Source organism: Aquimarina sp. 433 (genome assembly GCF_054054605.1).
In genome coordinates, this window is the sequence record NZ_JBSWZK010000008.1 from 173,015 (window position 1) to 230,685 (window position 57,671).

A 57,671-nucleotide genomic window follows, 5' to 3' on the forward strand; every position below is an offset into this window, starting at 1 on the left:
TAGAACTCACCATTTAATAACCACTGAGATGTTTTATGATTATAGTTTAGATATGCTTTATGAACAGCTGTATCTGGTACTTCAACAAACTCCTCTTTAAGAAGATCAATCCCATTTTGTTTTGTTTTTATTTGTTCTGTACACCCTAAATTTAAAAGACACAACGATAATACAACTAATCTTGCATGCTTTATCATTATTTCAAAACATGAAACACTCATTGTAAACAATTTAAAAAATAGCATTCGGTGTTCCTTGTAAATCGCCCGCAAAAAGCGCAATAACATTTCCCAAATAAAATTCATTAACAATATGATAATGATAAAACTCTTCATCACCACTATGCTGAGTTACTCCCAAATGACCACCAGATTCATCGAGATCATTTGGATAAGCTCCATCCATTTCTCTCCTGCCATATAATAAAAAACCATCGGACATTATACCTATTAACTTTTCATCATCATACGAAAGCTCCGTGTTTTCTGGTACATCATATGACTCTATATGGTAATGATAACCAGAAGGGCCATTATGTGCTCCTGCATAATCAAATGTTTCAACAATAACCTCTTCTAGAGGTCTATTTGGCCCTTCTAAATCATTAAAAATAGGGACACCAGTGACTGAAATACCTATAGCCCCTAACCCAGTTGCAGTACTTGTTGAAGCAATCTGTGGTGAAGTAGGAACAGTTAATGAATAACTTCTATCTCCACCAATACGACCAGGAGTTAGAGCAACTGCTATCACAGGCTCAATATATAAAGGATTTGTTTCTTCCCAATATGGAGATGTATGATTAGGAAGACCATTTGATTCTATAGTAATCTCATCACCATCGAATGAGACAGTTACCGCATCTGGATTAAATTCATCAAATGCAGAAACAGGAGTGCTTCCACTATCAGGGTCTGTAACATTAGATCCATTATCATCACTTTTACAAGAAAATAAAACAAGCATGGTTAACCCAAATAATATTCTGAACCGAAAAAAAACAGATTTTGTCATAATAATTTATTTTAATTGATTTTTCTCTTTAGACAACCAATTAAACAAAATCCTTCGGTAAAACTTTAATATTATTTTCTACTCCCTGATAAACGATTAACAACTTTACTCATAAAAGCATCGAAATCAACTAATTGCTCCTTTGTCAAAAGCTCTTTTATTTCTTTAAAATGAAGATATGTTAATTCAATTTTCTTTCTTTCATATTGTTGCAATTGATTTAAAATACTATCCTTGTTTATAACCAATGAGGTGTCTGAAAGACTCTCAAAGTAAGGATAAAGCAATTTCACCTTTTCCTTATCTATATCAGCCATTTTTTGTTTATGCTCATCAGCTAAATTATGAAACCGAGATTCTTGCAAATCATTCAAACGTAATGTTTTTACTATTTCAGATCGAAAGTTCTTAGGCGCAGATCTCTTAATAGGTTGAGGTGGTTTGATTAAAAGAAAGGCTAGAAGAATAATATTAAGTACTACCAAACCTATGATCACGAAATTGTAAACTCTTTTATTATTCATAATTAATAAATTTGATACGAGTTAATTAAAGACTCATTATAAACGTTCATAAATGTTCTTTCTTTATGGTTTAATTGCTGATTTTGAACATAATAAACCAGTGCTATCGAATTAACCAAAAGAACAAAAATAGCGGCTACTAAAGCATACCGCAACTTAGTAAAAGGAACAAAATCAACTTGTTCAAAATGAATTTGTTCATTGATTTTTGATAACAGTTCAGGTTTTGGCGATGCCCTACGACTATCTTTCATACTTTGAAAGATAGCCTCTACCCATTTTTCTTTTTCTTCATCCATATTGCTTTTTAGACAATTAATTTTACGATTTCCTTCTATCGGGATAAATTTTTTCTAATTCTGACTTCATTTTCTTTTTCGCACGCTGTAATAAAGATTCCACCGCTTTTAAAGAAGTTTCCATAATATCCGCTACCTCTTGTCGAGGGAGTCCTTCAATATAACTTAAAATAAAAGCTGTTTTTTGATTTTTAGAAAGACAATCAATTACCTTATAAAGTATTGCCGCTTTCTCCTTATTTTCCAATAAAACGCCTGGGTGATGAAAATCAATAGATTGAGAATTAATTAACCGATTATTGAATAGTTTAAATCTATTCTTTTTTTTTAAATAATTAAGTGATGTATTCACTGTAATACGATAAATCCATGTATTCAATGAAGATTCCCTCTTAAACTTTAAAACATTTTTAAAAATTTTTAAAAAAACATCTTGCGTAATTTCTTCTGCATCTTCCTCAATTTTAGTGTAGCTAAGTGCTGTATTGTAAATTTTTTCTGAATATAGAGTATACAGTGTAGCTAAGGCTTTTTCGTCCCCATCAATAATAGCTTCAATAATCTCAACTTCACTTTTCAATAAGTTTATGTTTTACGTTTAAATAAATCATTATCCGACCTATCTAGTATATAAATAAACTCTACTCAAAGGTAATTGTTGCTAATAAAAATATTACTGCAGAAAAGAACGAAATAAAATTTACTATAATATCTAATCTCTAAAAAATTAAAAACACCTAGATTATCTGATTTCAGATAAACTTTTATTTACTTTAAAATCAAATAAAGTTATCCTTTTTTAAACCCGAAGAAGGGAATCTATCTAGCCCAAACTATTACATCAAAAAATCCCGTATCATATAAACACGGGATTTATTAATATTATAATTAACATATTTTAAAATATAAAGTAATAGTTTACACAAAACCTGTAAGCACTTAAAATTAAGATGTTTAAAACAAAGAAGTTTGTTCTCCGTCGCCATCATCTTCAGTATTATCAAGTGTTACTCCATTTCCTGTTTCCTTATTTTTTATGTCAGCATCCACAGCCTCTTCTTCTACCACTTCAATTTCTTCTGCTGGCACATCTTCTGGTTCTTCATAGGGTAATGGATCTAATAAATTAATCTGCCTCACCTTCTCCGTAGTCAGTTGATTTCCTTGTGCCTTAATTCCTTTTACAGCAATAAAATCCTCTAAACTAATTTCATCATTTGGTTTTTGATCCTTGCCTCTAATTTTATTGTAAACAACTTCTGCCACTGGCCTATGATCTGTGGAGACAATTTCTAAGAATGACTTCTGATGGTCAGAGATAAAACTTTCTTCCTTATCCGAATTCTCTACTATGAATCGTTTTACATAATATCGTTCTTTTTCACCATCCCAGTATATTGCAGAAATAGGTTTCATAGGTTTCCATTTCTCCAAAACGATCATATCTGAATCAAAATGAACTGTTATTTCCGGAACTATGGTCTTAACAACACCCTTTTGATTAACAATCAGCAGCCTATCTTCACCTTTAAATTCTCCTAATAAATCTCCTCTTCCATCAACATTCAATCTTCTTACTGTTTCATCAAACCAAATTTTACGAGGTTTTAATGTTGAAACGCCTTGTTCCTTCAGTTCGATTTTTTTGATGTTATATTTAGTAACAATATTACCTTTTACACCTCTTCCTTTTATTAATAAATCAGAAAAATCAAGATCAAATTTTAATTTCTTGATACTTCCTGCCTGACGCAAGAAAATGGTAATTACTTCTGCTTCTCCATTAGGATTAGCTGTAAAATAAGTAATTTTAGAACTCTTCTTTCCTTGCGTTAGATCATATTCTTTATCTCTAGTAACACTGGTAACCGCAAATCGTTTTACGTAAGAAGCTCCACCTCTACCATCTTGGTAGATCATATTATATATAGTTCTTTTGTCTTTCTTTTTAAATACAGCTACATGGATAATATCTTTCCCCACAAATGTTTTGGACCCTACTTTGGTCACCATCATTTTACCATCTGCCATAAAACAGATAATATCATCAATATCCGAACAATCCGTTACATATTCATCTTTTCGTAAAGATGTACCTACAAAACCTTCTTCCCTGTTCACATAAAGCTTTGTATTTCTGATTACTACCTTTGTAGCTTCTATATCATCAAAAATTCTGATTTCTGTTTTGCGCTCTCTACCTTTACCATATGTTTCTTTCAGTCTTTTAAAATAAGACACTGCATATTCAACTAAATGCTCTAAGTGATGCTTTACTTGTGCAATATCTTCTTCAAGAGCCTCTATCTTTTGTTGAGCTTTATCAATATCAAACTTTGAAATTCTTTTAATTCGAATTTCGGTTAGACGTACAATATCATCTTCTGTAACAGGTCTTTTCAGATGTTTAATATGAGGTTGCAACCCTTTATCAATTGCCTGAATTACACCTTCCCAGGTTTCTTCTTCTTCAATTTCGCGGTAAATACGATTCTCAATAAAGATTCTTTCCAAAGAAGCAAAATGCCACTGCTCTTGTAGTTCATTTAATTGAATTTCTAATTCCCTTTTTAACAATTCTACCGTATGATCCGTAGAACGTTTAAGCATTTCAGAAACTCCTATAAAATTTGGCCTACTATTTTCTTCGATAACACAACCCAGTGGAGAAATTGATGTTTCGCAATTGGTAAATGCATATAATGCATCAATGGTTTTGTCTGGCGAAATACCGCTTGGCAAGTGTACCAAAATCTCTACATCTGCTGCAGTATTATCCTCTATTTTTTTAATTTTTATCTTCCCTTTATCGTTTGCTTTTAGGATTGAATCAATTAAACTAGAGGTTGTAGTAGTAAACGGTATCTCGCTTATAATCAATGTGTTTTTATCTAACTGAGAAATCTTTGCACGTACCCGAACCTTACCACCACGATTACCATCATTATAGTTTGTAAAATCGGCAATTCCGGCCGTAGGAAAATCTGGTAAAATAGTAAAACGCTTCCCTAATAAGTGCTTTATCGAGGCTTCAATTAATTCAATAAAATTATGAGGAAGAATCTTAGTACTTAATCCTACCGCAATACCTTCTGCACCTTGTGCTAAAAGTAATGGGAATTTTACTGGAAGATTTATTGGTTCTTTCTTTCGACCGTCATACGATAATTGCCATTCCGTAACTTTAGGATTATACACAACGTCTAAAGCAAATTTAGATAAACGTGCTTCGATATAACGAGAAGCTGCTGCTCTATCTCCAGTAAGAATGTTACCCCAGTTACCCTGCATATCGATTAGCAAGTCTCTTTGACCAATTTGTACCATCGCATCCGCAATACTTGCGTCTCCATGAGGATGATACTGCATAGTATGACCAACAATGTTTGCTACTTTATTATACCGACCATCGTCTAAATCCTTCATAGAATGAAGAATTCTTCTTTGTACTGGCTTCAGTCCATCTTCAATTGCTGGTACTGCTCTCTCTAGGATTACATATGAAGCGTAATCCAGAAACCAGTCTTTATACATTCCAGTAACTTTGGTAATCACTTCCTGAGGCTGATGATCCTCTGGATTTAATTCATTATGCAATTCTTCGTTTTCGTTTTCTATATCCATACCTTTTTACGGGGCACTTTTTGTATTCCTTTTGGATTAATCTTCTACTGCGTCTAATTCTACTTTCAGATTTTCTATAATAAATTCTTGTCTACTCGGTGTATTCTTACCCATATAAAAAGACAATAACTCTTCTATAGACTTTTCTTTATCTAGCATCACAGGATCTAAACGAATATCATCTCCAATAAAATGAACAAATTCATCCGGAGATATTTCTCCCAATCCCTTAAATCGAGTAATCTCTGGCTTCCCAGATAATTTCTCAATTGCATCTTTCTTTTCTTGTTCTGAGTAACAATAAATAGTTTCTTTTTTATTTCGTACTCTAAATAAAGGCGTCTGTAATATATATAGATGTCCTTCTTTAATGACCTCTGGAAAAAACTGAAGGAAAAATGTAATCAATAACAAACGTATGTGCATTCCATCCACATCGGCATCGGTTGCTATTACGATGTTATTATATCTAAGATCCTCTAGGGACTCCTCTATATTCAATGCAGCTTGCAGTAGATTAAATTCTTCGTTTTCATACACAATCTTTTTAGACATGTTGTAGCTGTTTAGTGGTTTTCCACGTAAACTAAATACAGCTTGTGTATTTACATCCCTAGATTTTGTTATCGATCCACTTGCAGAATCTCCCTCCGTAATAAACAAAGTACTCTCTAAATTTCTATCTTTTTTACTATCTGTAAGGTGAATTCTACAATCTCTCAATTTTTTATTGTGCAAACTGGCCTTTTTTGCTCTTTCTCTAGCCAACTTACGAATACCAGATAAATCTTTTCTTTCTCGTTCTGCCTGCAGTATCTTCCGTTGTAATGCTTCAGCTGTATCCGAATTTTTATGTAGAAAATTATCCAGTTTCGTTTTTACAAAATCATTTATATATGTTCTTACCGTTGGAAAATCACCTCCCATTTCGGTGGAACCTAATTTGGTTTTTGTCTGACTTTCAAAAACCGGTTCCATTACTTTTAAACTAATCGCGGCAACGATAGACTTACGAATATCACTTGCTTCGTAATTTTTTCCATAAAATTCTCTTACCGTTTTTACTACCGCTTCTCTAAATGCAGCCTGATGAGTTCCTCCTTGTGTAGTATGCTGTCCATTTACAAAAGAATGATATTCTTCGCTGTACTGAGTTTTACTATGTGTAATGGCAATCTCTATATCCTCACCCAGTAAATGAATAATTGGATATAAACGATCCTCTTGATTGATATTATCTGAAAGTAAATCTTTTAATCCGTTTTCAGAAAAATATTTTTCTCCATTAAAAATTATGGTTAATCCAGGATTTAGATACACATAATTTTTAAGCATTTTTGTTACGTACTCGGTACGATATTTATAATTCTTGAAAATCGAAGCATCTGGTATAAAAGATACTTTGGTTCCTTTTCTTCTAGAGGTTTCTTCTAATTTTTCCTGATTCGTTAGGTTTCCTTTTTCAAATTCTGCAGAAGCAGATTTTCCATCTCTTGTAGATTCTACCCTAAAATATGTAGACAAAGCATTTACCGCTTTAGTACCAACTCCATTTAAACCTACGGATTTCTTAAATGCTCTTGAATCATACTTACCTCCTGTATTCATTTTAGAAACTACATCAACTACTTTTCCCAAAGGAATCCCACGACCGTAATCCCTAACAATTACCTTATCACCTTGTATAGAAATTTCTATGGTTTTACCAGCACCCATGACGTATTCATCAATAGAATTATCAAGTACTTCTTTTAGTAAAATATAGATTCCATCATCTGCTGAAGATCCATCACCTAGTTTCCCTATATACATCCCTGGTCGCATACGGATATGCTCTTTCCAATCGAGGGATCGTATATTATCTTCGGTATATTTTGTTTCCTGACTCATAAAATTTTGGGTAGAATGCTTGCTAATATAAGATTTCACTTACGATTTTAAAATACCCCAACTACAAAGTAATTAACAATTCTGAATTAGTTTTTGTTGATTATTTGACAGACAACCAAGTAACTAATAATTACCTTAAAAATCATTAAAATTGAAATACCATTTCAGACCTTATTATACTTTATAGAACATTTTGTATTTATTTATAAATTACCAATCTTTATCCTAATGAAACACATCACAGAAACCAGAAGACTTATACTAAGAGAATTCATTCTTGATGATGCTCAGGATTTCTTCGACCTTAATTCGGATCCAGAAGTGCTAAAATTTACTGGTGATCAAGCATTTGCAAATGTAGAAGATACAATCACATTCCTAAAAAACTATCAAAAACAACAATATCGTAGCGTTGGTTATGGAAGATGGGCTGTACTATTAAAACCCACGAATCAATTTATCGGATGGTGCGGACTTAAGAAAAATGAAGAAGATCTAATTGATTTGGGGTTTCGTTTTTACAAAGACCAATGGAATAAGGGATATGCTACAGAAGCGGCCAAAGCGACATTAACCTATGGTTTTCATGAATTACAACTTCATGAGATTATTGGAAGAGCTGCAGATGAAAATAGCGCCTCGATAAGAGTATTGGAAAAAATAGGTATGAAATTTTGGAAAAAAGGAAGCTGTGAAGGAATCGTTAATTCATCATATTACAAGATCACGAAATCAGAATTCAATCCATAAATAAGATTAGTACAAAACATTTCTTATCTACATGCCAAAATTGATTAGAAATAAAAAAGGTGACCTTTAAGAAGACCACCTTTTTAGGATATTCAATTTTTCAATTTCATTTCTATTTGATATCAAACCTATCCAAATCCATCACTTTTGTCCAAGCAGACACAAAATCTTGCACAAATTTTTCTTTAGCATCATCAGACGCATAAACTTCTGCAACGGCTCTTAATTCTGTATTAGAACCAAAAATAAGATCTGCTCTAGTTCCTGTAAACTTAACCTGCCCTGTTCTACGATCACTACCTTCGAATAGAGTATCATCAGAAGAAGTTGCTTTCCATGTATACGTAAAATCAAGTATGTTTTTAAAGAAATCGTTCGTTAATACACCAATATTGTCCGTAAAAACACCGTGATGAGAACCATCATAATTTGCTCCTAATACTCGTAACCCCCCAACAAGAACTGTCATTTCTGGAATAGAAAGCGTTAGTAGTTGTGCCCTATCTACTAATAAGTCTTCAGCTGAGGATGTTTGATCTTTATGAATATAATTTCTAAAACCATCAGCTTGAGGTTCTAAATAATCAAAAGAACTAATATCTGTTTGTTCTTGCGTTGCGTCTCCTCTACCACTAGTAAAGGGAACTGTTATTTCAAAACCAGCTTCTTTAGCAGCCATCTCTACTCCAATACTACCACCTAAAACAATTAAATCAGCTATAGACACATCTCCAGAAAAAGACTTCTGAATTGTTTCATAAACATCTAACACTTTAGCTAATTCAGCTGGATTATTCGCTTCCCAACTTTTTTGTGGTTCTAAACGAATACGACTACCATTAGCTCCTCCTCTTTTATCAGAATCCCTATATGTTGATGCAGATGCCCACGCTGTGGTAACTAGTTGTGAAGTTGTTAGTCCAGAATCGATAATACTCTCTTTTAAAGAAGAAATCTCCGATTCATTTAACATCTTCCCTTTCGGAACAACATCTTGCCAAATCAATTCTTCTTTAGGAACTTCTGGTCCTAAATAACGTGAAATCGGCCCCATATCTCTATGCGTTAATTTATACCATGCTCTAGAAAATGCATCTTCTAAATCTTCGGGATTGTTTCTGAAATGTTTAGAAATCTTTAAAAACTCGGGATCAATTTTTAAAGCCATGTCAGCATCGGTCATCATTAATGCTTGTCTCTTTGAAGGATCCCCAGCCGTTGGTGCTGTTGGAGCTCCTGAATCGGCTTTTGGTGCCCATTGATGAGCTCCAGCAGGGCTTTTAGTTAATTCCCATTCATAATCTAATAATACTTTAAAATAATCATGATCCCATTTATCAGGATTTGGAGTCCATGCACCTTCTAATCCACTGGTAATTGCATCATCTAACACTCCTGATCCGTACGTGTTTTTCCAACCAGTACTCATTTCTTCAATAGCAGCTCCGTGCGGTTCTGCTCCAACATATTGATCAGCATCTGCTGCTCCATGAGCTTTACCAAAAGTATGCCCTCCAGCGGTTAATGCTACAATTTCTTCATCACTCATTGCCATTCGTCTAAAAGTAGTTCTCATATCTTCAGCGGAACCCAAAGGATCTGGAGTACCATCTGGCCCTTCTGGATTTACGTATATTAACCCCATATGAACAGCTCCAAGAGGAGCTTCTAAATTATCTCTACCTTCAGAAAAACGAGCATCGTTACCTAACCATTCCTTTTCAGACCCCCAATAGATGTCCTGTTCTGGTTCCCACACATCGATTCTTCCTCCGCCAAAACCAAAGGTTTTTAGCCCCATAGACTCTATAGCACAGTTACCTGCTAAAATCATTAAATCGGCCCAAGAAATTTTATTTCCATACTTCTTCTTTATTGGCCACAACAACAAACGTGCTTTGTCCAGATTACCATTATCGGGCCAACTATTCAATGGTGCAAATCTTAACGATCCTGAAGAAGCTCCACCTCGCCCATCTCCAGCTCTGTAGGTTCCGGCACTGTGCCATGCCATACGTATTATTAAACCTCCATAATGACCATAATCTGCTGGCCACCAATCTTGTGACTCAGTCATAAAATCCATCAAGTCTTTCTTTAAAGCATAATAATCCAGACTGTTGAAAGCTTTTGCATAATCGAATTCATCTCCTAATGGATTTGATTTTAAATTATGCTGTCTTAAAACATTTAATTTTAATTCGTTTGGCCACCAATCTCTGTTGGTCGTTCCATGACCCGCAGTATGCTTTTGAGGTCCTCCCATGTATGGACACTTACTAATATCCCCTTGGCTATTTATACCATAGCTTTTCGTGTTATTCATAATATAGAGTTTTAAAGTATACTTCCAAAGTTAGCCATTTACAGTTCTATATTGTATAGATTTTCCATATATTTAAACAACATCACAATCAATAATTCTTATACCTAATTATAAACTTTAAAAACTCTGTTAAAAATTTGCGTAACCAAACGGTTACAATTAAATTTGTAACCATTCAGTTACATTTTAAATGAGAAGAGACGTTTTTCAGGCAATAGCAGATCCCATTAGAAGAAATATCATTTCTATTCTAGCAAATCAAACTTTATCCGTAAATGCTATTGCGGAAAAATTTGATGTAAGTCGCCCTGCCATTTCTAAACATCTAAAAATACTGGAAGAATGCGGTATCATATCCATTTCCAAAAAAGGAAGAGAACGTTACTGCCTTATACAACCACAAAATTTATTACCAGCATTCTTATGGATAGAACAATACAAAAACTTATGGGAGGACAGATTAGACTCTTTTGAAGACTATTTATATAAACTACAATCTAATACCAAAAACAATGAGTGATTTAAACAAACGTACATTATCATTAAAAAGAACTTTTAACGCTCCTATTGAACTTGTCTGGGAAGCATGGACCAATTCTGAACATATTGCTCAATGGTGGGGACCAAAGGGTATGAAAACAAAAGTCATAGAACACAACTTTAAAGTACATGGTACCTGGAAGTACACTATGGAAATGCCAGATGGTAGTGAGTTTATATCTGAAGGTATCTATAAAGAAATTATAACACATGAGAAAATAATTTCTTCTGCTGATTTTAAACCTATGACAGAAGATGTAGAGTTACAAGCACTGTTCGAAAAGGATGGAGAAAAAACAAATTTTACATTTAATGTAGTTCATAAGACAGAAGAATATTGCTTACAACAAGAAAAAATGGGCTTCATGAATGGTTGGGGATCAGTATTTGATAGATTGAAAGTATTTGTAGAAGCTTCTGATAAAGCTTAACTATAACCAATATACCATAACATTTCTACGATAGACTACTAGCAAATCTTGCATACTTTCTATTATAATTCTTTACTAAACTAAAAAAACGATACCTTTAACAAAAAATGCTGGAAAACTAAATACATAATCAAGGTGATTAAATCTATTGATAAAGACGGTGAAGTGATGAAATCTAACGAAAATGATCCAAAACAATACGACACAATAATTATTGGATCTGGTGCTGGTGGTCTAGCATCTGCTATTTGTTTAGCTCGTGCTGGTCAAAAAGTTTTAGTTCTAGAACAACATGATGTTCCTGGTGGATGGTGTCATAGTTTTTATCTTAATGGATATAGGTTTACGCCTGGCGTACACTATGTAGGATTATTAAACAAAGGTGAATCCACAAGTGATTTATATGGGGGATTAGGTATAGCAAACGATGTCTCTTTCTTTAGAATGAATCCCGAAGCTTATGAACATTGTTGGATCGGCAAGCATCGTATTGATATGCCCGCAGGTTATGATAATATAAAAGAAGTATTATCCGAACAGTTTCCAGAAGAACAAAAGGGAATTGCTTCTTATCTTAAATTAGTAAGCGATGTGAGCTACGAACTACAACTAATCCCTAAAGTAAAAGGATTCTGGCAACATCTCACTATTCCTTTTAGGACAAAAAACATGGGGAAATATAGTGTTTTTAGTTTACGCAAAGTAATTAACAAACACATCAAAAACCCTCTATTAAAGGCGGTGCTTAATATACAAATTGGTGATCACGGATTACCTCCATCGAGAGCAAGCTTTCCATTACACGCTGCTGTAATGGGGCATTATTCTAGTGGAGGCTACTATCCTGTAGGTGGTGGTGGTGCATTGGTAAAAGCAATGACCAAAGCTTTAAAAAAACATAATGGTAACATCCAAACAAGTAAAAAGGTTTCTAAAATTTTATTAGAAGGCAATAGAAAAAAAAGAGCTATTGGAGTACAATTAGAAAGTGGAGAAAAAATATTCGCGAAGCAAGTAATTTCTAATGCCGATCCACAAAAGACATTTATAGACTTGATTGGAAAGGAAAATATTAGCAAAAAACTGAATAAACGTCTTGGTAAAACTAAGTATTCCTGTACTTCGCTAATGTTATTTCTAACCGTTGATATGGATGTTCGTAAAGCTGGTTTAGACTCTGGGAATATCTGGTTAATGCAGCATGAAGATTTAGATACTTTATTTGAGGATACACAAAAAATAAACATATTAGAAGGAGATACTTTCCCAGGTATGTTTATCAGTTGCACTACATTAAAAGATCCTATTAGTTTTGATGGACGCTATCATACTATTGAAGCTATTACCTATATCAATCACGAATCATTTAACGAGTTCAAAAATGAAGATCGTAGACGATCTAAAGCATATCTGAATTTTAAAGCTCAATTAACAGAAAAGATGATTCGCACTTTAGAAACGGTAATTCCTGGGGTACGAGAGACGATCGTACAGAAAGAATTAGGAACTCCTATTACGAATGAATACTATATAAACTCTACTAATGGTTGTGTTTATGGAACGGAAAAGAGCTTTTGGCAAATAGGCCCATTTTCTTATAAAGCTAAAAGCGAAATAGAAAATTTATATTTATGTGGTGCGAGTGTTTTATCACATGGGGTAGCTGGAGCTGGGTACTCTGGTGTTGAAACTGCCGCAAAAATATTAAAATGTAGACAAGATGACCTTTTGACCCCTGATGAATCACAGGAAATAAAAATATACGAAGCCGAAGACGATTCTCAATATCCAGAATGGATACTAAAAAAGATAAAAGTGAAACGAGATCGCTTGGCAGCTGGTGTTGATGGTTTTTCTTAGCATACTAGCAAATAGAAAAGAAAAAGCGGGTCCTATTTATTGACCCGCTTTTTTATTATCCTTTTAACCAAGCTTCTCTAAGCTTTAATTGTTTTTCTGTTGGGTTTTCAAGACTACTTAATGCTTTTCCTTTAGTATAAGACTTTGTTAATTTTGTCTTTATTAAAATTTCCTCGCCTCCTCTATCCAATTTTACTTCTACATCATCACCCACTTTCCATTGTAGTGTATTTTGCAATACAGAATTCGCATTTATTAATGTTAAGGCAGTTCCGTTTACCTCTTTTATAACATCAAACGGTTTCACTCCATTTGTAGCCCAGAAACTATTTTCTGCGACATCCTCTGTAAAAAATATAGTCCCTTTATCCTGATCTCCACCTACAATAATATTATTGCCATTTCTTACATAATCCGTCTCGATATCCTTAACTCCCATAGAAAGTCCTACTTTCTCAAAAAACTCATTATAGTTAATAGGAGTTTTTCCTATAACATGGGTGGTTAAAAACTTTTCTATAGACGGATAAGTCATCGCTACTATTTCATCAATAATTTTGTCATCTTCAAACGGTTTATTTTTACCATACTTTAAAGAAAGTTCTTTCATAAGAGATAAGATTCCACGATTTCCATCACTTTCTTCACGCATGAGAATATCAATACACATTCCTATTAAAGCTCCTTTTTCATATACATTCGCATAGTTCTTAGCATAAGGCTCATTCAATATGTTTTCACTCATTTCAGTAAAACTCATAGCATCATCAAACAAACTTGCAGAATCTATTTTACCCATCATTTTCGTGTAAAACTCCTCTTCAGAAACAAGATCTTGATTTACCTGAAAAACACTTGCGAAATATTCTGTGACTCCTTCATACATCCATAAGTGCTTAGAAAAAGTAGGATTGTTGTAATCAAAATAATGAACATCTTCGGAATGTACACTTAAGGGAGTTACGATATGAAAAAACTCATGAGACACCACATCAATCATAGCAGATGCCAAAGCATCCTCAGGAATAGCCTCTGGTAACACTACTACGGTAGAAGTATGGTGCTCTAACGCTCCAAAGCCTGTAGGAGCAGATTGAGATTGTGAAGCTAAATACAAATAGATATCATACCTAGGTGTACTATCAATATCTCCCAAATATTTCTTTTGGGCTTCCATCATTTTAAAAACAGTTTCCTTTATGCCTGCTGCCGAGTATGTTTTATTTGGAGAATATACACTTAAAACAATTTTAATCCCTCCTACTTCAAATTCTTCTACATCTAATTTACCATACATCATTGGATTGTCTGTAACTTCAAAATACCGAGACGCAAAATACTTATCTGTAGTAATAGATCCGTCTTCACTTTTTTCTGTACCTACATTCGGTAATGCAGAAGTCCTTTGCATATCGGACGGAGCTTTTACTTCTATAGCATATTGATTATTCTTCAATACATCAAAGTAACCGATAAACCCATGTAAATTCAATACAAAATTATCAGATTCTATATTAGTACCTGATGGCGAGAAAGGAGTACCAACACCTGTGTTTTCAATATCATAAGTATCGTTTACCAAATACACAATTTTATCTAATTGTGTAGCATTAGCAATTTGCCAAGTATTATCATCAATCTTATTAGTTGATAATTCCGCTCCATTATAATCTAAAGCTCTGAAATTATCGATAAACTTTCCAAAATCACTAACAGCATATGTTCCCTGCACTACTTTAGGTAAAAAATAGTTTATTGTATCTTGCGTAAAGCGACCTGGATTAATAGTCATTGGAACTTTATCATCGGTAACTTCGGTAAGATCAACTTTCGCAATTATAGGTGTTTTTGAAGCTACATCTTTCGATGTATTCATAGAACCGCATCCTACTAACAATAAACTGGTAGAGACCGCAACTAGTACTTTTTTCATGTATTTTAAATATTTATTATGGTAAACGCCAAAAATAATGAGGTGTTACAACTTTGATCTTGCAAAATATATAATTTGTATAGACTTTAACCTATTTTTGATCATTATTTACTTACAAATTTTGCATTTGGACATTTTTATCAATACACATCGTATAAGGCTTTCTTGCAATCCAGAAACTTTAGACACTTCCAAACCAACCATAATATTCTTACACGATTCATTAGGATGTATAGAACTATGGAGAGATTTTCCTGAAAAAATCAAAAAAAGAACTGATTATAATGTACTCTCTTATGATCGTCAGGGATATGGCAAGTCAGATCCGTTTTCAGAAAATAAAAGAGACCAAGACTATTTAAAAAAAGAAGCGGATATTTTAATACAACTTATTGATCATTTAAAACTCAATAAAATAATTCTATTTGGTCATAGTGATGGAGGAAGCATTGCTTTATTAGCTGCATCATTATATCCAGATAGAATATCTGGTATTATCACCGAAGGCGCTCATGTATTTGTAGAAAAAGAAACGTTAGATGGAATAAGAGAAGCTAAACTTGCTTACGATACCACAAACCTTAGAGAAAAACTAACCAAATATCACGGTTCAAATACGGGTGCGGTCTTTAGTATGTGGGCAGAAACCTGGCTCTCTCCTACCTTCGCTAACTGGAATATAGAAGACTACTTAAAACATATTACCTGTCCTTCTCTTATAATTCAAGGAGAAAAAGATGAATATGGAACTTTAGATCAGGTAACGAGTATCATTACAAAAACGCAAGGAATATCCATATCTCTTATCATTCCCAATATAGGTCATACACCACATAAGGAAGCACCAAACATGGTTATTGAAAAAACGGTTGACTTTGTCCTAAATTTATAAATTCGGAGCAGAAATAGTCTAGAATTATTCATAGTTATACATGTTTCCCCAATTAAAATTTTATTTTTGATTTATCATACAAACATCGTAAACTTATGAAATTCATCAAATCATTTTTAATGGTGCTGTTTATTGGTTCAGTACTTCATGCCCAAGAAAATTTAGAATACCAAAAACCAGTAAAAGAGATTTTAGATTTAGTGGATGTACCACTTGCTCCTTCTATTCGTATAGATGAAAAAGGAGAACAACTAATTTTCTTGTATCGTGATGGATATAAAACCATCGCCGAGCTATCAGAAAAAGAAATGAGGTTAGCTGGATTACGAATTAATCCGAAAACTAATATTTCTAGTCGTGCCAACTATTCCAATAACATTAAATTAAAGAGAATAGATGGTGAACCTATACAAGTTAGCGGTCTTCTTAAAAATCTGAGATTATCAAACCTTTCTTGGTCTCCAGACTACACAAAAGTCGCTTTTACACATACAACTTTAGATGGTGTAGAATTATGGTTAGTAGATATTAAAACTAATAAAGCAACGAAATTAACAGATGCAACCCTTAATGCCAATATGGGATCTCCATTTAGGTGGTTTAAGGACAATTCTGCTTTACTGGTTAAATTTTTATCTAAAAATAAAAAAGCATTAATTAATGTAGATGAAGCAATTCCAGCAGGACCTACAATCTCTGTTAGTGAAGGAACGAAAGCTCAAAACAGAACATATCAGGATTTATTAAAAAATCCAAATGACGAGTATAATTTTGAGCAATTGGCCACTTCAGAAATATTTAAGGTAAACCTTGATGGGACCAAAACGTCTTGGTCTACAATTGGTATGATAAGAAATTTCTCGTTTTCGCCAGATGGTAATTACGTAATGGTTACTCAAATAGAAAAACCTTTTTCTTATTTAGTGCCTTATTATCGTTTTCCTCAAAAAACAACAATTTATAAAAGCTCTGGTGAGCCTTTTAAGATAATAAATGAGGTTCCTATTGACGAAGTAAGACCAAAGGGCTTTATGGCTACTCGAATGGGAAAAAGATCCATGAGTTGGAGAGCAGACAAACCAGCTACACTTGTTTGGGCAGAAGCCTTGGATAAAGGAGATCCTGAGGTTAAAGTAGCCTTTAGAGATGAAGTTTTTGAACAAGACGCTCCTTTTGAAGGAAAACCAAAATCTATTTTAAAGACGATCAATCGTTACAGTGGAATACAATGGAGTAATGATAAAAATATTGCTTTCGCCTATGACTATTGGTGGAATACAAGAAATACGAAAACCTATGTTTTTGATCCTAACAAACCATCTGTAAAACCACAAATTATTCATGACAGAAACTATCAGGACAGGTATAATGATCCAGGAAACTTTGTAACCTCTAGAAATGAATTTGGTCGGTCTGTAATAGATATTACAAAAGGAAATGTATATCTAATGGGAGATGGCTTTAGTAAAGAAGGACAATTTCCTTTCATTGATAAGTTAAACTTAAAAAGCAACGACACAGAGAGAGTTTATAAATCAACCTACACTGATAAGGTAGAGAATATTTATTTCGCCACTAATCTAGATAAAGGAGATTTTCTTGTAGGCATAGAATCCCCAAGTGAGTACCCTAACTTTTATATCAGAAATATAAATTCTAAAGATAAATTAAAACAAATCACCAACTTTGCAAATCCTTTTGCTGCGTTACAAGGTGTACATAAAGAAGTAATTAAATACAAAAGAGATGATGGATTAGAGTTATCCGGAACCTTATATCTTCCTGTAGGATATGATAAAACTAAAAAGGAAAAGTTACCGATGATTCTATGGGCATATCCAGAAGAATTTAAAGACAAAAAAAGTGCATCTCAATCTACTTCCAATCCTAATGAATTTACCTATCCATTTTGGGGATCTATGATATATTGGGTTACAAGAGGTTATGTAGTATTAGATGATGCTTCTTTCCCAATTGTAGGAGAAGGCGATGAAGAACCTAATGATTCCTTTAGAAAACAATTAGTAGCTAATGCGAAAGCTGCTATAGATGCTGTAGATGATTTAGGACTTATCGATAGAAACCGTGTTGCTGTAGGAGGACATTCTTATGGTGCGTTTATGACTGCTAATCTATTATCACATTCCAATCTCTTTGCAGCAGGTATCGCCAGAAGTGGAGCATACAATAGAACACTAACCCCTTTTGGATTCCAAAGTGAAGAAAGAAGTTACTGGGAAGCACCAGAAGTATATTATACTATGTCTCCTTTTATGCATGCTGATAAAATGAAGACTCCTTTACTATTAATACACGGAAAAGCTGATAACAATTCTGGAACATATCCGCTACAAAGCGAACGATACTTTAATGCCTTAAAAGGTTTAGGTGCTACCGCCAGATTGATTATGCTTCCTAAAGAAAGTCATGGATATAGAGCTAAAGAATCTATCCTACATCTTCTATGGGAACAAGATCAATGGTTGGAGAAATATGTAAAAAACAGAAAAGAAAAAGTTTCCGAAGGAACTAATTAATATAAAAGTAAAACGCCAGAAATACATCTGGCGTTTTTTTTACTCTTACTGTAGGTGTTTTTTTAAGGTAATAGATTTTTAACAATAATATCTCTTAAATCATTTTTATTAAGAGGTTTATTAATTAAATCATTCATACCTATTTCTAAACAGTCATCTTTTACTTCTCCTAATTCTGCAGCAGTAAGTGCGATGATAGGAGTTTTCTGATCAAATTCTCGTATTCGTTTGGTAGCCTCAGAACCATTTAAGTAAGGCATATTTAAATCCATAAGTATTAAATCAAAATCTTCTTTCTTTACCATTTGAATGGCATTAAAGCCATTTTCTACAATGACACAATCATATCCAATAAGACTTAATAAGTTTTTAGTAACTATTTGATTAATCTTATTATCTTCTGCAACCAATATTCTACGGTACACTTTGGCTTTTCCATTGTTCATTTCATTATTAGCAAGCTCCTCTCCTTCTTCTAAAATTTCTAGAGTAAGATCAAAATAAAACTTTGTACCTCTTCCTTCATTGCTTTCTAGATGTACGCTACTATCCATCATTTCCAAAAGGTTTTTTACAATAGATAGCCCAAGTCCAGTGCCTTCTACATTATTAGATTCCCGATCTACCTGTGAAAATTTCTCAAAAACAAAGTCCTTTTTATCATCTGGAATACCCACACCGTTATCTTCTACTTCATATCTGATATGAATCGAGTTTTCTTTCTTACTTAATAAAATAATACGTAACCAAATCTTCCCATTTTCAGTAAATTTCGAGGCATTACCAATGAGGTTTATCAAAATCTCAGATAACCTCAAAGAATCTACATTTAAGGACTCTGGAAGTTCGTTAGGTACTTCTAAAATAAGTTCATTACCTTTACTTTTTGCTTGATATTCAAATGAATTGAGTAGGTTTTGTGATAGTTTGAAAAGATTGGTAGGTGTCTTAGCTAATTTTACTTTATTAGATTCTATTTTACTTATTTGAAGTACGTTGTTAATTAGATTTAGAAGATAATCTCCCGAAAACTTTAAAGAACCTAATAACTTTTTATGCCTATCTAAAACATCTTTATCTTCTAATAATAATGAGGTGATACCAACCACACCGTATAATGGTGTTCTTAACTCATGACTTACTGTAGAAATAAACTGTGATTTTACTTGAGTAAGTTTTTCAGCCTCTGCCTTAGCTTCTATAAGTTGTACATTTTTATCTTTTAATACATCACTTAAATTTTTCTTAGACCTATAACTAACGTAAAAGAAAAATGCAGTCCCAAATAAAAAGATCAATCCAATAACAGCAATAATATTAAGAGTTCTATTGTTCTTAGCAAGTTGAGATTGATATTCTTTCTCTGTTTTCGCTATTTGTAATTGTCTTTCATATTCATCTACATTAAAACTTACTCTTGCGATTTCTATTTGTTTAAGTTTTTCTTTATTGTAAACTTTATCTCTATATTCTTGAAACCGTTTGATATCTTCATAGGCTTTACCTAATTCACCTTTTTTAGCATACATCTCTGCTCTAGCTTCATATATATAGGATTCTTCCAATAGCATATTATGCCTTTCTGCTATATTGAGTGCTTCTTGGAAAAATTTTTCAGACTTTTCAAAGTCATTCTGACTTAAAGCTAGCCTACCTTTAAGATAATACACTTCACAATACCCTTCGATATCACGATTTTCCACTACTAATTTATTTGCTTCTTCGATATAAGGAATAGCTTTTTCAAATTCTTTAGCATCCACATAAGTCCAAGCTAAATTAATGATGGGAGTCATATACTCTTCAGGTTTATTTAATCGCTTACCTAAATCAGTAGCTTTATCATAATACACCAATGATGCCTCTAAATCTTTATAACCATCTGAAAAAACATTTCCCAATCCATTATTATTCCATAGAATCAACAATGAATCACCTGCTTTTTCGGCGTAATGCAACGACTTTCTATAATATTCTTCAGCATTTTTATAATCCACAATTATTTGATAATTGTAAGCCATAAGATAGTAGGCTTCAGATTTATAGTGATCATTATTTAATTCATGAGCATAATTAGCAGCTTTTATCGCGTACTCGAGCGATTCTTTGACTTTATACTCAAAAGTTAAATTATTGGATGTATCTATTAGAAATTGTAAACTATCATTAACAGGAAATTTCGATTCTTCCTGACAATACGAGAACCATGGAATAGTCCATAAAAGGATAAAAAATAATGACCTTCCCCTCAAAATTAGTTAGTTTTTGATAAATGATTGCTTCTCCACATATTCCCGATGCACTTAAAGAAACGATCGTTCTTCTTTGTTAATTTACTAAAAAAAGAATAAAGTTTAGTGATTTTGTGCTGTTAAGATTAAAAATAAATTCATAATGACTAGGAGCTTTTTGCTTTTTCTGTTGTAAAATAAATTCCAAAAATTACAATTGTAGCACCTAAAATCTGTAATATAGAAAGGTTCTCATCCAATATAAAAAATGCAAGTAAAATTGTAGAAACAGGACCTAAACTTCCTATAATAGCAACATTCGATGCTCCTAAGCGACTAATTGCCGCCGAAATAAGATATGAAGGCACAACGGTAGCAAAAAATGCCATAAAAATACCTAAAACATATACTTCTCCTGGATAACTGGTAACATCTCCCCTATCAAAAAGCAGGTATTGGATTATAATACAAAATGATGAAACAATCATTGCGTATGAAGTAAAAACTACAACACCAAATTTAGGTATCAACCAACCACTCCCAACAAGATATATAGCATATGTTAATGCACTTAAAAAAATAAGAAAAACCCCTAAATGAATATTAGGAGTATCCAATTGAAGTTCCTGCCAGAATGTAATAATAACACCAACATAAGTAATTCCAATAGCTACCAATTGTCTTTTAGAAATTTTCTGTTTTAGAAAAATTCTTGATATCAACAATACTAATGTTGGATATATAAATAAAATAATACGCTCTAAACCCGCTTTGATATATTGTAATCCTAAAAAGTCAAAATAACTCGCTAAATAATAGCCTACAAAACCAAAAAATAAAATCCATATATAATCTGACTTTTTTATTTTCTCTGGATTATTGGTTTTTGAGAATACAGCTATTGCAAAATAAATAGGCAAAGAAAAAGACATTCTAAACAATAATAGATGTTCTGAACTAATCTGATATTTATACGCCATTTTTACCATTACCGCTTTCGCGGAAAAAAGTACTACTCCAATTACTGCTAGGATGATACCAATAGAAACTTGTTGAGATTTTTGCATGGTGCAATATTAGAATCAATAGTTTTTAAATTCTAAAAGTGATTTATAGAATTACGATGTCCAACAAAAAACCTCTTAGAATTTCTAAGAGGTTCATTAAGGTTATTTTGTTTGTTTTAGTATGTAACTATACATTAAATAGAAAATGCATAACATCTCCATCGTTTACCACATATCCTTTACCTTCTATCCCTAATTTTCCAGCCTCTTTTACCTTAGCTTCGCTACCAAAAGATACATAATCTTCGTATTTAATTACTTCAGCACGAATAAATCCTTTTTCGAAATCAGTATGAATTACTCCTGCCGCTTGAGGTGCAGTAGCTCCTATTGGAATTGTCCAAGCTCTTACTTCTTTAACACCTGCAGTAAAATAAGTCTGTTGATTTAGTAATTTATACGCTGCTCTAATTAAAACAGAAGATCCAGGCTCTTCTAATCCCATATCTTGAAGAAACATTTGTCTTTCTTCGTAATCTTCGAGTTCTGTGATATCCGCTTCTGTTCCTACTGCGAGAATAATTACTTCAGCATTTTCAGAAGCCACTGCTTCTTTTACACGTTTTACGTGATCATTCCCCTCTACTGCAGCTCCTTCATCAACATTACAAACATATAATACTGGTTTATCAGTTATAAACTGTAAAGGTTTTACATACGCCAGATGATCATCTTCAGAAACATCTACAGCTCGTACAGATTTACCTTCTTCTAAACCTTCTTTTAATGCTAAAAGAACAGATTCTTCCTTTTGTGCCTCTTTATTACCTGTTTTTGCAGCACGTTTTATTTTATCTAATTTCTTTTCTAAAGTTTCTAAGTCCTTTAGTTGTAACTCTATATCTATAGTTTCTTTATCTCTTATAGGATCTATTGAACCATCAACGTGTACAATATTATCATTATCAAAACAACGAAGTACGTGAATTATAGCATCCGTTTCTCTGATGTTTCCTAAAAACTGATTCCCTAGACCTTCACCTTTACTTGCCCCTTTTACCAATCCAGCAATATCTACAATCTCTACAGTAGCTGGTATCACTTTTTCCGGATTAACCAGCTCTTCAAGCTTTTTTAGTCTTGGATCTGGTACATTTACAACTCCAATATTAGGTTCTATAGTACAAAAAGGGAAATTAGCACTTTGTGCTTTTGCATTAGACAAACAATTAAAAAGTGTTGATTTCCCAACGTTAGGTAATCCAACTATTCCTGCTTTCATATTTTTCGTTATCTAGGAACAAAAGTATTTGTTCAAATTTTTAAGTGTGCAAAGATAATGGTATTAAAGCATAGTAAACAAATACTAAAGAAATAGATTCTCACAAAATAATCGTCAAATAATAGCTACTAACGCCAAAGCGAAATTTTTAATAAAAATACGGTAATCAAAAGTTTTGAACTTTTTGTATTTTTAACTCACTAAATGATTAACCTATGAAAGTATATAAGAAAGTAACATTATTGATACTTTTATTTTCAGTTTTTATTGGATACACACAATCTGAAGATAAAAAGGAGAAAAAAGAAGAAACTGCAGAAACTAAACCCAAAGAAAACTCTTCTGAAGAAATTGTCACAAAAACGATACGTATAAAAGGTGCTAATGGAGAAGAAAAAGTTATTACCGAGCAACAGATAATTACTAAAAAGAGTGAACTAAAATTGAATCCAGATGAAGAAGATGAGGATACAAATAGAACTGCTGTATATTCTCCTCAGACCGTTTCGATAAAAAATGCGGGTAAGACATCCTCTGAGAAATTATATAGTAGTATTCCAAATGGTTCTGGTTACATCTTTACAATAATTGACGAAAACGGAGAAAAAATGTTGAAAGCTCGTCCCTTATCTAACGGTTATTATTTGGTGAATTTTGCAAAAGACAATAATTGTTTAGGGCATTTTGACGATGCGAAAAACCTGATTTTAGAGACTTATGATTCTGCATCCGATTCTATTGTATCTACAAGCTATAAACTGAAATAAATATTTTTCAGAAATCATAAATATAAAAAGATCGCCTAAATTAATATTTAGACGATCTTTTTTTTAGTCTTAATCTTTACCTTAGTTATCAGGAGATACAACCAAGTCTCTAATTAGTACTTGACCATATACATTAGAACTTTCATGACTACTACTAGTAGATTGCAAATAACAACCTGCTTTAAAATAATTTTCATTAGCATTTCCAATATCAACAGATTCAAATAGTTCCTCTATTCTATTACCATTGTTATTTAAATTGTACAGCCTAACCACACCATTCCTCATAGTTAACTCGAAATAATACTCAGTATCCATCTGCATATTAAAATTGATAGTTCTTCCGCTTCCTTCAATCTCTTCGGTTACATATCCCAAAATTCTTAAATCCACTGACCCAGAATTTTGTCCAGAACTTCCTTGTACCTGAACCCTAATTACATCATCATAGAAATCATCACGTTCGTGAATCTGACCAAAAGCTAATTTACCAGACGGTGGTAAATCTTCTATTTTAAATCTCCATTTCATAGAATGTTCTGTATTTGTATTACCATTCCAATAATTGTCTCCTCCATTTATGACTTCTCTAAGTTCTGATCTTGGATTAGAAGATCCTCCAGATGTTGGATTACCAGGATAACATCTAAAAGCTGCAAATCCATCCTTCTCAAAAAAGAAATGACTTTCTGCTTTACTGGCATTATCTGCATAATTCAATCCATTATCGTTGCTTCCTACATTTAGATTACCACTAAAACCATTAAGCTTCCATCCATTTCCAATAATTGCTGCTGCTGTATTTCCTGGAGGAGGTGGTGGCGGTGGATCTATTGTACCTCCAACTTCCGTAAAAAACCATTTCTGATTATTTGATCCGTTATATGCATACTGATCTACATTACTACCATTAGAACTACCAGTAACTCTTAAGCTTTTTCCACTATCTCTACTTTTAATTCTAAAATATCCATTTCCTACAGAAATAATTTGCCATTGTTGATGCGTTGTTCCTTGATAAGCCCATTGTTGCACGTTAGCTCCATTAGAATTACTTCCTCCTGCAACTTCTAATGATTTACCGCTATCTACACCTTTGAATCTTACATAACCATTGCCAACTGATAGTATCTCCCATTGTCTGTGAGTTCCAGAAGTATTAGCATCTGTTCCCCAAACCTGTAGATTCGCGCCATTGTTATTGCTTTTTCCAGCAATATCAAGAGTGCGTCCATTATTCAAGTTTTTGATTGTATAAATCTTCCCTACTACTGGAGTAGCTTTGGTATCTAATTCCTCATCTTTGATAAGTGAATCATCAGCATCAATGAATTCCTCATTCTCGCAAGAAACTCCTGTTAACACTAGCATAACAACTAGTAAAGATCTAAACAAATAGTGTAAATGATACACTTCCCTTTTTTCACAAAATGTTTTCATAATGATTGTTTTGAATTGTTGATAGAATTTGTGTTAAAATTTTGGTTACCCAAAAAAAATAATTGGTCAACCAATTTAGTTATTGCAATATTAACGAATAATTATACCAACTCAAACGATTTCGTAAAAAAATATATAACTTATTTTAAGTATTGCTAAAATATTAACTAAATAAATACCATATATACATATTTTGCGAAGCAAAAAACATAATATCATATTGCCGCACTTATCGCGTAAGATTAAAACAATCAACAAAAAAGGGAAAGAGCACCATAAATAAAATTAGTTATCTGGTGATACTAATAAATCTTTGACCAATACCTGACCGTAATCGCTAGACCCATCATGACTACTACTTGTAGATTGTAAATAACAACCAGCTTTAAAATAGTTTTCATTAGCATTACCGATATCTATAGATTGAAATAACTCTTCAATTCGATTTCCATTATTATCTAGGTTATATAAAGTAACAACTCCATTACTCATGGTTAGTTCAAAATAATACTCAATATCCAAACGCATATCAAAATCAATTGTTCTTCCTTCACGATCCTCAACTTTTTCTGTTACATATCCAAGTATTCTCAAATCCACTTCTCCTGAACTCTGTCCTGCATCTCCTTGCACTTGAACTCGTATAACATCATCATAAAAATCGTCTCTTTCATGGATTTGACCAAAAGCTAATTTCCCAGAAGGCGGTAAATTTTCTACTTTAAATCTCCACTTCATAGAATGCTCAGTATTTGTATTCCCGTTCCAATAACCATCTCCACCGTTTATCACTTCTCTTAACTCAGATCGTGGGTTACTAGATCCTCCAGATGTTGGATTCCCTGGATAACACCTAAATGCTGCATATCCATCTTTCTCAAAGAAAAAGTGACTTTCATTTTTACTTGCATTATCTGCATAATCCAATCCATTATCACTACTACCAATTGCTAGAAAACCAGAAAATCCATTTAATTTCCATCCTGGTCCGATAATACTAGCTGCTGAGCCTCCTGGTGGTGGACCTTGCGGTGTTGCATTTATAACTTTACTGGCAGAAACATTACCAGAATTATCTACCGCGACTACAGTAAATGAATAAGAAGTGCCGTTACTCAAGTTATTAATCGTAGCACTTTCTCCAAAAGAAATTACCTCACCACCATCATAAGTAATTCGTACACTATTGAAATCAGAATCTTGAGGATTATTCCAATTTAAAACTACAGAACCATTTCTAGCTACCGCATTTAACTCCGATACTGGTCCGGGAGGAATTGTATCATCGTTTCCGTCCTCTTCTTTTCCATAAATTTCCGTTTCAATAATACTATTCCAGCTATTTTTAGAATTACCAAAACTAGATATTCTTACGTATCTAGCGTCAACATCATCAAAATCAAAAGTTTCTAACCCTTCTGTTGTCCCACTACTTCCCGTAGTTTTTGCATTATATACAGTTTGTAAAGAAGATGTAGAATTACCCACTCTAATTTGAAAATATGCTTCTCTTTCATCTCCTTTAAACCAAGCTATTTTTAAACTTGATACTGTTTTAATAGCACCTAAATCATAAGTAATATATTTACCTTTATACCCATTGGATGACCATCTTGATTCCGTATTTTCAACGATACCATCAACCGTATTTTCTGGTCCATATCCAATTTGATTTCCATTGGCAGAAATACTAATTGGTACTATCTGACCTGTAGCTACTGGCCCATCTATCAAAGTACTTTTAAGTGTAAAATCATCAAAACGGACATCTCCACTATTTCTTATTCCTAATATAGTCACTGAAGAATTACTACCACTGTTAAAGTTAATAGCAATCTCTTCAAAATCGTTTGTATCAAAATCAATTGATTGTCCACCTACAGAAAGTTTGCCATCTCCGTTAACCCAAGCTTTAAGGATATAGTCTGTATTTTGACTTACATCAACCGTTTGTTCTATTTTGCCAGATGAACTCGTTACTTTTCCAGATTTTATACCTGAATTTCTATCACTTGAGATAGCATAATTTTCAGAATCTCCCCAATTAACTTCTCCAAGTTCGAATCCAGGGTTTTGAATTGGTATGGAAACCTTAATTTCCGAATCACCCTTAATAGTTTCTAGTAGCTCGCTGTCAAATTCTTCATTTGTACAGCTTACTATTGGAAAAAATAATATTGCAATAAATAACGAAAAAAGAGACCTTTTTCTAATAATAAATGTTAGTTTCATTGTAAATGATTGTTTTTAAAATGTTTACGTTTTTAAATTATAAATAAAAATAAATTGGTTATCCAATAGTATAATTGGTCAACCAATTTATTTTGCAATAATACCCCCCAGAAAAGAAGTATTCCTAATTTAAGATGGGGAAATTCCCCTAATTATTAAAAGATTAACATACCTCAGATACTTTGTTAAAATAAACAAAACAGTAGGTACTTAATCGCCAAAACCTATAATCAGGTTTTGAAAGTGAAAATAACAAGTACTTTATTAAAGTTTTAACCGTAACATCTATATGCGTGCTAAAAAATAGTATTCGTAATTATTCAGATAGTATTCGTTTGTACATATTGTTTAAAAAAACTCCAAAAAATAAAACAGTAAACAACTAATCTTTAAAATCACTGTTCTTTCACCAACTTTTCTTTCCTGTAAATCCAGATTTGTACTAATTTTTATAATGTTTTTATTAACAAATCAAAAAACCAAAATCTAAAAATAAACTGCTAAAAACTAGTATTAATTCTAAATAAAACTTAAAAAATTAAAGATTTATCTATTTAACCTATCTCAGAGAAATTGGAAGAGAAAAAATCCCCCTAAAAAAAATTTAATTAAAGGCGATATCCTTTGTTAATATTGATTTATTACTATCTTTATTTTTACCAATTTAATTATTATTTACATGAAAAAGCTCACACTCATCTTAGGGATGCTGTATGCCAGCATTTCTTTTTCTCAACTTCAAGTAACAGGTACTGTAACCGATACAGATGGCACTCCCTTACCTGGAGTTAACATCCTTGAAAAAGGAACAAACAATGGGGTCATTACTGATTTTAATGGAACTTACACTATAGAAGTAAATCCTGACGGGGTTTTAGTTTATAGTTTCGTAGGTTTTGGATCTAAAGAAGTGCCCATAAACAACCAGTCTACTATTAATGTAACTTTATCCAGTGGTTCTGAATTAGACGAAGTATTGCTAGTTGGTTCTCGAGCATTGCCAAGAAGTAACACTACTTCATCATTACCTATTGATGTTTTAGCATCTAAAGAGCTAGCATCTACCGGTCAGGTAACTTTTGATAAAGCCCTCCAATATAAGATTCCATCATTTAACACGGTTCAAACTCCGGTTAACGATGCAACTTCATTATTAGACCCTTATGAAATAAGAAATATGGGACCAAGTAGGACATTGATTCTTATCAACGGAAAGCGTAAAAACCTGAGTGCTCTTTTATATACTCAGACTTCTCCTGGTCGAGGAGAAACAGGTTCTGATATTTCTGCAATACCAACAGATGCAATTAAACGAGTAGAAATATTAAGGGACGGTGCTTCTGCACAATATGGTTCAGATGCGATTGCAGGAGTTATGAATATTATTCTAAAAGACAATCCTAATGATGGTTCTGCTACTTTAAGAACCGGTATAACATCTGAAGGAGATGGAGAAACGATCGGTATCAGTTTAAATAATGGAGCTACTATCGGAGATAATAAAGGCTTTTTTAATTATACTGTAGATTTTTCTAAAGTAAACTTAGCCAATCGTCCGGGAACAGTTGATGCTGATGGAGAATTTAATGATTTTGTATTTGTAGATCCAAATCTTCCTGATGGAACCCCAAAACCGGACGCCGCAAATATAGCTATTGGAAATACCTTAGGACGAACTTCGGTAGACAACTTTTTAAGTCAGTTTCCTGATGCTGGAAATATCAATGGATCTCCCGAAACATCTGCTGCAAAATTCTTAGTGAATGGAGGGTATGACATTAATGAGAACACTAATATATATATGAATGCTGCTTATGTATATAAAAAGGTAAACAGTTTTGCGAATTATAGAACTCCCTATTGGAGACGTGCAGAAGCATTCAACCCAGATGATGTAGATGGTGTTGACTTCTTTTCTTACCTTAATGATTTCTTTCCAAATGGTTCTAATGGAGAATATATAGGATATCTTCCAACATTCGAAGGAGATTTAAATGATTACAATGCTACTATAGGATTTAAAACCAAAAAGAATGGTTGGAACTTTGATCTAAGTTACACTACTGGAGGTAATTCTCAAGATTATAGCGTAAATAACTCTCATAACCGTAATTCTGTTTTATCACCATCAACTTGGGTGGATGCAAACGATAACGGAGTTGTAGATCCAGGAGAAATCACGGAAGGGTCTGAATTATATCAAGAAAATAGTCCGATATCCTTTGATCCAGGAGGAACAAAGTTTACACATAGTGTAGGTAATATAGATATTGCTAAACTCATTACTGATCAAATTAGTATTGGTGTTGGAGCAGAATTTAGAACAGAAACATTCGAAATTATTGAGGGAGATCTTGCTTCTTATGATGGTGGTGGAGCTGATTCTTTTGCGGGAAACAGACCTGAAAACTCTGGAAAATTTAACCGTTATAACTTTGGTGGATATCTCGACATATCTGCTGATATTACTGAGGATTTCTTGGTAAATGGAACAATTCGTTTAGAGGACTATAGTGATTTTGGAGAAGCCTTTGTTTGGAAAATTAGTAGTCGTTATAAGTTCTTAGAAGATAAATTTACAGTAAGAGCATCTTTATCTACAGGTTTCCGAGCTCCTACGCTACATCAAATTTATACACAGAGAGCTCAATTCAGTTTCATTCCAGGTCAGGGAATTCAGGTTGGAGGATTAATTAATAATGTTTCTCCGCAAGCCAGACTTTTATCAATCCCTCAATTAGATGCTGAAGAGTCTACAAACTTTACCATAGGTTTCGGCGCAAAGATCAATAAGAACATCAATGTAACTGTAGATTATTACAACATACAAGTGGATGATCGTATAGTTCTGAGTACCGAAATTGGAGCTACAGATGCAGGAAATACACCATTAGATGACGTATTACAAAATAATAATCTATCTGATGTTAGTTTCTTTGTAAATGCAATCGATACCAGAACTTCTGGAATCGACGTTGTTGCTAATTATAGAAATATCGGTATTGGTCCTGGAAAACTTAATTTTAGTTTATCGGGAAATTACGTTATTCAAAATGAAAGAGATGGTGCTGTAAACAACCCAACATTGGTAGCTGATGCAGGTCAATCCGTTGTAAATGATACCCAAGAAGCGCTATTCTTTACTTCGCGTCCAGAATTTAAAGCCATTCTTGGTGCTAACTATGATATTGGAAAATTTAATTTCTCATTAAATAATACGCTATTCGGTCCAACTAAATTTAGAAATCAAGGATTACAGGATCTAGAATCTTTAGTAGGTGGTGATCCAGCTGATAGTGATGGCGGTTCTGATTTAAGCGTTGAATTTAAAACAAAAATAGTTACAGATCTTGGTATTAATTATAACGCTACAGATAATATTACCGTAGCACTAAACATTAATAACATTTTAAATGTACTACCAGAATGGGAATTTAAATCATTAACTCCCACAGGAGATGCTGTATTAAATGATCCAGATGCTGAGAAAACAGCTTTTAACCTTATTACATTTAACGGAAGATATTCACAAATGTCATATGATGGTTATCACTTCAGTCAGCTTGGAACCCTGTTCAATTTGTCTTTGAATTATAAATTCTAAATCGTGTTCAAAAATCTATCGTTTATTGATAAATTTTGAATACCTATAATTTTAAAAACCTTAGAGAAATTATTCTCTAAGGTTTTCATTTACTTCAGTAATAAAATTATCTGGATTATTTCTTTTGAACAATTTGTAAACACATGAAAATTCATAATACTAATCTAAATACACTTACATGAAAAAACTCACTCTTATTTTATTTGGGCTAATTACTGGCATGACTTTTAGCCAAAAAATTATTACTGGAACAGTTACTGATGTTTCGGGTACCCCAATACCCTTTGTTAATATTTTAGAAAAAGGTTCCGACAAGGGCACTACTACAGATGATAATGGTAATTACACCATCGCAGTAGATGAAAATGCCGTATTGGTATTTAGTTTTGTAGGGTTTCAGACTCAAGAAATTTCCGTAAAAAACCAAGAAAAAATAGATATTACCTTATTAGAAGGAGAAGCTTTAAGTACTATTGTAGTTGTTGGTTCCAGAAGCCCTAAAAGAACCGCTACAGATACTCCTGTTGCCGTTGACATTATTGATATGCAAGATATTGTTACTAAAAGTGGTAAAATAGAAATCAATGAATTACTACAATATTCAGCGCCTTCTTTTAACGCCAACAAACAATCAGGTTCTGATGGTGCAGATCATATTGATCCTGCTAGTTTAAGAGGTTTAGGTCCTGATCAAACTCTGGTTCTTATTAATGGAAAAAGAAGGCACTCTTCCTCACTTATTAATATTTTTGGTACAAGAGGAAGAGGAAACTCTGGTACTGATCTTAATACGATTCCTGCCACATCCATCAAAAGAATTGAAATTTTAAGAGATGGTGCAGCAGCACAATATGGATCCGATGCCATCGCCGGTGTGATCAATATCGTACTTAAAGATAATATAGATAAACTTAGTGGAAGTATTAGCTACGGAGCTTATAACACAAATGCTAAAGGAGATTTTCCTGAAGGAACCCCAAATACTGATGGAAATCGATTAGATACAGAAAACGATGGAAATCGCATAGGAGAAGATAAGGATTTTGATGGCGGATCGGTAAAGGTAACTGCTAATTATGGAGTGGGTATTGGAGATAAGGGTTATATCAACTTTACCACAGAATATTTAAGTAAAAATAAAACACTTAGACCTGGATTTGATTTTAGACGAGGATTTGGAGAAGCTGCAATCGATGGTTTTAATTTCTTTGCTAATGCTAATATCCCATTATCCGATAAAACAGAATTATATGCTTTTGGAGGTAGAAACTACAGAGATACCGATGCATTTGCTTTTACCAGAAACGGTGGTGAACGCGTGGTCACCGAAATTTATCCAAATGGCTTTACGCCAAGAATTACTTCAAATATTATTGACAATTCTGTTTCTGCAGGTATTAGAACAGAAACCAATAATGGTTGGAAAATTGATCTTAGCAATACCTGGGGAAAAAACAATTTCCACTACTTTATAGAAGGAACTTTAAATGCCTCCTTGGAAGAAAACTCACCAACAGAATTTGATGCAGGAGGACATAGCTTAAGTCAAAATACTCTTAATTTAGATTTTTCTAAATACTATCCAAAGGTATCAAAAGGTTTGAATATTGCCTTAGGTGCTGAGTATAGGACAGAGAATTTTATCATTTTTGCAGGAGAAGAAGGTTCTTATGCGACTTATGACACGAATGGATTACCTATTATCGATCCTGCGACTCAAACACAACCTATTGATCCCGATAGTGGTCAACCTAGACCTGGAGGATCACAAGGATTTCCTGGGTACAGTCCTGCAAACGAAGTAGATCGATCTAGATCCAATCTATCTCTTTATGCAGATGCAGAATTGGATATTACAGATGCATTTCTTTTGGCTGGAGCCGCAAGATTTGAGAACTATAGTGATTTTGGAAGTACCATAAATGGGAAGCTTGCTTTAAGAGTAAAAGCAACTGAGAATATCAATTTTAGAGGTTCAGTTAGTTCTGGATTCCGCGCTCCATCATTGGCACAGATTTATTATAATCTTAGATTTACAGATTTCCAAGGAGGTGTAGCTTCAGAAACACTATTATCTCCTAACAATAGTCCAGTTACTGCTTCTTTTAGAATTGATCGTTTAAAAGAAGAAACTTCGGTAAATGCTTCGGTTGGAGTTACTGCTAAGCTTGGTGATTTTTCAGCTACTGTAGATGGTTATTACATAGATATCAAGGATCGTATCGTACTTACAGGTACTTTTGAAGCCACTGATATTGATAATGTAAATGAAGCTCAGTTTTTTGCAAATGGAGTTGATACTGAAACCGTGGGTATGGATGTTGTCTTATCTTGGAAGTCAAACTATACTTTTGGGACATTATCAGCACTATTAGCAGGAAACGTAAATAATATGTATATCACTGCTGTAAATACCGATTTAGATCCAGATATATTCTTTGGAAAAAGAGAACAAGGATTTTTACTGGCTTCAGCACCAAGAAGTAAATTTGCTTTAAATCTGAATTACAATACGGAAAAATTCAATGCGGGTCTTGGTTTAACCAGATTTAGTGAAATTACATTGGTAGATTTTGATGATAATGATGATGTCTACGGAGCTAAAATAACTGCTGATCTCACTTTAGGTTATGAACTTACCGAACAACTAAAGCTTACCATTGGAGGAAATAATATTACTAACGAATATCCTGATCAACAAGATGATTTAACAGAAGCCGGTGGATATTGGGACGCTGTACAAATGGGATTTAGTGGAGCTTACTATTATGCTAGATTAGACTTTAATTTTTAAAAAACTGGTCACCTTAAATGAACTAATTAATTTAGGGTGACCTTTTAATAGTATTCTTAAAAAGTACTCAAAACACTGTTAATTGTACTTTGATACAATTCAAATTCATTAAGATTATTATGAGCCCCTCCTTCAATTACAATCATATTTTTCTGGGAAGATATAATACTCTTAAATAATTTTTCCCCTGATGAAAATGGTACTACCCTATCCTTTGTACCATGATAAATGGTAATATTACAAGTAACACTCTTAATGAACTGATCTGATGGAAATTTAAATTTTAAAAGAGCATTTACTGGAAATATTGGAACCCAATACGAAGTTGCATCTTCCATGGAACTAAATGGGGTTTCCAAAACTAAATTACCAGGTTGATTTTGTGCTGCTATTTTGGTTGCAATTCCAGTACCCAACGATCGACCATAAATGATAATCTTGTCTTCAGAATATTGATTTTTTGCATAGTTATAAAACAATTGTGCATCAGAATATAGTAGTTGCTCTGTTATAGTTCCATGATTCTTACCATATCCGCGATAATCCATAATAACTACGTCATATTGTTTCTCTACAAAAAAAGTAGCAACCTTTCCCCATCTTTTTAAACTACCACGATTACCATGAAAATAGAGAATCACACCTTTTGGATTTTTGGTTTTAAAATGTAATCCATTTAGCTTTAAATTATCTTCTGCAGTGATAAAGAATTCCTCAAAATCATGATCAAACCGATATTGATAATTCAAAGAAAGTTTTTCTGGTTGAAAAATAATTTTATGCTGAAAAAAGTATAATAAAACAATAATCAGTAGATATACAGATACTATCCAAAACAAAATTTTTTTAAGCTTGGACATTAACTCCTTTTTTGGCATGTTGTACACCAATACTAGTGTTAGAAAGATTGATTTTTCTCATTTTAGAATTAATAATCTCCCCTAACATTTTATGGTACGATTCAAAATTATTAAGATTCTTATGTCCACCACCAATTACTGTATATAATCGGGTTAGTTTTGGTTTAATTTTAGAAAGTTTGATACTGGATTTAAAAGGAATTAATCTATCGTGTGTTCCATGGATAATATGAATTGGGCAATTGACATACTTTAACCATTTATAAGTAGGAATTGGATATCTCATAATCAAAGAGACAGGCATAAATGGTATATATTTAGCAGCTACTTTACTTAAACTATAGTACGGTGCATCTAGTATCAACATCTTTGGATTATTAATAGAAGCTAATTTCGCTGCGAAACCAGATCCCATAGAACGTCCATATAAAATGATATATTTTTCATCTACCTTTTCTTTTAGCTTGTTATAAACAAATTGTAAATCTCTTTTTAGTGCTTTAAAAGAACGTCTTCCTGTACTTTTTCCAAATCCTCTGTAATCCAACATACAAACATCGTATCGATGTCTCGTAAAATCGACAGCGAATTTACCCCAACCTTTAATACTTTTAGAGTTTCCTTTTAAATATAAAACAACTCCTTTAGGATTTTCAACTTTAAAATGAAGTCCATTTATAATAGCTCCATCTCTAGTTTCTAAATTATATTCTTCGACGATCTGATTATTGTAATGAAACTGAAAATCTTTATCTAACTTTTCTGGTTTAAAAATGAAGTATTCTTGCAAATAATATAAAGCAATACTAGCTACGATATAGCACGCAAGAATAATAATAGCTATGTATCCCCAATTTGGCATATTAGTATTCTTAAAGTATTTATAAGTATCTAATTTACAAAAAATTAAACTGATTGCATAAAAAATCCCGCCGAAGCGGGATCTTTACTTTTATCTAATGTTCTTATCTTCTTGCATCGTATATTCTAAAACGAACACCGACTCTTGCATAAAAATCAAAAAACTTACTGCCTCCAGTATTTATAATCTGAAGGTTATCATCTTTTAAGTTGTCAGTAAAATCATTCATCACACCAGCTTCAAAAAAGATATCAAACATCTCCCCTATCATTTGAGAAAAACCAGCTCCATAGACACCTCCTATTACCAATTGTTCATAAGCTTCAGATTCTAATTCTATGCCAGAAATTTCGAAATTAGTATTTAATCTAAATGAGGGTCCAACATTTACAAAGGCTCTAAAGCGATCTTTTCCTCTACCGAATAAATATCTAAATTTAGGATTAAAACCAACCTGCAATGTTTTAGCATCACCTAACCCCTGAATTTCACTAGAACGCTGAACAAGATCTAAAGAAAAAACGAAACTAGTTTTAGCTCTTACCCCCATGAGATATCCGTATCCGGCATTTAGATAAAAACCAGTTCCAACTTCAGTATCAAGATTATCAAGATTAAGTTTAGAAAAAGTTGGTCCTCCAGAAACTTCCCATCTATATTGTCCAAAAGAAGTAGCTGTAAAAGCCATAAAAAGTGTAAATAATAGTATTTTTTTCATAATTCTAGGTTTGGATTTGAGGTTAAATTCTTGACGAAAATAGTAAATTTTAAAAAATGTGTACAAAAAAACCTGTCTAAAGAGACAGGTTTTTCATTATCTTGATAATACTACTTGATTATTCTTTGTGCATAAAAGCTTGTTTCTGTAATAAAAACTCTTCAGTTTCAACGATATCTTCATCAGGAACACAACAATCTACAGGACATACTGCAGCACATTGAGGTTCTTCATGAAAACCTTTACACTCTGTACATTTATCAGGAACGATATAATAAATCTCATCACTTACTGGTTCCTGAGCTTCATCTGCATTCACAGCTTTTCCTCCAGGAAGTACAACATCTCCTTCTAAATCAGTACCATCAGCATATCGCCAATCATCCGCACCTTCATAAATTGCAGTGTTAGGGCATTCAGGCTCACAAGCACCACAGTTTATACATTCATCTGTTATTATAATTGCCATAGCTCTTTTTTATTCTAAATTTGCAACACAAAAATAACTCGTAAACTAGTTATAAACAAATTACAAATGGTATTAAATGACCGAATTATCGCTTTTTCTGAACTAGGAAAGTTCTTGAGTCAATTCAAAAACACTGGTTATGAGAAGATTAGTAACGTTAAACATAATGAGGATTTTTTTGATGGAATGATCCAAAAAATAGTATCTGCTAAGAATCATAATGGTTGGTTTACAGAAGAAAACATTTTATTTTCTTTAGAACAGTGGAGTACGTTATTAACCAAAGAAAATCTTGAAAAATGGTTATCACCTTACAACCTAGATAAAGTATCGACAAAAACAGTTGGAATTATCATGGCTGGAAACATTCCATTGGTAGGTTTTCATGATTTTATTTCTGTAGTAATTAGTGGACATAAGGTAATTGCCAAACAATCATCTAATGACAATCAACTTCTTCCCTATCTGGCTTCTTATCTGATTTCAATTCAACCCGAGTTAAAAGACTACATTTCTTTTACCGATGATAGAATTAAAGATTTTGACGCTATAATAGCTACGGGAAGTAATAATACAGCTCGTTATTTTGAACATTATTTCGGTAATAAACCTAACATTATTCGTAAAAACCGAAATTCTGTAGCTGTATTAACAGGTAATGAAACTAAGGAGCAACTAGCAGCACTTGGTAATGACATTTTTAGATATTATGGTTTAGGGTGTAGAAGTGTATCTAAAGTAATGGTACCATCGAATTATGATTTTGATTTATTCTTTAAATCGATATACGAGTTTAATGATATAATCAAAGGGGCCAAATACGCTAATAATTATGATTATAACAAAGCCGTATACCTAATGAGTAGTTTTAAATTACTCGAAAATGGTTTTCTGATGCTAAAAGAAGATGAAAGTTACAGCTCACCAATAGCTACTTTGTTTTATGAAACATATTCGTCAAAAGAAGAGCTAGAAAGAAAATTTGAGTTAGACAAAGAAGAAATACAATGTATCGTAAGCGATCAGTTCTCTGATGAGAGTATCGATTTTGGCAACACACAATCCCCTTCTCTATCAGATTACGCAGATAATATTGATGTTATTGAATTTTTAACAACAATTAGCTAAATAATTTATCATTTTGACAATGAATTTGTTTTAGATTATTAGCACCTTTGTGGTGTTTTTTCGAACTGGTTTAGACAACCAGAAAATAACAAGAAAAGTAACTATTAAAAATTATAAAAACTACTGATGAAAAAGCACAACTTTAGCGCAGGACCTTGTATTTTACCACAAGAAGTATTTCAAGAAGCATCCCAAGCGGTATTGGATTTTAACAACTCTGGGTTATCCATTTTGGAGATTTCACATCGTAGCAAGGATTTTGTTGATGTAATGGAAGAAGCCCGAAGTTTAGCACTAGAATTACTGGGCTTAGAAGGCAAAGGCTATAAAGTACTTTTTCTACAAGGAGGTGCTAGTACTCAGTTCTTGATGACCGCTTACAATTTATTACAATCAAAAGCAGGATACATCAACACAGGTAGCTGGAGTGACAAGGCTATTAAAGAAGCTAAAATATTTGGAGAAGTAATAGAAGTTGCTTCTTCTAAAGATGCTAACTACAATTACATCCCTAAGGGATATGATATTCCAAAAGGATTAGACTATCTACATTGTACAAGTAACAACACTATTTTTGGTACTCAGATAAAAGAGTTTCCTACAACTGATGCTCCTCTAATTTGTGATATGAGTAGTGACATTTTCTCCAGACAATTAGACTTCTCTCAATTTAGCTTGATTTATGCAGGTGCACAAAAAAACATGGGACCTGCTGGTACTACTCTAGTAGTAATCAAAGAAGATATACTGGGTAAAGTAGAAAGACAAATTCCTTCGATGTTAGACTATAATGTGCATATCAGTAAAGGAAGTATGTTTAATACACCTCCTGTATTTGCTGTTTACACTTCTATGCTTACACTAAGATGGTTAAAGAAACTTGGTGGTATCGCTGCTATCGAAGAAGAGAATGAGAAGAAGGCAAAACTTATCTATTCAGAGATTGACTTAAATCCTTTATTCAAAGGTTTTGCAAAAGAAGAAGATAGATCAACTATGAATGCAACTTTCTCTCTCGTAGAAGGAAATCTAAAAGAAACCTTTGATGCAATGTGGAAAGAAGCAGGTATTAATGGAGTTAATGGACATCGAAGCGTTGGTGGTTACAGAGCAAGTATGTACAACGCAATGAGCATGGAAAGTGTCGCTGCTTTAGTAGATGTTATGAGTGATTTAGAAAGAAAAGCATAACGGAATAAGCTCATAGTAATTAAAAGCTAAATTCTTAAATAAGAACTAAAAACTTAAAAAATCAAACCTTTACAATGAAAGTATTAGCAAATGATGGTGTATCACAAAGTGGTATTGATGCCCTTGAAAAAGCTGGATTCGAAGTGCAAACTACCACAGTTGCACAAGATCAATTAGTAGATTACATAAATGACAATGAAATTAATGTATTATTAGTTCGTAGTGCTACCAAAGTAAGAACGGATATTATTGATAATTGTAGTTCTTTAAAAATCATTGGTCGTGGTGGTGTTGGTATGGATAATATCGATGTTGCTTATGCACGCGAAAAAGGATTACATGTAATTAATACTCCAGCTGCGTCTTCTGGTTCGGTTGCTGAACTCGTATTCGCACACTTATACGGAAGTGTTCGTTTTTTACATGATGCTAATAGAAATATGCCTTTAGAAGGAGATAGTAAATTTAAAAACCTTAAAAAAGCATATGCAGGTGGTATCGAACTTAGAGGAAAAACGCTGGGTGTTATTGGTATCGGTCGTATTGGTCAGGCAACTGCCAAAATTGCTATTGGAGTTGGAATGAAAGTAGTAGCTTTTGATCCATTTATTGAAGAAGTGGATATCCCTCTAGAATTTTTCGACGGACAATCTGCAAACTTTAAACTGAAAACAGTTTCTAAAGAAGAAGTGCTTAAAAATGCAGATTTCTTAACATTACATGTTCCCGCACAAGAAGAATATGTTATAGGGAAGAATGAAATAGCTCAGATGAAAGATGGTGCTGGATTAATTAATGCTGCACGTGGTGGAGTAATTGATGAGGTTGCTTTGGTTGATGCTCTAGAAAAGGGTAAATTAAGTTTTGCAGGATTGGATGTATTCGAAAATGAACCTAAACCAGCAATAAAGGTATTAATGAATAATAAAATTTCATTAACTCCGCATATCGGTGCTGCAACAGGAGAAGCACAAGACAGAATAGGACAAGAACTAGCAGATCAGATCATCTCTATTCTGAAATAATATACTTACGATAAAATCTTGACAGAAACACCTTTATACTTGCTATAAAGGTGTTTTTTGTTGTTCATCGTCGAAAAACACCTTTCGTCTATTATTTACTGAAATAAACACAAGCCTATTCTCTGATCTTACTGATAAAAAATGTAACTTTAGAACACATAATAAAAATATATAAATCATGTCTGGAATTTTAGATCTTTTAAATAGTCCAATCGGAAAACAAATTATTAGCGGAGTAAGTAATCAAACTGGGCAATCTGCCGATAAAACTGGAAACTTACTTAGTATGGCCATGCCTGTGTTAATGGGTGCAATGCAAAAAAACGCATCTACTCCAGAAGGAGCTTCTGGTTTATTAGGTGCCTTATCAGGAAAGCACTCTGGAGGAAATATCTTAGATAACCTTGGAGGTTTATTTGAAGGTGGTGTTGAAGAAAGTGTAACGAATGATGGTGCGGGAATTTTAGGTCACATTTTAGGTGGTAAACAACCTGCTGTAGAAAACGCTTTAAGTCAAAAGTCTGGTATTGATGCAGGTTCTGTTGGACAAATTCTTAAAGTTGCTGCTCCAATTCTTATGGGAGTTTTAGGAAAACAAGCTGCTCAAAATAATGTTTCTGATGCTAATGGATTATCAAGTATGCTCGGCGGGATGCTTGGTGGAGGTCAAGGATCACAACAACAATCTTTAATTGAATCTTTCTTAGATGCTGATGGAGATGGTAGTATTTTAGATGATGTCGCTGGTATGGTGCTAGGTGGTGGTCAAAAGAAAGGTGGAATCGGAGGATTACTTGGTGGCCTTTTTGGAAAATAAAAAGAATATAATTTTCATATAATTAAAAGGAGTTTAGATAAGTTCTAAACTCTTTTTTCGTTTATAGTAAGAGGTAAGCTAAATTCACAAAAATGTTAAATACAAAAGCTTTTTAGTTAACTTTTTGTACATTTTAACTATGGGAAAGATGAAAAATATTATTTATGTGAGTATCCTCTCCTTATTTATATATAGTTGTGCTACAACCAAGGAAAGAAGTCTTGATACCACTGCTACCAATACGACTTCGGATACGTTGCGAATTGCAAATGACGACCTAGAATATGAAATTATTATTATAGAACCAGGATTTAATACTTGGTTAGTTACTCAGAGACCAAGAGGGTATTATAATCAACAATTTTTGGAAATTAGAAATCGTCAATACGTAATCGAATACAACCAAAGAGTGATACAACCACAGCGTTTTAATCCCAATTTATATATCCAACAAATAAACTACGAGCAACATATCGATTACGGATACGAAGTAAACTATTTACTCTACAATTACTTCTTGTTTTTTGAACAGCGATATAACCAACGTTTTTTTGTAAGTAGAGGATAAAGGTTTTGGCGTAGAGAGTTTAAATCGTATTTTTGTGCTATGCAAAAATTCAAAGATCGCTGGGAAATTCAGGCTAACTGGCAATTAATTTTTCCCGTACTAGGAGTCGTAAGTTTATTATTCTCTTCATTCCTTTTGGCAAGAGGAATCATCTCCAATTTCTTTACGTTATCAGAAGACAAGGAACTTTTTATTATTACTATTTCCGTAATATCTTTACTACTTTTTATAGTTCTATTGGTAATAACACTAAAACTATTCAAAGCTTTAGAAACTAGATGGAATGTTACGTATCGCTGGGAACTTATAGCCATCTTTATTGCTTTTGCAATTACTGGTTCTACCTCGGCTAGAATATCTGATCCGATTTTATCTTTGATAGGCTTGAGCAAGGAAACAACCAATGGATGGATCTACTGGCCTTTAAGAATTTTCTTAATATTCCCAATATACCAAGTAATTTTACTAATAGTCGGGTGGCTATTTGGTCAATTCAAATTCTTCTGGTGGTTCGAAAAAAAAATGCTTCGTAGAATGGGATTTGCTAAGTTTTTGAAAGACTAAGAAGGGTCTACCTCCATTACGTCTCCTTTAACTTTTTCTTTTTTCACAACATATGTATAAATCCACATCAACGTAAATGTCGGAATAAAATCCAATCCTGGAAAACCTTCTTCAATCAAGGTAAAAAATCCTGCAGCCTTCCCTACTTTACCTTTGTACATTTTAGTCATTAACCATCCTGCTAAAGGGGCCCAAGCAATGTCTATTATCTCGGTAAAAGGAGGAAAAATGTAAGATAGCATTCCAATGGCATCAAATAAGATACTAAGTGCTAACTTTTTTGTTTTGTTTTCTGTCATATACTATTATTTTGGGTTCTTTAATTTACACAAAATAAAGCAAATAGCATTCCAAAATAATAGTATGCCAAATCGGCGGTTATTATCTCAAAAATTCTGTTCTTGTTTCTGTTTTATCAAACTGTCCTATAAATCCAGATGTAGTGGTTATTGAATTTTATTTTTGTACTCCAAGGATCATCAGTAACTTTTATATTATATTCTTCAAACTTGTTATATGGTATCCGTACTAATTATTCTCTTATTTCAATTTACTTTTAAAAGTGTTTTGCAATTTACTTAGTTTGGGATTAATCACAAACTGGCAATAACCTTGTTCACTATTTTGATTATAATAATTCTGATGATACTCTTCTGCATTATAAAATGGCCCAAGCGGAGTTATTTCAGTAACAATGGGATTATCAAAAACACCTTCAGCATTTAAATAATCTATCATTTGTTGTGCTAGCTTGTTTTGTTCTTCATTTTCATAAAAAATAGCACTCCTGTATTGTGTACCTCGATCGGCACCTTGTCTATTTAGTGTAGTAGGATCATGAGTTGCAAAAAAAACTTCTAATAACTCCCAAAAAGTAATCTGATCTGCATCGAATTCAATTTTTATAGCTTCGGCATGACCAGTTCTTCCTGTAGTAATTTCGCGATAAGCTGGGTTTTTAATAGTTCCTCCTGTATATCCAGAAATAACTTTTTCCACTCCTTGCAAACGTTGAAAAACAGCCTCAGTACACCAAAAGCAACCACCAGCAAAAACAGCTGTATGTAAGTTATTATTTCCCATAATATTGTTAAAAAATAAGTATTGTTGAACGAATGTACATATATCGTAAACAGCTATGACGCTTTTTAACTTTTCATTAGTATGTCATTTATCTGTAAAGCATAGTTTTGCAAATAAGTCAAAAAAGTAAGGATTTTTTTACAAAATATGGAAAGAAACATACGCCCTATCTTAAGTGTGCTAATTTTACTGCATGCCTTTCACTTATTTGGTCAAGAAAAAAAACAAATTACTGCCCATAGAATATCTACTCCACCAAAAATTGACGGTATTTTAAATGACGATGTTTGGCAAAATATAGAGCCATCTGGAGACTTCAAGATGTGGCAACCCGGAAATGAAGGAACCATACCAGATAATGTAAGAACCGAAGTAAAAATGGCTTATGACGACAAAGCTGTATATTTTGCTGCCTATCTATATGATGATCAACCAGATAAAATCTTAAAACAGTTTAGTCAGAGAGATAATGTTTTTGCACAAGCAGATTTTTTTAATATTTCGATAAACACCTACAATGACGGGATTAATGAAACCCGATTCTTTATAACGAGCGCTGGAACGATTGGAGATGCTAGAGCTGATCAGTTTAATGAAGATTTTAGTTACAATGTAGTTTTTAGTGCTAAAATTTCCTATGATGACAAGGGATGGTATGCTGAGTTTAAAATTCCTTATAATGCCTTACGTTTCCCAGAAGTGGAGGTGCAGGATTGGAGTATTAACTTTTTTAGACGCTTCCAAAACAGAAATGAAACCCACTCCTGGAATTTTATTGATAATGAAGTAGGACAGCGTACGCAATACAACGGAATTGTAAAAGGAGTTAAAAATATCAATCCACCTGTTAGGCTTACTTTTTTTCCTTTTGTTCAAGGTTTGGTTTCTAGTACAGATGGGGAAACAGAAACTGATTTTAGCGCGGGCGTTGATGTAAAGTATGGTTTAAGTGATAGTTTCACTCTAGACGCTACTTTGATACCTGATTTTGGTCAAGCAGCATTTGACGAAGTTCGATTAAATTTGGGGCCTTTTGAGCAAACATTTGGAGAGAATAGGCAATTTTTTACAGAAGGAACCGAATTATTTAATAAAGGAAGAATTTTCTTTTCTAGAAGGGTTGGTAACGGGCCTACTGGTTTTGTCTCTGATGAAGATCTAAACGAGAATGAAGTTGCCGAAGATGCTCCTACAAAAGTGAATCTTTTAAATGCATTGAAAATATCAGGTAGAACCAAAGACAATCTAGGTATTGGTTTTTTTAATGCAATTACCGAAAAAACAGAAGTGCGAATTACGGATACTATAACCGGAGAACAGCGATCTAAGGTAGTAGAACCTTTAGCAAACTACAATATCTTTGTGCTAGACCAACAGTTTAATCAAAATTCTTCATTATCACTCATTAATACCAATGTTACCAGAAACGGAAGTGATTTTAGAGATGCCAATGTAACTGGACTGGTATGGAATTTGGCGAATAAAGCAAACTCTTATCGGTTAACAGGTAGATCTATTGTGAGTCAGGTGAATCTTCCTGGAGATAATATTGCTGGATTTAGATCAGAACTAGATTTTGATCGTATCAAAGGAAAATGGAGATATGGTTTTGGGCATGATCTCGCGAACACCACATTTGATATCAATGATTTAGGTGTGAATTTTAGAAATAATTTTAACAGCTTTAGAATAAGTACTTCTTATCAAATTTTTGAACCAACAAAAGTGTTTAACAACTACAGGATTAATCTTTTTGCCAGGCACCGAAGATTATATGATCCGAGTGTTCAAACATCAAACTCTCTCGGAGTAGATTGGTTTTTTGTTACTCGCGAACGTTTTGCTTTTGGTGGGTTTACCATTTATGATTCAGATACAGATGATTACTTTGAGCCTCGTGTAGATGGACGTTTTGTAACTTTCAGTGAAAACCTTGGAGTAAATATGTGGGTATCTTCTGATTATCGAAAAAAATTCGCGTATGATGTGCGTCTTTTCCATCGAAATTGGTTCGAAGATAATCAACAAACCTACAGTATGAATCTTTCTCCGCGATATCGTTTTTCGGATAAATTATTAATGATTTGGACTACTGACTATTCTATTCGCAAAAGAAATTTTGGATATATTGATAATAATGATACCGATGTGTTTTTAGGACAAAGAGACATTACTACTATCGAAAACTCATTAAGTGCTAGTTATAATTTTGATCCTTATAAAGCCATCAATCTACGTTTTAGAAATTTTTGGAGTACAGCTGATTATTCTGAGAATGTCTTCTATGTCTTAAATGATAACGGTAGTAGAACACAAATTGATTATGACACTTCTGACAATGATCCTAATACCAATTTCAATATCTGGAATCTTGATCTAAGTTTTAGTTGGAGATTCGCTCCAGGAAGTGAAGCTACCCTACTCTACAGAAATCAAATTTTTAATCAAGATCAACTTTCTACAATAAATTATTCAGAAAGTTTGGATAATCTATTTGCGCAACCTATACAACATACACTTTCTTTAAGAGTGGTTTATTTTCTTGATGTTAATAATTTAAAAGGTTCTTTTAAGGGATAATTTTGGCGATTTTTAGGATATTTAACTAATTTCACCATCTGTACAAATTGAACTGATGATAAAAGCCAAAAATATTCATAAGAATTATGGTGATTTACATGTATTAAAAGGTGTAGATCTTCATATCAAAGAAGGAGAGGTTGTTTCTATAGTTGGAGCTTCTGGAGCAGGAAAAACTACCTTATTACAAATATTGGGAACCTTAGATAGAGCCTCTGAAGTAAAAGGAAGTGATTTATCTATTAACAACAATATCATCAATTTTTTATCGGAAAAACAATTATCAAAATTCCGAAACGAACAACTTGGTTTTATTTTTCAATTTCATCAATTACTACCAGAATTTACAGCCTTAGAGAATGTATGTATTCCTGCATTTATAAAAAAAGTCCCTAAAGATGAAGCCGAAAAAAGGGCTAAAGAGCTTTTAGGTTTTTTAGGATTATCACATCGATGTGATCACAAACCCAGTGAACTATCAGGAGGAGAACAGCAACGAGTTGCAGTAGCCAGGTCATTAATAAACAACCCAAAAGTTATCTTCGCAGATGAGCCTTCTGGAAATCTGGATAGCGAATCAGCAGAAAACCTTCATAAACTATTCTTTAAACTTAGAGATGAATACGGACAGACCTTTGTGATCGTAACTCATAATGAAGAACTTGCTGATATGGCAGACAGAAAATTGGTTATGGTAGATGGTAAAATAGTTGATAAATCATAACCTTCCTTTGCTTTTAGAATAGCGATTTGATCTAAGATCTTGTGAAGAAATTAAACCAAAAAGAGCTTAAAGAATTTCTTGATGAAAAAGCTGCCTTCTATGAACAGCCAAAGTTTATAGAAACAGATCCTGTACAGATACCACATCTTTTTACTCAGAAAGAAGATATTGAAATAGCTGGTTTTCTAACGGCTACTATTTCTTGGGGAAATCGTAAAAGCATTCTCACTAATGCACATCGGTTAATGGAAATGCTAGGAAACTCTCCTTATGATTTCGTAATGAATCACTCAAATACTGATTTAGAAAATTTAGAAGGTTTTGTACATAGAACTTTTAATGACAAAGATCTTCTATATTTTATCAAAGCATTAAAACACCTCTATACAAAATATGGTGATATGGAAGGATTCTTTAAGCAATACGCTCAGGAAGAATTTTTACAAGATGCTATTCACTACTTCAAAAAGGAGTTTTTTAGTCTCCCACATTTACCAAGAACTGAAAAACACGTTAGCGACCCACATAAAAATTCTGCAGCTAAAAGAATCAATATGTTCTTTAGGTGGATGGTTAGAGATAAAGAACCTGGCGTAGATTTAGGTATCTGGAAAAATATTTCTCCTTCTCAACTTTCTTGTCCATTGGATGTTCATTCTGGTAATGTAGCTAGAAAATTATATCTAATCCGCAGAAAGCAAAACGATGCCAAAGCATTGCATCTTCTTGATAATAACTTACGATTATTAGACCCATCAGATCCAGTAAAATATGACTATGCATTATTTGGATTGGGTGTTTTTGAAAAATTTTAGTTTAGAATAATCATAAAACTTTCTCCTAAAGTTCTCAAGGAAGTGCCATAATACATTTGCTTTAATAATATTTACGCAGTCATGAAATTAACTTACAACTCCTTGCTCTATTTTTATGGATTGTTACGTCCTAAACCAAGAATATAACAAAACTCTACACAAGATTTTCTTGAACTTAAATAAAAAAGAATTAGATTATAATTTTTTATTAACGTTTGGTCGAATACACATTGGTAAATCTTAATTTTTAATATTTTTTTGTTAATTTTATTAAGAATTGTTTCACACAAGGCAATTCTTGATGAAGATGATTATACCCGGACTCCCCATAAATGAAGATTTTAGAATTGAGGCTTTACATTCATTAGACATACTGGATACAGAACCTGAAAATGAATTTGATGAAATCACAACACTTGCAGCCTATCTTTGTGATACTGAAATAGCGCTCATTTCCCTTGTTGATTCAGATCGAGAATGGTTCAAGTCTGCACATAATTTTAGTACTAAAGAAATACATAGAGATCATTCTTTTTGTGCACATTCTATCTTACAACCTGAAACTCCTTTAATCATAACTGATGCTAGAAAGGATTCTCGTTTCAAGGATAATCCATATACATTAAACGGAACTATAATCTTTTATGCAGGGGTTCCATTAATAGATAAAAATGGTTTCGCTTTAGGTACTTTATGTGTTATCGATAGTAAACCTAAAGAACTTACCAATAAACAATTGGAAGCACTAAAATCATTAGCTCATCAGGTGGTGATTCTCTTTGAACTCAATAAAAAGAACAAAGACCTAGAAAAAATAGAGAATAAACTCAGAAAGCGAAATGAATCTTTAAAAGATTTTGCAAGAGTAATATCTCATGATCTCAAAATGCCTTTAGCTAATGTAATTACCACATCGGATCTGTTAAAACTAAAATTAGCGAATGATCTAGATCAGGAAACTTCAGAGTATTTTGAATATATCAAACAGTCTTCGTTTACGATGAGTGATTATATCAATGATGTACTCGACCATTATGAAAGTGACAGCCTTGCACAGCATAAACCAGAATTATTCAAACTAAATCATTTATTAAAAGAAATAGCAGAATTATTAAGTATTAAACCGGATTGTACCATTAATTTTCCAGAGTCTAATCCTACTTTAGAATGTAATAAGTCTGCTCTGAAACAAATATTCTTCAATCTTATTGGCAATAGTATAAAGTATAATGATAAAGATCATATTCTAATAGACATCAAACATTGTGAAGATAAAATGTTCTATTATTTTAAAGTAGTTGATAATGGTATGGGAATTCCTAATGACAAAATAAATACCATTTTTGATTTATTCACTACTGCCAACGGTACAGATCGAAGTGGAAATAAAGGTAATGGTATTGGTCTTTCTACTGTTAAAAAACTAGTAGAATCCTTAGGAGGGCGTATTAAGGTACAATCTACTTTAGGTATTCAAACAATTTTTGATTTTTCTATCAAAAAGCAAATAGAAAGTTAAGATAAACTAGCAACGCAGGCTTCCGCACACTTTTCTCCATCTATAGCTGCAGAAATAATTCCACCAGCATATCCGGCTCCTTCTCCACAAGGATACAGACCTTTTATTTGAGTATGCTCTAACGTCTTGCGATCTCTAGGAATCCTAACAGGCGATGATGTTCTGGATTCGGGAGCATGTGCAACTGCTTCATTTGTTAGATAACCTCGCATACTTTTGTCGAAAGCCTTAAAACCTTCTTTTAGCGTTTCATAAATAAATTGTGGAAACACTTCACTCATATCTATAGAACTTAAACCTGGCTTATAAGAAGTTTCAGGTAAATCAGTTGATACTCTTCCGTTTGTAAGATCTACTAATCGTTGAGCAGGTACCTTCTGCGTTTCTCCAGCTAAATGCCATGCTTGTTGTTCTATTCTTTTTTGAAAATACATTCCTGCTAAAGGACCATACTCCGAAAAATCTTTAAAATCCTCCAATCGAAGTTCAACCACAATACCACTATTAGAGGTAGGTTGATCCCTTTTAGATGGTGACCATCCATTCGTGACTACTTCACCAGGGCTCGTCGCACAAGGAGCAATAACACCTCCTGGACACATACAAAATGAATACATTCCTCTTCCGCCTACTTGTTTTACAATACTATATGGCGATGGAGGGAGAAAAGGACCGCGAGTCGGACATTTATACTGTATCTGATCAATCAGTTGCTGTGAGTGTTCCACTCGCACCCCTAAAGCAAAAGGCTTTGCTTCTATTTCAACTTTTTTGCGATATAATAATTCAAAAATATCACGAGCAGAATGTCCTGTAGCCAAAATGACTTTTTTGGCATCTATAATATCTCCATTGTGTGTAATAACACCTTGTATTTCGTTAAGCGCAATTTTTAAATCTGTTACTCTTGTTTCGAAAAGTACCTTGCCCCCATGATCTATAATCTTATTTCTTATCGCCGCAATGATTCCTGGTAATTTGTTTGTACCAATATGTGGATGTGCTTCTACTAATATCTGATCCGTAGCTCCAAAACCGACTAAAAGCCGTAAAATTCGATTGACGTCACCTCTTTTTTTTGACCTTGTGTACAATTTACCATCGCTATAGGTTCCTGCACCTCCTTCTCCAAAACAATAGTTAGAATCTTCATGTACTATATGATCCCGATTAATTGCTTTAAGATCCCTTCTCCTACTTCGTACATCTTTACCCCTTTCTATAACAATGGGTTTATATCCTAGTTCTATGCATTTTAACGCAGCAAATAATCCTGCTGGACCAGCTCCGATAATTACTACTTCTGAAGCATTAGATACCTCTGGATAATCTGGTAATAAAATAGGTTCTTCTGTAAATTCTTCATTTACATAAACCCTTATTTTTAGATTTACCTTAATCACCCGTTGACGCGCATCTATCGATCGTTTTAGGATCTGCACATGTCTGATATCTTCAATAGGTATGTTGTTTTGTATCGAAACCTGTTTTTTTAACAAATCAGGATTTCCAGCTACTTCAGGTAATACTTGTATGCTAAATTCGTATTGCAAAGAGATATGATATTTAGTTTTTTGCGAAGATACAACCTTAGGATAGATATATCTATGTAAAAATATTTCTCGATTGATTTCAGGATCAAGGCCTTTCTAATTATAGAAACTATTTAACTTTTTTTAATCTTTAAGTTTCTATATTTGAATTGAACAAACAAACAATTTAACTCATGAAAAAACTATTTTTATTAGCAATAATGCTTATTGGTTTTACTTCGATTTCCAACGCACAACGTTTAAAGTTGGGAGTTAAGGGAGGAATTAACTTATCTACAATCAATGGAGATGACGCTAATTCGAATTTTGATGCCAGAACTGGATATCATATTGGAGTTGCTGCTCAAATAGGATTACCTGGTAAATTTGCATTACAACCAGAGATTATCTATTCTGCCCAAGGTTCCGATGACTTAGATATAGACTATGTAAACGTTCCTATTTTAGTAAAATATAAGTTTTTGAAGTTCTTAAGTTTTGAAGCGGGACCACAATTCGGAATATTAGTAAACGATGAATATCCTGAAGCGTTCGAAACCAAAAGTTTTGATCTAAGTGTGGCTGCAGGTGCTGGGGTAGAATTTGGAAAATTCTTTGCACAAGCAAGATATAATTATGGTTTTACTGATGTAGTAGAAAACAATGATGTTAAGAATGGTACGTTTCAACTTTCTGTCGGGTATTATTTCTTATAACATTTCGTAATTTAAAGATTGGAAAAAGCGGAAGGATTCTTCCGCTTTTTTATTTTACAACAACATTTTTAAAATTTTAAAGTATAAAATCAGATTAAGGAATTATCTTACCTAAAAATTAGTTAACCCTAAACCGTCAATATCAAATCTTATAGTATATTTGACAAACGTTACTCGCGAATGCAATTTAAAAACCCAGAATTCCTTTATGCTTTATTTGCGCTTGTTATCCCTATCATAGTTCATTTATTTCAGTTAAGACGTTTTCAGAAAGTACCTTTTACCAATGTTCAGTTTTTAAAAGCAGTTACGATACAGACTCGTAAGAGTTCCCAAATCAAAAAATGGCTTACGCTAATCACACGGTTACTTATCTTTGCTGCTATTATTCTTGCTTTTGCACAACCATTTCTAGCTTCTGAAGAAATTGTAAATAAAAAGAGTGAAGTTGCGATTTATTTAGACAACTCCTTTAGCATGCAGGCAAAAGGTGCAAAAGGCGCTTTGTTACAACGCGCCGTACAAGAATTATTAAGTTCTTTAGCAGAAGATGAAACCGTATCCGTCTTTACCAATACAGAAACATTTAGACAAGTAAACAAAAAAGACATCCTCAATGATCTTTTGCAATTAGAGTATACTTCTAACCAAATCTCTTATACTGCTGCTTATCTGAAGGGAAAGGAACTGCTTGGAAATGCTCCAGAAACATTGAAACGAATGATTATGGTGTCTGATTTTCAGCAAAAAGATGAGAATTTTGATATACCTTCCGATTCATCTATTAAAACAAATCTTGTTCAACTCAAACCCGTAACACAGCAAAACATAGCTATTGATAGCTTATACGTTAATCGTAATCAAAATAATGAGCTTGTTCTTAATGCTCTTCTAAGTAATGCTGACAAAAAACCCGATAATGTTGCAGTCGCTTTATATAATGACACCAAGCTTCTTGCAAAAACAACGATTCCAATAAATGCCAATGGTACTGCTCGTACAGAATTTAAGATAGATGAAAATACTAAAATCAACGGACGTGTGATGATCGAGGATCCTGCACTAACCTTTGATAACTATAGATACTTTACGATTAATACCCCAGAAAAGATAAAAGTAGTTGCGATCAATGAAGCCAAGGATGCTTTTCTAAAAAACATTTATACAAAAGATGAATTTTCGTTGATCAGTACTCCTTTCAATGAACTTAATTATAATGATATTAGTAATGCCAATCTTGTTGTCATTAATGAACTAAAACAAATACCTATTTCTTTAATAAATACACTTAAACAGTTTACAGATCAAGGTGGAAGTATTTGTTTTATTCCGGCAACAGATGGTAACTTAACTTCTTATCAACAATTGATTAATAGTTTTTCTGCGGAGAGTTTTCTTTCTCTGAAAACACAAGAAAAGAAAATAACTGGAATTAACTTCTCTCATCCACTGTATAAAGGAGTATTTGATAAACCCGTAACTAATTTTCAGTATCCAAAAGTTAACACCTATTATCAAGCTTCTCCAAATAACACTATCATTTCGTATGAAGACAAAGCGCCTTTCCTGTATAAAACAAATGCGTTGTATGTGTTTACAGCTTCATTGAATGATGAGAATTCCAATTTCCAGAATTCACCACTAATTGTACCTACGTTGTATAACATTGGTAAGCAAAGTTTAAAGTTACCAGATATTTCCTATATCATTGGTCAAACGAACACCTATGATGTTCCTATTTCTCTAGGTCAGGATGGTATTTTATCTTTACAATCAGATAAAGAAAGTAGTATTCCTTTGCAGCAAAGTTTTAGTTCTAAAGTAAAAATTACTACTGAAGATGTTCCTTCGAAGGCAGGTATTTATGCGCTTAAAGACAAGGAAAATATTATTCAACATGTAAGTTATAATTATAATAATCAAGAGAGTCATTTACAATATTATAACCTATCCACAAATTCTTCGTATCAAGTTAGTGACTCGGTTTCTAATCTATTTGAAGAAATAAAAGAAGAAACCAGTATTCACGAACTTTGGAAATGGTTTATTATTTTTGCCTTGATTTTCTTATTAATCGAAATCTTATTACTAAAATATCTCAAATGAATTTCTTATTAAAGGCTGCTACTGTTATTGATCCCTCTTCTCCTTTTCATCATCAAACAGTAGATATTCTCATTGAAAATGGAATCATAAAAGATATAGATGCTTTATTAGAAGTTTCAGAAAATGTAGAGGAAATTAAACTACATAATCTTCATGTTTCTAAAGGGTGGTTTGATAGCAGTGTGAGTTATGGTGAGCCTGGTTATGAGGAGCGTGAAACTATAGAAAATGGACTTTTTGTTGCGGCAAAAAGTGGGTTTACAGGAATTGCATTAAACCCTAACACACTACCTATTATAGATACCAGTGCTTCTGTTGGATTTTTAAAAGGAAAATCATTGCAAAATGCTGTAAGCTTGTACCCTATTGGAGCACTAACAGTAAAGTCTGAAGGTGTAGATCTCGCAGAGTTATATGATATGCAGCAAGCAGGAGCTATTGCTTTTGGTGATTATAAAAAAGCTATTCAAAATCCGAATTTACTTAAAATAGCCTTATTATATGCTCAGAACTTTGATGGTTTAGTACTTTCCTATCCTCAGGATAATAGCATAGCAGGAAAAGGAATGGTACACGAGGAGGAACAAAGTACACTTTTGGGATTAAAGGGGATTCCAGCGCTTGCAGAAGAATTACAAATTTCGAGAGATTTGTTTTTACTGGAATATACTGGTGGTAAATTGCACATTCCTACCATTTCCACAGCAAAATCAGTACAGCTCATAAGAGAGGCAAAAGCAAAAGGATTACAAGTTAGTTGTAGTGTTTCGGTACATCATTTATATCTTACCGATCAGGAGTTAAGTAGTTTTGATACCAACTATAAAGTACTCCCTCCTTTAAGAACACAAAAAGATATAGAAGCATTGCTTGAAGGTATCAAGGATGGAACAATTGATATGGTTACTAGTGATCATCAACCTATAGATATTGAGCATAAAAAAGTAGAATTCGATAATGCTAAGTACGGTACCATTGGCTTAGAAAGTACTTTTGGAATTTTAAATACTGTATTAAGCTTAGAACAAACTATAAATGTATTAACCAGTGGAAGAGATGTATTTAAAGTAGAAAACATTTCTATCGATAAAGGAAATAGAGCAAACTTATCACTGTTTAATCCTAAAGGAACTAATACTTTCTCATTAGACCATGTACTTTCTACTTCCAAAAACAGTGCTTTTCTAGGCAAAGAAATTACTGGGAAGGTTTATGGAGTAATTTCTAACGGAAAAGGAATCATATAATAATACTAAGCAAATTATGGAATCAGATTACGCAAAACAAGGTAAAACAGCTGCCGTTGTAGCCTACCTAACTTTAATAGGAACAATCATTGCCTTTTTTATGAATCAAGAGGATAAAAATACTTTTGCTTATTTCCATATTAGACAAGCATTAGGTATCAATATTGGATTTTATTTACTTGGAGCTTTAGTAAGTATTTTTGATTCATGGCTCATCTCCTCATCATTTTATGTTTTTATATTCGTAATATGGTTTTATGGTATTATTACCGCAGTAAAAGAAGAACAAAAAACGGTTCCTTTGGTTGGCAAACAATTCCAACAATGGTTCTCTTCTATTAAATAATTACAAAAGTTATAAATTATTCGGTTGTAAACTTGGTGAGTTTTAAATCTGGAGATAATTCTATTACTAAAATAATCGAATCACTTTCTGATTGTATCAGATAACGATGACCTCCATCTTTATCCATAAAATCAAACTCAGAAAATTTACCCTGATCTTCTAGTGTTTTTGTTAAAAATGCTTTTAACTTATCTAATGGATAGCTTGCTTGTAAATCTGCAGAAAATTGATCGAAAATTTTTTGAGCATCACTAGCATTATAAGAGGTTATAATATTTTTTAAGGTGTTTTCATAATCTGCATCTGTTTGTGCTACTGTAATTTGAAAACAAAACAACAAACAAATAAAAATAAGTTTTTTCATGGTACGATCTACTTAATTAGGTTTTAAAAGGGAATCGAAAAAGGGAATATTCCACTCTTCAAAACCAAAAGTAAGTATTAATACGTATATTACAAATAAGAATAATCTAATTTTATAAACAAAAAGCTGACAATCTTTATAAAATTCATAAAAAAAACTGAGAAATCAATTTCTCAGTTTTTTTAAATTCTATTGGTAAGCAACTATTCTGCCGGTTTAGGACTCCATTTTAAGAAGTTTGGTTTTACAACTAACATTGCCCATCCCCAGTTTTGTAAACCGCTTGAATCTGTAACACCTTTAAGCACTTCCATACTGTCTCCTGCAAACATCTGAGAATATCCGATCTTTAAGGTAGCAAATGATAATATTTTTTGAGTAAATACCAAATCCAATTCTGTACCTAAATACTTATCATCAGTTCCTGCAATGTCCTCAGCAGCAGAAAAATAATGAAGTTTAGCTAAAAAACTATTTGTTTTTCCTGTCTTGATAACCGCTTTAGCATATAAATCTTGTAATCCTACACTATTAGCATGATTTCCAACAAAGAAATAATCCATATATCCATTAAACTTATGGTTGGTTCCAAAAATTGGGAAGAACGATTTAATTTCTCCATCAGTTCCTCCATTATCATCACCACTTAAGATTTCTCCTCCAAGACCAAATAGGGTTTTACCTGGTTTATAAGTTACTTCAAGCGCTGCATTGTAGGCAGATAAATCCACAGTTTCTGTAAATTTTCCTGTTTGTCCATATAAGTTTACAGCAATTTTTAATCCTTTTGCTGGTTTAGCTACCAAATGTGTCCCAAAAGTCTGTCTATTTACTGTTCCATCGATTGGTGTTTGCTCATCCGCAGGATCAAGGTTCTGGTAAGAATTATTTACAAACAAGAAACTTCCAGAAAATTTAGCCCAGTCTTTATGCAACCAAGCATATGCCATGCCTTTATAATCAAACACTGCTCTGGCATTTCCATCATTATTAGGATCAAATAAGGTGTTTATTCTACTAAGACCATTCTGGTTAAAAGAGAATCCAAGATCTAATTTAAAACCGCTATCATTTTTATAGCGCACTAAAGCTGCATCATGAAATCTTCCTTGCATTGCCCAATCTAAACCTCCTAAGATTCTTTGATCATCGTATGATAGTGCCTGTCTTCCTAGTTTTGTAGACCATCCTTTTCCAAATTTAAAATCTATCCAGGCTTGCGCCAGTGAAAAACTATTATTATTATCGGCAGCAGCAATCTGCGGCGTATCTCCCCATACACTAACATCCTGAACACTCACATAAGCAGCAAATTTATCTGCAGTATATCCAAATTTTAATCGAGAACGTTGTTGAACAAAAATAGCAGCATCCACTCCAGAAGGAACAAGATTACCAAAACCTCGCAAATATTCTGCTCGTGGCCTTATGTCTGCATCTATACTTAATTCTTGTGACGTAACAGTACTCATACATAATAAAAAAGTACAAATCACTAGTTGTAAAGTTTTTTTCATTTTAAGTGGTTTTTTGAGTTAATTTGAAATATTGGTAAAAAAAATGCGTATTTAACACTTGATTAAAATACGCAATTTTCCCCGTTTTAAACCTGACTTAATCTAGTAATTATATTTTTACTTTTTCATATAATCCAGTTACTGCATTGAAAGCCTTTGTTAAATCGTTACTAATTTGATACATCTCAGAAGGCTTAAAACCTTGATTCATCAATTTCTCTTTATTGTTTTTTACATTCTCCCACTTGGTCATAGCGACCCCTAATTTCTCATCAATCTTTTCATTATTAAAATTAGAGATCAACAACATCGTAATAGCTCCATCTATTTCGTTAAAAACGTTACTAAGCATAGACTCCGAATTTTTAGTCTTTAGAGTAGTTTGATTTGCAAAATAATATAATGCCAATCGCTGAGATAACATACGCTGTCTACCTGCCATATTGATCATTTTTTTAAGCTCTAAATCAGATTCTCCTAGACCTTCATCCTCTAACAGATTATCATCACTTTTATTAGCACCTTTTGATTCTACAATAACTGCTGATACCACATCATTTGTAGCTTTTAACAGATCTGTATTTAGATCAATGATTTTCTTAGCATTATCATAGTTTGGTGTACTTTCGATAAGCTTTTTAAATTCAATCCAGATTTTATCTACTTTAGTAAGTCTATCTTTCGTTAATTTATATCCAGAATTTTGTCTAATGATACCATTTTGTTTTTCAAAAATGATTTTACTTGTTAAAAGGTCTCTCTTAGCTTTGGCATCGCTAGGGTTCTCAACCAAATAAAGGTATGATTTTGCCATTTTTTGGCTTAACATTCTTTGCTTTCCAGAAATATTAACCGCTTTATTAAAAGTTAACATTCCATATTTCATATTTTGTTGTGCACATATCGTATTCGTGCTAGATATTCCAATTCCAATAGATAGGAA

The 57,671-nt window shown here is 33.0% G+C and carries 47 protein-coding genes (2 of these 47 running past the window's edge); 23 read left to right on the plus strand and 24 right to left on the minus strand.

What is annotated here, in order from left to right:
- From ACWNT5_RS16855 to ACWNT5_RS16885, 7 genes are all read right to left on the minus strand, one after another.
- Window positions 1-221 carry the 5' end (the start) of a toxin-antitoxin system YwqK family antitoxin gene (locus tag ACWNT5_RS16855; protein ID WP_456518003.1) on the minus strand. The gene continues 427 nt to the left of window position 1, outside the view, so the window shows 221 of its 648 coding nt (coding positions 1-221); it begins with the start codon at window positions 219-221; the stop codon falls past the left edge of the window.
- Between the two features lie 10 nt (window positions 222-231).
- Window positions 232-1,014 (minus strand): YHYH protein, encoded by a 783-nt coding sequence (locus ACWNT5_RS16860; protein ID WP_456518004.1) that lies wholly within the window; start codon window positions 1,012-1,014, stop codon window positions 232-234.
- A 71-nt stretch (window positions 1,015-1,085) separates the two neighbouring features.
- Window positions 1,086-1,538 (minus strand): hypothetical protein, encoded by a 453-nt coding sequence (locus tag ACWNT5_RS16865; protein ID WP_456518005.1) that lies wholly within the window; start codon window positions 1,536-1,538, stop codon window positions 1,086-1,088.
- 2 nt (window positions 1,539-1,540) lie between these two features.
- Window positions 1,541-1,837 carry a hypothetical protein gene (locus ACWNT5_RS16870; protein ID WP_456518006.1) on the minus strand — a complete coding sequence of 99 codons (297 nt, stop codon included), beginning with the start codon at window positions 1,835-1,837 and terminating at the stop codon, window positions 1,541-1,543.
- Between the two features lie 22 nt (window positions 1,838-1,859).
- Entirely contained in the window at window positions 1,860-2,417 is a 558-nt protein-coding gene (locus ACWNT5_RS16875; protein WP_456518007.1) for an RNA polymerase sigma factor, read from the minus strand.
- Window positions 2,418-2,791: 374 nt separating this feature from the next.
- A complete protein-coding gene (locus ACWNT5_RS16880) occupies window positions 2,792-5,461 on the minus strand; it encodes a DNA gyrase/topoisomerase IV subunit A (protein WP_456518008.1) in 2,670 nt (889 codons plus the stop codon).
- A gap of 36 nt (window positions 5,462-5,497) precedes the next feature.
- The gene (locus tag ACWNT5_RS16885; RefSeq protein WP_299602017.1) at window positions 5,498-7,351 is read right to left on the minus strand and encodes a DNA topoisomerase IV subunit B; all 1,854 of its coding nucleotides are present in this window, start codon (window positions 7,349-7,351) and stop codon (window positions 5,498-5,500) included.
- 228 nt (window positions 7,352-7,579) lie between these two features.
- On the opposite strand from ACWNT5_RS16885, the gene ACWNT5_RS16890 reads away from it, so the two are divergent.
- Window positions 7,580-8,101 carry a GNAT family N-acetyltransferase gene (locus tag ACWNT5_RS16890; RefSeq protein WP_456518009.1) on the plus strand — a complete coding sequence of 174 codons (522 nt, stop codon included), beginning with the start codon at window positions 7,580-7,582 and terminating at the stop codon, window positions 8,099-8,101.
- Window positions 8,102-8,213: 112 nt separating this feature from the next.
- On the opposite strand, the gene katG is transcribed toward ACWNT5_RS16890, so the two are convergent.
- Window positions 8,214-10,427, minus strand: a complete 2,214-nt coding sequence (gene katG, locus ACWNT5_RS16895; protein WP_456518010.1) for a catalase/peroxidase HPI — start codon at window positions 10,425-10,427, stop codon at window positions 8,214-8,216.
- Between the two features lie 190 nt (window positions 10,428-10,617).
- On the opposite strand from katG, the gene ACWNT5_RS16900 reads away from it, so the two are divergent.
- From ACWNT5_RS16900 to ACWNT5_RS16910, 3 genes are all read left to right on the plus strand, one after another.
- The gene (locus ACWNT5_RS16900; RefSeq protein WP_299602025.1) at window positions 10,618-10,947 is read left to right on the plus strand and encodes an ArsR/SmtB family transcription factor; all 330 of its coding nucleotides are present in this window, start codon (window positions 10,618-10,620) and stop codon (window positions 10,945-10,947) included.
- The gene (locus ACWNT5_RS16905; RefSeq protein WP_299602028.1) at window positions 10,940-11,398 is read left to right on the plus strand and encodes an SRPBCC domain-containing protein; all 459 of its coding nucleotides are present in this window, start codon (window positions 10,940-10,942) and stop codon (window positions 11,396-11,398) included. Before ACWNT5_RS16900 ends, ACWNT5_RS16905 begins: the two co-directional genes overlap by 8 nt.
- A 135-nt stretch (window positions 11,399-11,533) precedes the next feature.
- Complete coding sequence (locus tag ACWNT5_RS16910; RefSeq protein WP_456518011.1) at window positions 11,534-13,258, plus strand: phytoene desaturase family protein; 1,725 nt, start codon at window positions 11,534-11,536, stop codon at window positions 13,256-13,258.
- A 55-nt stretch (window positions 13,259-13,313) separates the two neighbouring features.
- Here the strand turns inward: ACWNT5_RS16910 and ACWNT5_RS16915 are convergent, their stop codons facing one another.
- Complete coding sequence (locus ACWNT5_RS16915) at window positions 13,314-15,191, minus strand: M61 family metallopeptidase (protein ID WP_456518012.1); 1,878 nt, start codon at window positions 15,189-15,191, stop codon at window positions 13,314-13,316.
- A gap of 127 nt (window positions 15,192-15,318) precedes the next feature.
- On the opposite strand from ACWNT5_RS16915, the gene ACWNT5_RS16920 reads away from it, so the two are divergent.
- Together ACWNT5_RS16920 and ACWNT5_RS16925 are read left to right on the plus strand one after the other, a co-directional pair.
- Window positions 15,319-16,083, plus strand: a complete 765-nt coding sequence (locus ACWNT5_RS16920) for an alpha/beta fold hydrolase (protein WP_456518013.1) — start codon at window positions 15,319-15,321, stop codon at window positions 16,081-16,083.
- Between the two features lie 95 nt (window positions 16,084-16,178).
- The gene (locus tag ACWNT5_RS16925) at window positions 16,179-18,620 is read left to right on the plus strand and encodes a prolyl oligopeptidase family serine peptidase (RefSeq protein ID WP_456518014.1); all 2,442 of its coding nucleotides are present in this window, start codon (window positions 16,179-16,181) and stop codon (window positions 18,618-18,620) included.
- 62 nt (window positions 18,621-18,682) lie between these two features.
- On the opposite strand, the gene ACWNT5_RS16930 is transcribed toward ACWNT5_RS16925, so the two are convergent.
- The 3 genes from ACWNT5_RS16930 to ychF all read right to left on the minus strand — a co-directional run bounded on the left by ACWNT5_RS16930 (window position 18,683) and on the right by ychF (window position 23,140).
- Window positions 18,683-20,872 (minus strand): response regulator, encoded by a 2,190-nt coding sequence (locus ACWNT5_RS16930; protein WP_456518015.1) that lies wholly within the window; start codon window positions 20,870-20,872, stop codon window positions 18,683-18,685.
- A gap of 146 nt (window positions 20,873-21,018) precedes the next feature.
- Entirely contained in the window at window positions 21,019-21,918 is a 900-nt protein-coding gene (locus tag ACWNT5_RS16935; RefSeq protein WP_456518016.1) for a DMT family transporter, read from the minus strand.
- Window positions 21,919-22,045: 127 nt separating this feature from the next.
- Entirely contained in the window at window positions 22,046-23,140 is a 1,095-nt protein-coding gene (gene ychF, locus ACWNT5_RS16940; RefSeq protein WP_299602046.1) for a redox-regulated ATPase YchF, read from the minus strand.
- A 215-nt stretch (window positions 23,141-23,355) separates the two neighbouring features.
- Here ychF and ACWNT5_RS16945 point away from each other — a divergent pair, with 215 nt between their 5' ends.
- The gene (locus tag ACWNT5_RS16945) at window positions 23,356-23,907 is read left to right on the plus strand and encodes a hypothetical protein (protein WP_299896051.1); all 552 of its coding nucleotides are present in this window, start codon (window positions 23,356-23,358) and stop codon (window positions 23,905-23,907) included.
- A gap of 81 nt (window positions 23,908-23,988) precedes the next feature.
- On the opposite strand, the gene ACWNT5_RS16950 is transcribed toward ACWNT5_RS16945, so the two are convergent.
- Both ACWNT5_RS16950 and ACWNT5_RS16955 read right to left on the minus strand, forming a co-directional pair.
- Window positions 23,989-25,347, minus strand: coding sequence for an RICIN domain-containing protein (locus ACWNT5_RS16950; protein ID WP_299602052.1), 1,359 nt, complete (start codon window positions 25,345-25,347; stop codon window positions 23,989-23,991).
- A gap of 285 nt (window positions 25,348-25,632) precedes the next feature.
- Window positions 25,633-27,579: a polysaccharide lyase family 7 protein gene (locus tag ACWNT5_RS16955; RefSeq protein WP_299602055.1), complete on the minus strand. Its 1,947-nt coding sequence runs from the start codon at window positions 27,577-27,579 to the stop codon at window positions 25,633-25,635.
- 679 nt (window positions 27,580-28,258) lie between these two features.
- On the opposite strand from ACWNT5_RS16955, the gene ACWNT5_RS16960 reads away from it, so the two are divergent.
- Together ACWNT5_RS16960 and ACWNT5_RS16965 are read left to right on the plus strand one after the other, a co-directional pair.
- The gene (locus tag ACWNT5_RS16960; RefSeq protein ID WP_299896042.1) at window positions 28,259-31,183 is read left to right on the plus strand and encodes a TonB-dependent receptor; all 2,925 of its coding nucleotides are present in this window, start codon (window positions 28,259-28,261) and stop codon (window positions 31,181-31,183) included.
- A gap of 178 nt (window positions 31,184-31,361) precedes the next feature.
- The gene (locus ACWNT5_RS16965; RefSeq protein ID WP_456518017.1) at window positions 31,362-33,977 is read left to right on the plus strand and encodes a TonB-dependent receptor; all 2,616 of its coding nucleotides are present in this window, start codon (window positions 31,362-31,364) and stop codon (window positions 33,975-33,977) included.
- Between the two features lie 56 nt (window positions 33,978-34,033).
- Here ACWNT5_RS16965 and ACWNT5_RS16970 read toward each other — a convergent pair whose 3' ends face one another.
- From ACWNT5_RS16970 to ACWNT5_RS16985, 4 genes are all read right to left on the minus strand, one after another.
- On the minus strand, window positions 34,034-34,837 hold the full coding sequence (locus tag ACWNT5_RS16970; protein WP_456518018.1) for an alpha/beta hydrolase: 804 nt from the start codon (window positions 34,835-34,837) through the stop codon (window positions 34,034-34,036).
- Window positions 34,824-35,699 carry an alpha/beta hydrolase gene (locus ACWNT5_RS16975; protein ID WP_456518019.1) on the minus strand — a complete coding sequence of 292 codons (876 nt, stop codon included), beginning with the start codon at window positions 35,697-35,699 and terminating at the stop codon, window positions 34,824-34,826. The genes ACWNT5_RS16970 and ACWNT5_RS16975 overlap by 14 nt, the downstream gene beginning before the upstream one ends.
- A gap of 103 nt (window positions 35,700-35,802) precedes the next feature.
- Window positions 35,803-36,417, minus strand: coding sequence for a hypothetical protein (locus ACWNT5_RS16980; RefSeq protein ID WP_456518020.1), 615 nt, complete (start codon window positions 36,415-36,417; stop codon window positions 35,803-35,805).
- Between the two features lie 118 nt (window positions 36,418-36,535).
- Window positions 36,536-36,886, minus strand: coding sequence for a 4Fe-4S dicluster domain-containing protein (locus tag ACWNT5_RS16985; RefSeq protein WP_219007555.1), 351 nt, complete (start codon window positions 36,884-36,886; stop codon window positions 36,536-36,538).
- Window positions 36,887-36,952: 66 nt separating this feature from the next.
- Here ACWNT5_RS16985 and ACWNT5_RS16990 point away from each other — a divergent pair, with 66 nt between their 5' ends.
- The 6 genes from ACWNT5_RS16990 (at window position 36,953) to ACWNT5_RS17015 (ending at window position 42,179) form a co-directional block, all read left to right on the plus strand.
- Complete coding sequence (locus tag ACWNT5_RS16990; RefSeq protein WP_456518021.1) at window positions 36,953-38,014, plus strand: acyl-CoA reductase; 1,062 nt, start codon at window positions 36,953-36,955, stop codon at window positions 38,012-38,014.
- 126 nt (window positions 38,015-38,140) lie between these two features.
- A complete protein-coding gene (serC, locus tag ACWNT5_RS16995) occupies window positions 38,141-39,205 on the plus strand; it encodes a 3-phosphoserine/phosphohydroxythreonine transaminase (protein WP_299602080.1) in 1,065 nt (354 codons plus the stop codon).
- Between the two features lie 74 nt (window positions 39,206-39,279).
- Window positions 39,280-40,230, plus strand: a complete 951-nt coding sequence (locus ACWNT5_RS17000) for a D-2-hydroxyacid dehydrogenase (RefSeq protein WP_299602083.1) — start codon at window positions 39,280-39,282, stop codon at window positions 40,228-40,230.
- A gap of 178 nt (window positions 40,231-40,408) precedes the next feature.
- A complete protein-coding gene (locus tag ACWNT5_RS17005; protein ID WP_299602086.1) occupies window positions 40,409-41,047 on the plus strand; it encodes a DUF937 domain-containing protein in 639 nt (212 codons plus the stop codon).
- Between the two features lie 148 nt (window positions 41,048-41,195).
- Window positions 41,196-41,615, plus strand: a complete 420-nt coding sequence (locus ACWNT5_RS17010) for a DUF6146 family protein (protein WP_456518022.1) — start codon at window positions 41,196-41,198, stop codon at window positions 41,613-41,615.
- A 39-nt stretch (window positions 41,616-41,654) separates the two neighbouring features.
- Window positions 41,655-42,179: a DUF6787 family protein gene (locus ACWNT5_RS17015; protein ID WP_299896024.1), complete on the plus strand. Its 525-nt coding sequence runs from the start codon at window positions 41,655-41,657 to the stop codon at window positions 42,177-42,179.
- Here ACWNT5_RS17015 and ACWNT5_RS17020 read toward each other — a convergent pair.
- Both ACWNT5_RS17020 and msrA read right to left on the minus strand, forming a co-directional pair.
- Entirely contained in the window at window positions 42,176-42,478 is a 303-nt protein-coding gene (locus tag ACWNT5_RS17020) for a hypothetical protein (RefSeq protein ID WP_299896021.1), read from the minus strand. The genes ACWNT5_RS17015 and ACWNT5_RS17020 overlap by 4 nt on opposite strands.
- Window positions 42,479-42,719: 241 nt before the next feature.
- Window positions 42,720-43,262, minus strand: coding sequence for a peptide-methionine (S)-S-oxide reductase MsrA (msrA, locus tag ACWNT5_RS17025; protein WP_299896018.1), 543 nt, complete (start codon window positions 43,260-43,262; stop codon window positions 42,720-42,722).
- Window positions 43,263-43,409: 147 nt separating this feature from the next.
- Between msrA and ACWNT5_RS17030 the strand changes: the two genes are divergently transcribed.
- The 4 genes from ACWNT5_RS17030 (at window position 43,410) to ACWNT5_RS17045 (ending at window position 48,900) form a co-directional block, all read left to right on the plus strand.
- Window positions 43,410-45,842, plus strand: coding sequence for a DUF5916 domain-containing protein (locus ACWNT5_RS17030; protein WP_299602099.1), 2,433 nt, complete (start codon window positions 43,410-43,412; stop codon window positions 45,840-45,842).
- Window positions 45,843-45,897: 55 nt separating this feature from the next.
- The gene (locus tag ACWNT5_RS17035) at window positions 45,898-46,566 is read left to right on the plus strand and encodes an ABC transporter ATP-binding protein (protein ID WP_299602101.1); all 669 of its coding nucleotides are present in this window, start codon (window positions 45,898-45,900) and stop codon (window positions 46,564-46,566) included.
- Window positions 46,567-46,607: 41 nt separating this feature from the next.
- Window positions 46,608-47,381, plus strand: a complete 774-nt coding sequence (locus tag ACWNT5_RS17040) for a TIGR02757 family protein (protein WP_299602104.1) — start codon at window positions 46,608-46,610, stop codon at window positions 47,379-47,381.
- A gap of 301 nt (window positions 47,382-47,682) precedes the next feature.
- Complete coding sequence (locus ACWNT5_RS17045) at window positions 47,683-48,900, plus strand: GAF domain-containing sensor histidine kinase (protein WP_366141418.1); 1,218 nt, start codon at window positions 47,683-47,685, stop codon at window positions 48,898-48,900.
- On the opposite strand, the gene ACWNT5_RS17050 is transcribed toward ACWNT5_RS17045, so the two are convergent.
- Window positions 48,897-50,453: an NAD(P)/FAD-dependent oxidoreductase gene (locus ACWNT5_RS17050; protein ID WP_456518023.1), complete on the minus strand. Its 1,557-nt coding sequence runs from the start codon at window positions 50,451-50,453 to the stop codon at window positions 48,897-48,899. The genes ACWNT5_RS17045 and ACWNT5_RS17050 overlap by 4 nt on opposite strands.
- Before the next feature lie 173 nt (window positions 50,454-50,626).
- On the opposite strand from ACWNT5_RS17050, the gene ACWNT5_RS17055 reads away from it, so the two are divergent.
- The 4 genes from ACWNT5_RS17055 (at window position 50,627) to ACWNT5_RS17070 (ending at window position 54,847) form a co-directional block, all read left to right on the plus strand.
- Window positions 50,627-51,148, plus strand: a complete 522-nt coding sequence (locus ACWNT5_RS17055) for a porin family protein (protein WP_299602110.1) — start codon at window positions 50,627-50,629, stop codon at window positions 51,146-51,148.
- 180 nt (window positions 51,149-51,328) lie between these two features.
- On the plus strand, window positions 51,329-53,254 hold the full coding sequence (locus ACWNT5_RS17060) for a vWA domain-containing protein (RefSeq protein WP_456518024.1): 1,926 nt from the start codon (window positions 51,329-51,331) through the stop codon (window positions 53,252-53,254).
- On the plus strand, window positions 53,251-54,501 hold the full coding sequence (locus ACWNT5_RS17065) for a dihydroorotase (protein ID WP_456518025.1): 1,251 nt from the start codon (window positions 53,251-53,253) through the stop codon (window positions 54,499-54,501). Before ACWNT5_RS17060 ends, ACWNT5_RS17065 begins: the two co-directional genes overlap by 4 nt.
- 16 nt (window positions 54,502-54,517) lie before the next feature.
- Complete coding sequence (locus ACWNT5_RS17070; RefSeq protein ID WP_456518026.1) at window positions 54,518-54,847, plus strand: DUF4870 domain-containing protein; 330 nt, start codon at window positions 54,518-54,520, stop codon at window positions 54,845-54,847.
- Between the two features lie 16 nt (window positions 54,848-54,863).
- Here the strand turns inward: ACWNT5_RS17070 and ACWNT5_RS17075 are convergent, their stop codons facing one another.
- The 3 genes from ACWNT5_RS17075 to ACWNT5_RS17085 all read right to left on the minus strand — a co-directional run.
- Entirely contained in the window at window positions 54,864-55,211 is a 348-nt protein-coding gene (locus tag ACWNT5_RS17075) for a DUF3887 domain-containing protein (RefSeq protein WP_299602122.1), read from the minus strand.
- Between the two features lie 203 nt (window positions 55,212-55,414).
- Window positions 55,415-56,728: an alginate export family protein gene (locus ACWNT5_RS17080; protein ID WP_299602125.1), complete on the minus strand. Its 1,314-nt coding sequence runs from the start codon at window positions 56,726-56,728 to the stop codon at window positions 55,415-55,417.
- A gap of 109 nt (window positions 56,729-56,837) precedes the next feature.
- Window positions 56,838-57,671, minus strand: partial view of a type IV pili methyl-accepting chemotaxis transducer N-terminal domain-containing protein gene (locus ACWNT5_RS17085; RefSeq protein ID WP_456518027.1) — the 3' portion only. 36 nt of this gene lie beyond the right edge of the window; the window shows 834 of its 870 coding nt (coding positions 37-870); the start codon falls outside the window, past its right edge; its stop codon occupies window positions 56,838-56,840.

Bases quoted from the DNA above. Each gene is read 5' to 3' on its own strand.
- ACWNT5_RS17030 (WP_299602099.1), top strand. From the start codon at position 43,410: ATGGAAAGAAACATACGCCCTATCTTAAGTGTGCTAATTTTACTGCAT.
- ACWNT5_RS17060 (WP_456518024.1), top strand. From the start codon at position 51,329: ATGCAATTTAAAAACCCAGAATTCCTTTATGCTTTATTTGCGCTTGTT.
- ACWNT5_RS16970 (WP_456518018.1), bottom strand. From the start codon at position 34,837: ATGTCCAAGCTTAAAAAAATTTTGTTTTGGATAGTATCTGTATATCTA.
- msrA (WP_299896018.1), bottom strand. From the start codon at position 43,262: ATGGGAAATAATAACTTACATACAGCTGTTTTTGCTGGTGGTTGCTTT.
- ACWNT5_RS16980 (WP_456518020.1), bottom strand. From the start codon at position 36,417: ATGAAAAAAATACTATTATTTACACTTTTTATGGCTTTTACAGCTACT.
- ACWNT5_RS16925 (WP_456518014.1), top strand. From the start codon at position 16,179: ATGAAATTCATCAAATCATTTTTAATGGTGCTGTTTATTGGTTCAGTA.
- ACWNT5_RS17075 (WP_299602122.1), bottom strand. From the start codon at position 55,211: ATGAAAAAACTTATTTTTATTTGTTTGTTGTTTTGTTTTCAAATTACA.
- ACWNT5_RS17000 (WP_299602083.1), top strand. From the start codon at position 39,280: ATGAAAGTATTAGCAAATGATGGTGTATCACAAAGTGGTATTGATGCC.
- ACWNT5_RS16880 (WP_456518008.1), bottom strand. From the start codon at position 5,461: ATGGATATAGAAAACGAAAACGAAGAATTGCATAATGAATTAAATCCA.
- ACWNT5_RS16870 (WP_456518006.1), bottom strand. From the start codon at position 1,837: ATGGATGAAGAAAAAGAAAAATGGGTAGAGGCTATCTTTCAAAGTATG.
- ACWNT5_RS16945 (WP_299896051.1), top strand. From the start codon at position 23,356: ATGAAAGTATATAAGAAAGTAACATTATTGATACTTTTATTTTCAGTT.
- ACWNT5_RS16915 (WP_456518012.1), bottom strand. From the start codon at position 15,191: ATGAAAAAAGTACTAGTTGCGGTCTCTACCAGTTTATTGTTAGTAGGA.
- ACWNT5_RS16975 (WP_456518019.1), bottom strand. From the start codon at position 35,699: ATGCCAAATTGGGGATACATAGCTATTATTATTCTTGCGTGCTATATC.
- ACWNT5_RS16965 (WP_456518017.1), top strand. From the start codon at position 31,362: ATGAAAAAACTCACTCTTATTTTATTTGGGCTAATTACTGGCATGACT.
- ACWNT5_RS16905 (WP_299602028.1), top strand. From the start codon at position 10,940: ATGAGTGATTTAAACAAACGTACATTATCATTAAAAAGAACTTTTAAC.
- serC (WP_299602080.1), top strand. From the start codon at position 38,141: ATGAAAAAGCACAACTTTAGCGCAGGACCTTGTATTTTACCACAAGAA.
- ACWNT5_RS17080 (WP_299602125.1), bottom strand. From the start codon at position 56,728: ATGAAAAAAACTTTACAACTAGTGATTTGTACTTTTTTATTATGTATG.
- ACWNT5_RS17020 (WP_299896021.1), bottom strand. From the start codon at position 42,478: ATGACAGAAAACAAAACAAAAAAGTTAGCACTTAGTATCTTATTTGAT.
- ACWNT5_RS17045 (WP_366141418.1), top strand. From the start codon at position 47,683: ATGAAGATGATTATACCCGGACTCCCCATAAATGAAGATTTTAGAATT.
- ACWNT5_RS16955 (WP_299602055.1), bottom strand. From the start codon at position 27,579: ATGAAACTAACATTTATTATTAGAAAAAGGTCTCTTTTTTCGTTATTT.
- ACWNT5_RS16950 (WP_299602052.1), bottom strand. From the start codon at position 25,347: ATGAAAACATTTTGTGAAAAAAGGGAAGTGTATCATTTACACTATTTG.
- katG (WP_456518010.1), bottom strand. From the start codon at position 10,427: ATGAATAACACGAAAAGCTATGGTATAAATAGCCAAGGGGATATTAGT.
- ACWNT5_RS17010 (WP_456518022.1), top strand. From the start codon at position 41,196: ATGAAAAATATTATTTATGTGAGTATCCTCTCCTTATTTATATATAGT.
- ACWNT5_RS17055 (WP_299602110.1), top strand. From the start codon at position 50,627: ATGAAAAAACTATTTTTATTAGCAATAATGCTTATTGGTTTTACTTCG.
- ychF (WP_299602046.1), bottom strand. From the start codon at position 23,140: ATGAAAGCAGGAATAGTTGGATTACCTAACGTTGGGAAATCAACACTT.
- ACWNT5_RS17035 (WP_299602101.1), top strand. From the start codon at position 45,898: ATGATAAAAGCCAAAAATATTCATAAGAATTATGGTGATTTACATGTA.
- ACWNT5_RS17015 (WP_299896024.1), top strand. From the start codon at position 41,655: ATGCAAAAATTCAAAGATCGCTGGGAAATTCAGGCTAACTGGCAATTA.
- ACWNT5_RS16890 (WP_456518009.1), top strand. From the start codon at position 7,580: ATGAAACACATCACAGAAACCAGAAGACTTATACTAAGAGAATTCATT.
- ACWNT5_RS16885 (WP_299602017.1), bottom strand. From the start codon at position 7,351: ATGAGTCAGGAAACAAAATATACCGAAGATAATATACGATCCCTCGAT.
- ACWNT5_RS17070 (WP_456518026.1), top strand. From the start codon at position 54,518: ATGGAATCAGATTACGCAAAACAAGGTAAAACAGCTGCCGTTGTAGCC.
- ACWNT5_RS16865 (WP_456518005.1), bottom strand. From the start codon at position 1,538: ATGAATAATAAAAGAGTTTACAATTTCGTGATCATAGGTTTGGTAGTA.
- ACWNT5_RS17005 (WP_299602086.1), top strand. From the start codon at position 40,409: ATGTCTGGAATTTTAGATCTTTTAAATAGTCCAATCGGAAAACAAATT.
- ACWNT5_RS16860 (WP_456518004.1), bottom strand. From the start codon at position 1,014: ATGACAAAATCTGTTTTTTTTCGGTTCAGAATATTATTTGGGTTAACC.
- ACWNT5_RS17065 (WP_456518025.1), top strand. From the start codon at position 53,251: ATGAATTTCTTATTAAAGGCTGCTACTGTTATTGATCCCTCTTCTCCT.
- ACWNT5_RS16960 (WP_299896042.1), top strand. From the start codon at position 28,259: ATGAAAAAGCTCACACTCATCTTAGGGATGCTGTATGCCAGCATTTCT.
- ACWNT5_RS16900 (WP_299602025.1), top strand. From the start codon at position 10,618: ATGAGAAGAGACGTTTTTCAGGCAATAGCAGATCCCATTAGAAGAAAT.
- ACWNT5_RS16935 (WP_456518016.1), bottom strand. From the start codon at position 21,918: ATGCAAAAATCTCAACAAGTTTCTATTGGTATCATCCTAGCAGTAATT.
- ACWNT5_RS16990 (WP_456518021.1), top strand. From the start codon at position 36,953: ATGGTATTAAATGACCGAATTATCGCTTTTTCTGAACTAGGAAAGTTC.
- ACWNT5_RS16985 (WP_219007555.1), bottom strand. From the start codon at position 36,886: ATGGCAATTATAATAACAGATGAATGTATAAACTGTGGTGCTTGTGAG.